We start from the raw sequence: 55,133 nt of genomic DNA on the forward strand, positions 1-55,133 counted from the left end.
CGGGCGGCGGTCTGGCGCTGGCGCGCGGGGCCGACTCGATCTCGCTGGCCGAGATCGTGGAAGCTGTCGAAGGGCCGATCGCGCTGACTCCTTGCGTGGACAAGGGGCGGGCCGATTGCCTGCTGGAACCGGGCTGTGCGGTGCGTCCGCATTGGCCGATCGTGAATGAGGCGCTGCGTGGAGCGCTGGCCAGTGTGCCGCTGAGTCGGCTGGCCGCGCTGCACGAAGTTGGTGAGTTGCATGAACCGATGGCGGCCCCTGCCGCGTCGATGGAGTTGAGCGAATGAGCGAGCAGAGTGTGCCCGAAGCCGAGGTCGTCGAGATCCGCGATCAGGCCGCGCGCGATGCGGCGGCCCGCGTGGCCGAGTATGAGCACGGCTGGGTCGCCGATATCGAGCAGGAATATGGCCCCAAGGGCCTGTCCGAGGACACCGTCCGCTACATCTCGGCCAAGAAGGACGAGCCGGAATGGATGCTCGAATGGCGCTTGAAGGCTTATCGCCACTGGCTGACCATGCCCATGCCCGATTGGGCCAAGCTGAAGATCCCGCCGATCGATTATCAGGCCGCCTATTACTGGGCCGCGCCCAAGACCAAGGATGGCCCCAAGTCGCTGGACGAGGTCGATCCCGAGATCCTGCGCGTCTATGAAAAGCTGGGCATCCCGCTGGAGGAGCAGAAGGTGCTCGCCGGGGTGGAAGGCGCGCGCAAGGTCGCCGTGGATGCGGTGTTCGATTCGGTTTCGGTCGCCACCACTTTCCGCAAGGAGCTGGAAGCGGCGGGCGTGATCTTCCGCAGCATCAGCGAAGCGATCCGCGAATATCCCGAGCTGGTGAAGAAGTGGCTCGGCAAGGTTGTGCCGATGGGCGACAACTACTTCTCGGCGCTGAACTGCGCGGTCTTTTCCGACGGCACCTTCGTCTATGTGCCCGAGGGCGTGCGCTGCCCGATGGAACTCTCCACCTATTTCCGCATCAACGCGGAAAACACCGGCCAGTTCGAGCGCACGCTGATCGTCTGCGACAAGGGCGCTTACGTCTCCTATCTGGAAGGCTGCACCGCCCCCCAGCGCGATGAAAACCAGCTTCACGCCGCTGTGGTGGAACTGGTCGCGCTCGACGATGCCGAGATCAAATATTCCACCGTCCAGAACTGGTATCCCGGCGATGCCGAGGGCAAGGGCGGCATCTACAATTTCGTCACCAAGCGCGCCCTGTGCCAGGGTAAGCGCAGCAAGGTGAGCTGGACCCAGGTGGAAACCGGCTCGGCCATCACCTGGAAGTATCCCAGCTGCGTGCTGAACGGTGAGGACAGCGTGGGCGAGTTCTACTCGGTCGCCGTCACCAACAATCATCAGCAGGCCGACACCGGCACCAAGATGATCCACAATGGCAAGGGCAGCCGCTCCACCATCGTGAGCAAGGGCATCAGCGCGGGCAAGTCGCAGAACACCTATCGCGGTCTGGTCCGCGTGGCGGCGAATGCGGAGGGCGTGCGCAACTTCACCCAGTGTGACAGCCTGCTGCTCGGCAAGGACTGCGGCGCGCACACCGTGCCCTATATCGAGGTGCGCAACCCCAGCGCCACCATCGAGCATGAGGCCACCACCAGCAAGATCTCCGACGACCAGCTGTTCTACGCCATGCAGCGCGGGTTGGATCAGGAGGCCTCTGTGGCGCTGATCGTCAACGGTTTCGCCAAGGAGGTGCTGCAGCAACTGCCCATGGAATTCGCCGTGGAAGCGCAGAAGCTGCTGGGCATCAGCCTTGAGGGGAGCGTGGGCTAAGCCCACCGCCACCTGTTTGTTTTCAGCCCGTTAAAAGGCCCATATGACCATGTTGCAGATTTCCGATCTCCACGCCACCGTCGCGGACAAGCCGATCCTCAAGGGTCTGTCGCTCACCATCAACGCGGGTGAAGTCCATGCCATCATGGGGCCCAATGGCGCGGGCAAGTCCACGCTGGGTTACACGCTGGGCGGGCGCCCGGGCTATGAAGTGACCGGCGGTTCGGCCACGCTCGAAGGCGCCGATCTGCTCGATATGGAGCCGCATGAGCGCGCCGCCGCCGGCCTGTTCCTCGGCTTCCAGTATCCGGTCGAAATCCCCGGCGTCTCCAATCTGCAGTTCCTGCGCGAGGCGCTCAACGCCCAGCGCAAGGGTCGCGGCGAGGCTCCGCTCTCGGGCGGCGAGTTCCTGAAGATCGCGCGCGAAAAGTCGGCGCTGCTCAAGATGGATATGGAGATGCTCAAGCGTCCCGTGAACGTCGGCTTCTCGGGCGGTGAGAAGAAGCGCGCCGAGATGGTGCAGATGGGCATCCTCGACCCCAAGCTGGCGATTCTGGATGAGACCGACTCCGGCCTCGACATCGACGCGCTGCGCATCTGCGGTGAAGGCATCAACGCCATCATGCGCCGCCCCGACAAGGCCGTGCTGCTGATCACCCACTATCAGCGCCTGCTCGATTACGTGAAGCCCGATTTCGTGCACGTGCTGGCCGGTGGCCGCATCGTGAAGAGCGGCGGCCCCGAGCTGGCGCATGAACTCGAAGAGCGCGGCTATGAGGCTGTCGAGGGAGCTGCCGCATGATCGTGCTGGCGGCCCTGCTGGCCCTTCAGGGCTTTACGGCCGATGCCGGGGAGGCGCCCAAATCCGCGGCGCAGACCATGGCTCAGGCGGCGAACACCGAGGCCGGTTCCGATCTGTCGGCGCTGGAGAAGAAGCTGGAGGTCTGGAAGGGCCGCTGGGGTTACAATGACGGCAAGTTCGGCTGCGAAACCCGCAACAGCAGCGGCGATTCGGCGGTGGATTCGGTTGGCTGTCAGGCGCTGATGGCCTGCCTCGGGCCAGAAGAGCAGCGGCTCAACGCCATCGCTCAGGGTGCGGGTGACGACAAGACGCGCGGCTCCGAAATGCAGGCGATCGTCGCCAAGGCGCAGCCCTGCATCGCCGAGAAGCGCCATCAGGGCCTGATCGCTCTGGCGCAGCTGCGCAATTTCGGAGGAGCAGGCAAGTGAGCGCTGTGGCTGAAACCCTCCCCACCCGCGCCGAAGAGGACTGGCGCTATGCCGATGTGAAGGCGCTGGCCGATCTGTGGCCGCTGCCCGAGCGTGAAACCGTCACCGTCCCGGCTGGCGGCACCTTCGCGCGCTCCATCGTGCAGACCGAGGGCGGCGTGACCCGCCTGTCGCTGGTGCTGGAAGCCAAGGCCAGCGCGGCGCTGCATGTGCTGAACGCCGGTGGCCCCTATGCCCGCGTCGAGATCGATGTGGTGCTGCATGAGGGTGCCGATTTCACGCTGGGCGGCGCGCAGCTGGCGCAGACCGGCCAGACGGTGGAGATCGTCACCAAGGTCACCCATGCCCATCCCGATGCGGTCAGTCGTCAGCTGGTGCGTTCGGTGGCGGGCGGGCAGGGCGTCGTCACCTATCTGGGCAAGGTCAAGGTCGAGCCCGGCGCGGACGGCACCGATGGCGAGCAGAGCGTGCGCGCCATGCTGCTGGACCGCACCGCCACGGCCAACGCCAAGCCCGAGCTGGAAATCTACGCCGATGACGTGAAGTGCGCCCATGGTTGCGCCGTGGGTGAGCTGGACGCCAATGGGCTGTTCTATCTCGCCGCGCGCGGTCTGCCGCCCGCACAGGCTAAGGCGCTGATGCTCTCGGCCTTTATCGCCGAGGCTTTCGATGGCGCCGAAGAAGGCGACCATCTGCAGTCTCTGGCACAGAAGCTGCTGGAGGAAGCGCTGTGAGTCGCAGCCTCGCCGAGATCCGCGCCGATTTTCCGGGCCTGAAAACCCGCGAGGGCGGCGTGTGGCATTACCTCGACAGCGGGGCCACGGCGCAGAAGCCGCAGGTGGTGATCGACACCATGTCGCGCGCGATGGGGACGGATTACGCCACCGTCCATCGCGGCGTCTATGCCCGCAGCGCCGAGATGACTCTGGCCTATGAGGCGGCACGCCGCACCATCGCCAGGTTCATCGGCGGCGATGAGCATGAGATCGTCTTCACCCGCGGCGCCACCGAGGCGATCAATCTGGTCGCCCAGAGCTGGGGCGCGACGAATCTGAAGGCCGGGGATCGCATTCTGCTCTCCACGCTGGAGCATCACTCGAACATCGTGCCGTGGCAGATCCTGCGCGACCGCATCGGTTTCGAGATCGACGTCTGCCCGCTGACCGAGGATGGCCGCATCGATCTGGATGCCGCCGAAAAGCTGCTGACTCCGGCCCACAAGCTGGTGTCGTTGGCGCATGTCTCCAACGTGCTGGGCAGCGTGCTGGATGTGGAGCGCGCTGTCGCTCTGGCCAAATCGGTCGGCGCGAAGGTGCTGATCGACGGCTGTCAGGCCGTGCCGCGCCTCAAGGTCGATGTCGCCGCGCTGGGCTGCGATTTCTACGTCTTTTCCGCGCATAAGCTCTATGGCCCCACCGGCATCGGAGCGCTCTGGGCCAAGGCCGAGATCCTCGACGCTATGCAGCCATGGCAGGGCGGCGGCTCGATGATCGACCGCGTAACCTTCGAGAAGACCACCTGGGCCCCGGCTCCCACCCGTTTCGAGGCAGGCACCCCCGCCATCGTCGAGGCGATCGGCTTTGCGCAGGCCGTCGATTACATCGAGGCCATCGGGCTGGATGCGATCCATGCTCATGAACTCTCGCTGGTTGATACGCTGCGCGGTGAACTGCGCGCCATCAACTCGATCCGCCTGTTCGGGCCGGACCATTCGGCGGGCATCGTTTCTTTTTCCATGGACGGGGTGCATCCGCATGACCTCGGCACTATCTTGGATGAGGAAGGCGTGGCGATCCGCGCCGGGCATCATTGCGCCCAGCCACTGATGGAGCATCTGGGCGTGCCCGCCACCGCCCGCGCCAGCTTTGGCCTTTACAGCGATGACAGTGACATTGCCGCCCTGCTGCGCGGCATCGAGCGAACCAAGAGGATTTTCGGATGAGCACCCCCGCAGCCGGAGACGGCGCCCCCCGCTTCACCGTCGAAGAGGTTGACGCCGCCCCCACCCCGCCCCGCGCGCGGGTGGAGGATGTGACGCCTGCTCCCGAAGAAACCCCGGCCGAGACGCTGGAGCGCAAGCGCGACTATCTCGACGGTTTCCTCAGCCAGCAGCCCACCGGCATGGCGCCCAACGAACCGGGCGGTGCGCTGTATGAGGCGGTGGTCGATGCGCTGAAAGAGATCTACGACCCGGAAATCCCGGTCAACATCTACGAGCTGGGCCTGATCTATGGCGTGGACATCACGCCCGATGGCGCGGTGGCGATCACCATGACCCTGACCACCCCGCATTGCCCGGTGGCCGAATCCATGCCGGGCGAGGTCGAGCTGCGCGTCGCCAGCGTGCCCGGCATTCGCGAGGCCGAGGTCAATCTGGTGTGGGACCCTGCCTGGGACCCGGCCAAGATGAGCGATGAAGCCCGCCTCGAACTGGGGATGCTGTGATCATGAGCGACGTTCAAATCAAGGACACTGGGGAAACCAAGGCCCGCCGCGCCCGTCCTGCCGCCGTCACGCTGACGGCCACGGCGGAGGCGCGCATTGCCCATCTGATGGCTGGCGCTCCGGAAGGCGCGATCGGTGTGAAGCTGTCTACCCCGCGCCGGGGCTGCTCGGGTCTGGCCTATTCGGTGGATTATGTGAACGCGGCCAACGCGTTCGACGAAAAGATCGAGACGCCGGGCGGCGTGCTTTTCATCGATGGGGCCAGCGTGCTGTATCTGGTGGGATCGGTGATGGACTGGGTGGAGGACGATTTCACCGCCGGTTTCGTCTTCAACAATCCCAATGCCAAGGGCAGCTGCGGCTGCGGTGAGAGTTTTACGGTCTAAACCAATACCTCAGGCGAGAGTCCCTCATCACTCTCGCCCGCAGCGATCACGCGCCGGTCACCCGGCGTTCGTCATTCGCTTCGGAGTCTACCAGCCTGATCTGCATCTCCTGCTGCCGCAGATAGGCCAGTAAAGCAGCGGGAACCGCCCGCGCCTTCACGCAGCACTGCCGCAGCAGAGCCAGAGCAGCCGGCGAACTTGCGCCGCCTTCATCGATCCGCGTCAGAAGCCAGTGCGATTTGGTGTCATCCATCACGCCCGCAGGCGCGCGTTGCTCCACCAGCCAGGTCGAAATGGTCTCGCCCAGAAACTCCACCCACTCGGGGGAAGGCGAGCGAACATGCATGTTGATGGCCAGCAGCGCTTCGGCATCGTCAGGGCTCATGCCGGGCCGGTTTGGATCGGCTGGGCGACCCAGTAGGCTGCGATTCGTCTCGTTCATCCCGTGCGTCCTTTCGGTTGCGCCCCGCAGCCGAAATGACGTGTAAACCCTTAGCGCAGAGTGAACCAAAAATTCAGGTAGGGTGATGTTTTCATGTCACACTCTATGCTGGGTCACCGCTTGCGCAGCGCCGCCACGCAGGCGGCCCGATCGACATCGCGCGCATCGGTGCCGCGCCGCGCATCGACATAGGAAGCCCGCGGCGGCTGCCCCGGCGCGGGCGGATAGAGATAGACGTCCAGCACGCAGGCATTGCCGGTGAACTGCAGCTTGCGGGCATCGCCCTCCACCACATCCAGCCGCGGCGTGCCGAACAGACGCTGCAATTCGGGCTGCGTGGCGCCGATTACCCCCTGAAGCCCCGGCAGCGACTGCACTTTGGCGGCAGGCGGCGGTGCATGATAAATCGCGGCAGGCGGGGTTGCGGTGCTGCCCGCGCGATGCGGCGGGCGCGGGGTGGAGACAGGCCTGGCCTGCTCGCTTCCGCAAGCGGCGAGAAAACCCAGCAGAGGAAGCGCGAAAAGAGAGCGATGGAAAGGCAGATTCATGGCGCGTGTGATGGACTGAGCATGCTGGGCGGTCAATCGCTGCCCAAGCGCATCGTCGCGCGCCACTGGCGTTCCGGCATATCTAGCCATTGCCCTTGCCCGGCACCCCCGCTAGGCGCTGAAAGATTATTGCCCGTTTGTTGGCCGCCTTTTCGCAAGGCCCCGGGCGCAACCACCCGATTTGAACACGCTCTCAGGAAAGGCCCTTTGATGACCCAGCCCACCACCGATGTCATCGCCATCGGCAATGCCATCGTCGATGTGATGGCCCCCTGCGCGGATGCCCTGATCGAGGAGCTGGGCCTCTCGCGCGGCGGCATGACTCTGGTCGACGCGGACCAGGCCAAGGTGCTCTATGATGCCATGGGCCCGGCGCGCGAAATCTCCGGCGGCTCGGCAGCCAACACGCTGGCCGGTCTGGCCCTGCTGGGTGCCAAGTGCGCCTTCATCGGTCAGGTCGCCGAAGACCAGTTGGGCGAGGTTTTCGCCCATGACATTCGCTCGGGCGGCATCTCCTTCGACACGCCCGTCGGCCCCGCCAACCCGCCCACGGGCCGCTGCCTGATCTTTGTGACGCCCGACGGCCAGCGCACCATGAACACGTTCCTTGGCGCCAGCCAGTTCCTGCCCGCCAGCGCGCTGGACGACAAGGCCATCGCCGACGCGCAGGTCCTGTACCTCGAAGGCTACCTCTGGGATCCCGAGGAACCCCGCAACGCCATGCGTCGCGCCATCGCCGCCGCCAAGAACGCCGGTCGCAAGGTGGCCTTCACCCTCTCGGCCGTCTTCGTGATCGACCGCCATCGCGACGATTTCAACGCCCTGATCAATGAGGGCCTGATCGATATCCTCTTCGCGAACGAGGAAGAACTCGCCGCGCTGACCGGCATCGAAGATTGCCACGAAGGCCTCGCTTCGCTTACGGGCAAGGTGCCCACCGTGGTGGTGACACGCGGCTCGCAGGGCGCGCTGGCCGTGTCCGAAGGGCAGCAGGCTCAGGTTGCCGCCCAGCCCATCGAGCGCGTGGTGGACACCACCGGCGCTGGCGATCTCTTCGCTTCAGGCTTCCTCTTCGGTCTCGTGCGTGGGCGTTCTCTGGAGGATTCGCTGACTCTGGGCTCGATCTGCGCAGCCGAGATCATCAGCCATTTCGGCGCTCGTCCCGAGGTGGATCTGAAGGCTTTGGTTTCCGAAAAGATCGGGGCCTAAGGTTTGAAAGGGAAAGTGCGAGGGGGTTACCCCCTCGCGCTCCCATAACGTCTTCCGACGATAGGGCAGGGGCGCCCGATCTTTGCGCCTCGGCTCTCCACCTGCGTGACCTTAAGCGCCGCAGGCTTTCAAGCTCATGATGATAGCGCAATGTTGGCAAACCCTGCCTGCGGCGCAGCGACGTTGCTCTGTCGCCGAACCCGAAGCGTGAGGCAGACATTAAAGGGAGCGCGAGGGTTATGACCCTCGCATCATTTTTTCCCTTTAACCCCTTAAACACCCGGCTGCTCTACCGTCCTGCCGTATACGCATAGAATGCCTGAGCGCAGGAGGCACAACCCATGGCCATTTCCACGAGTTCGGTGACGTCGAGCACGATCACCCGGACCCAGTATGATTCGCAGCCGCAGCAGCTTCGCGCGCAGCCTGAGCAGAAGACTCAGGCGCAGAAAGAAACCGAAGCCCCGGCGCCGAATTACAACAGCGATCTCAACCTGCCGAATGACGGCACCGGGGCCAGCTACAGCTTCCTCGTCTGATCAGCGTGTAATCAGCCTTCCGCCTCACGCGCCACTTCGCGCCAGCCGATATCGCGGCGGCAGAACAGGTCGGGCGCGGTGATGGCATCCACGGCGGCATAGGCGGCTTTCTGCGCCTCTGTCACAGTCGCACCCGTCGCCGTGACGTTCAGCACACGACCGCCATTGATGGTCAGTGTGCCTTCCGACAAAGCCGTGCCCGCGTGGAAGACCTTAGCACCCGTGGCCTCGGCCTTGTCGATGCCCTTGATGGTGCCGCCCTTCTTGGGTGTTTCGGGATAGTTCTGCGCGGCCAGCACCACCGTCAGCGCGGTGTCCTTGCTGAACACCGGCGGCTTGGCAGAGGCCAGCTCGCCCGTGGCGCAGGCCAGCAGCAGCTCGGCCAGGTCCGACTGCAGGCGGCTCATCATCACCTGCGTTTCGGGGTCGCCGAAGCGGGCGTTGTATTCGATCAGGCTCGGGCCGTTGGCGGTCAGCATCAGCCCGGCGAAGAGTACGCCGCAATAGGGCGTTCCCTCGGCGGCCAGCGTGCTGACGGTGGGGGCGATGATGCGCTCCATCACCTCGGCTTCCAGTTCGGGCGTCAGCACGGGGGCGGGGGAGTAGGCGCCCATGCCGCCAGTGTTGGGGCCGGTGTCGCCTTCGCCCACGCGCTTATGGTCCTGAGCACTGGCGAAGGCCATGATGCTGGTGCCATCGGTGAGGGCGAAGAAGCTGGCTTCCTCGCCGGTCATGAACTCCTCGATCACGGCTTCGGCGCCCGCCGAGCCGAAGCGACCGGCGAAGATGTCCTTCACGGCGGCGACGGCCTCATCCATCGTCATGGCGACGGTGACGCCCTTGCCGGCGGCGAGCCCATCGGCCTTGATCACCACGGGCGCGCCGAAACGCTCCAGAGCAGCCATGGCGTCGGCCTCGCTGGAGACGCGCTCGTAACCGGCGGTGGGGATGCCCGCGCGGGCGCACAGATCCTTGGTGAAGCCCTTGGAGCCTTCCAGCTGGGCCGCTTCCTTCGAGGGCCCGAACACCGGCACGCCCGCCGCGCGCAGCGAATCGCCAAGGCCATCGACCAGCGGCGCTTCGGGGCCGACGACCACCAGACCGATGGCCTGCAGGTGGCAGAAGGCGACCACGGCATCATGGTTCGTCACATCCAGCTTCACGCATTCGGCGTCTTGCGCGATGCCCGGATTCCCGGGCGCGGCGAAGAGCTTTCCACCGCTACGCACCGCTTGGGATTGCGCCAGCTGCCACGCCAGCGCATGTTCGCGCCCGCCCGAGCCCAGGAGAAGGATGTTCATGCCCGCTTACCCGCCTTATGCCGATGATGATGGTCCTGGCGGGCTGGTAGCGAAGCAGACGCCCGGGGACAACGCAGAGGCGCTCTCCATCACCGAGATTTCCGCGCTTTTGAAGCGAACGGTGGAAGATCGCTTCGGTTTTGTGCGGGTGCGGGGTGAATTGTCGGGCGTGAAGCGCGCGGCATCGGGCCATTTGTATCTGGCGCTGAAGGATGAGGGCGCGCGTCTGGATGGCGTGATGTGGAAGGGCAGCGTGGCGCGTCTGGGCTTTCTGCCCGAGGATGGCGTGGAGGTGATCGCCACCGGCAAGCTGACCACCTATCCGGGCCGCTCGAACTATCAGATCGTCATCGAACGCATGGAGATCGCGGGCGAGGGCGCTTTGCTGGCCTTGCTGGCGAAGACTAAGGCGCGGCTTGAGTCGGAGGGGCTGTTCGCCTCGGAGCGCAAGCGGGCGCTGCCCTTTCTGCCGTGCGTGATCGGCGTGGTGACATCGCCTACCGGCGCAGTGATCCGCGATATTCTCCACCGTCTGGCCGACCGCTTTCCCAGCCATGTGATCCTCTGGCCGGTGCTGGTGCAGGGGCAGGGCGCGGCGCAGCAGGTGGCCGCGGCGGTGCGCGGCTTTGGTGCCTTGGAGCCCGGTGGCCCGGTGCCTCGACCCGATGTGCTGATCGTCGGGCGCGGCGGCGGCAGCATCGAGGATCTGTGGTGCTTCAACGAGGAAGAGGTGGTGCGCGCCATCGCCGAAAGCCCGATCCCCGTGATCAGCGCCGTCGGCCATGAAACCGACACGACTCTGGCCGATTTCGCTGCCGACCGCCGCGCGCCGACCCCCACTGCCGCCGCCGAAATGGCTGTGCCGGTGCGTGAGGATCTGCTGGATACGGTCGGCGAATTTGGGCTGCGTCAGCGCCGTGCGGTGACGCGCGGGCTCGATCTGGCGCGTGAACGCCTGTCGGTGCGGGCGCAGCGTCTGCCCTCGGCCCGCACGCTGCTGGAAGAGCCGACGCAGGCTCTGGATGAAGCGAGTGAGAGGCTGCGTCGCGGTCTGGCCGGGCGGGCGCAGGTGGCGGGGGGGCAGTTGCAGCGCGTCGCCGGGCGGCTGTCGCTGCCGTTGCTGGCAGCGCGGCTGGAGCGGGCGCGCGAAAGGCTGGCCGCTCAGCGTTTGAACCCCGCGCTGCTCACGGCGCGATTGCGTGAGGACGGGCGGCGGCTCGATGGCGTGGCCCGCGTGATGGCCAGTCTTAACCCTGACGCGATGCTGGCGCGGGGCTATGTGCGGGTGACCGGCGCGGATGGCCGCACGCTGGTGGGCAGCTCCCAAGCCTCGACCGAGGCGCGGCTGACTCTGCACTTCCGAGACGGTCTGCTCGATGTTGCGCCACTGGATTCAGAGGTTTCGCCGCAGCGCGCGGCCCCTCGCAAGGCGCCTGTGCGTCGCAGCGAATCACCGGAAAAGCCCTTACAGGACGACCTGTTCGGCTGACGCGCCCGATGGCATTGGAGCGCGGCGCCAAAGATGTTAGTAAGGTTAGATGTTGATGAATTCTGCCGAACGTATCGCCGTCTTGCGTTATGAGCCCAGTGGATTCCGTATGGTCAGCCCGGGCAGCCATGTTGTGTGCGCCGTGACGGGTGAGAAGATCCCGCTCGACTCCCTCCGTTACTGGAGCGTCGAGTGGCAGGAAGCCTATGCCAGCCCGGAGATCGCCACGAAGCGCATGCTGGGCTTGTGATCTCCCGCCGCGGGGCGCTGGCCGGGTTAGGACTTAGCCTGATCCCTGCGCAGCTGAGGGCTGCGGGTCTGACAGCTCCCCCTTTGGCCAATCCCACCGGCGTGCTGATGCAAGGTGGCTGGGCGCGGGGGCAGGTCGCCGGAAAGCCGCGCCTGACGCTGGGCAGCCAGACGGTCGATTACGATGCGGATGGCCGTTTTTTCCTCGCCTTTGATCGCGATGCGCAGCCCACGGCGACGCTGACCGCCGATTATGGCACCGCCGGTATCAGCAGTCGCACCTTGGCCATCGCGCCGCGCGCCTGGCCGATCGAGCATATCGATGCTCCCTTCCATCCCCCCGCCGTGCCCGATGAGGCCTTTGCGAAACTCCGGGCGACGGAAGTGGCACGAATCGAGGCTGCCCGCGCGCAGGTGACGGGCGCCACGGGCTGGCGGCAGGCCTTTATCTGGCCCGCGCATGGCCGGATTTCCGGGCGTTTCGGATCTCAGCGCATCTATCGCGGCACGCCGGGCGCCTATCACAGCGGGCTGGACATCGCGCCGGGCGCCGGGGTGACCTATGTCGCGCCCGCCGATGGTGTGGTGGTACTGGCGGCTTCGGCCCCCTTCACGCTGGAGGGCAATCTGCTGATGCTGGACCATGGCATGGGGCTGAATTCGGCTTTCTTGCATGCGCAGCGTCTGCTGGTGCGTGAAGGTGACAGGGTGACTCAAGGGCAGCCGCTGGGTCTGGTCGGCATGACCGGTCGAGCCACTGGCCCCCATCTGCATTGGAGTCTGCGCTGGCGCGAGGCCCGATTGGACCCTTTGCTGATCCTGCCGCCGGCGGGGTGACCTTGCGGTTAATCCCGCAAAATCAGGGATTTTTCCTGTCAATTCGTCGAACGGGTCTTTTGTAGATTTTCGACAAATTTTTAAATCCACGATTTTACGCGAAAGAGCGGGCTCCCTCTCGGTTCTTACGGATTTTGGTAATTTTATATCAATGAATCGTCAAAAAACATCAGAAGGATGCGAAAATATGTCGCAAGCCTTCAGGTAAAATACCGGATTGCCCTTTGCGCCATCTTCACGGGAGTTGTGTTTTCTACATCTCGTTGTGACAGTTTCGCAACATTGTGACGCTTTTTTGCTGACAGCCATGTCAGCATCTTTTCGCACCACACGGGCTTTGCCATGAATGCACATCGTTCTTACGCGGCTCCTGGTCGCTTCGATCCCCGGGAAAGGGAAGAAGCGAGGGCAACCGGAGCCAGTCAAGCGTGAGAGCTACACCGTGAATGGCGGGGGCGCCATTCACTGGAACAGGGGTGAAACATGAAAGTAGCATTTAGCAATGCGCTGCTGGGCAGCGCTGCGCCGCTCGTTCTCGGCGTGTGCCTGGTTTCCGGCACGGCCTTCGCACAGGATGCCGCCAAGCCGAACGAACCCAAGGCTGAAGAGGCTCAGACCATCGTGGTGACGGGCTCGATCCTGCGCCGCACCAATACCGAGACCGTTTCGCCGGTCACCACCATCACTGCCGATCAACTTGACCAGCGCGGCATCAGCACAGTGCAGGAAGGCCTGCAGACGCTGGCCGCCAACAACGGTCCGGCGCTGACCAACAGCTTCACCGCCAACGGCGCCTTTGCTGCCGGTGCCTCGGCGATCTCGCTGCGTGGCCTGACCACCAACTCGACCTTGGTGCTGTTCGACGGTCTGCGCGCTGCTTACTATCCGCTGGCCGATGACGGCTCGCGCAACTTCGTCGACCTCAACACCATCCCCGATGACATCATCGAGAAGGTGGACGTTCTGAAGGACGGCGCTTCCTCGGCTTACGGCGCCGACGCCATCGCCGGCGTTGTCAACATCAAGACCAAGCGTCAGTTCAAGGGTCTGTCGATCCGCGCTGAGGGCGGCATTTCCAGCCGTGCCGACGCCGGCTCGCAGCGGATCAGCATCACGGCTGGTAAGGGCGACATCGAGGAAAACGGCTACAACGCCTACGTCAGCGGTTTCTACTACCACTCGGCCGAGCTGTATAACCGCGATCGTCCCTATCCTTTCAACACCTCCAACTACGGCCGTCTGGGCAATGTCGCCTCGACCGGCGTGACGGGGGGTGTGAACGACAACGGCACCTACACGCAGGGCACGCCCACCAGCTCGATCTTCTACGTCCGTCCCTATGATGCGACGAACACCACGGCTGTGGCAGGCTCGCGCTTTGCCGCGCTCAACACGGCTCAGTGCCGCGGCACCAATTACACGCTGAACGCCACCGATCTGGCGGCCAATCCCACGGCGCCGACCACGGTTTGCGGCGTTGACTATACGGCTGCCTATGGTGTGATCCAGCCCGAGATCAAGCGTTACGGCGGTTCGGCCAAGGTCACGGCCAAGCTGAACGACACGATCGAGGCCTATGCCGAGTTCAACTTCCTGCAGACCACTACGGATTACACCGGCCAGCCCGCCGTGATCCGCGGTAACGCGCCTGCCGGTATCTACTATCCGCAGTTCAGCAACTCCGCTGCTGCCGGCGGCGCCTACACGCTCAACTCGGGTATCATTGCTCTGCCGGTCTATGTTTGCGCCCGCGCTGCTGGCGTGTCGGCCGTGAACGTCAATGGCGTGCCCACCGTTCCGGGCTGCACTGCCGCCAATGGCACGCTTAATCCGAACAACCCCTATGCCGCTCAGGGATATGTTGCCCGTATCCAGGGCCGCGATCTGAGCAGCGTGACCTACAACGAAACGCGCAACCGTACCTATCGCGGCGCCTTCGGCGTGTCGGGGCAGGTCACCGATGCGATCACCTTCGATGTGGGCGGTACCGCCATGCATGACGATCTGCGTCGTCTGCAGCGCGGTTATGTCAACATCCAGCATCTGCTGGATGTGGTGGCTGACGGCACCTATAATTTCGTCAATCCCGCCGCCAACTCGCAAGCTGTGAATGACTATCTGAAGCCCGACAACATCACCAACGCGACTTCGGATCAGGTTCAGCTGCAGGCCAACATGGGCTTCAAGCTGGCCGACCTGCCCGGCGGCCCGCTGCAGGTGGCCATTGGTGGTTCGGAGCGCTATGAAGCGGTGAACGCTCCCAGCGGCAACAGCGACTTCAACGGCCCGACCCAGCGTTACTTCACTCTCAATGCCTTCGGCACGGTAGGTAGCCGCTGGATTTCCTCGGCCTATGGTGAAATTTCGGCCCCTGTTGTGAAGTCGTTGGAGCTGACGGCTGCTGGTCGTTATGACCACTATTCGAGCGGTCAGAGCGCCTTCTCGCCCAAGGCCGGCTTCAAGTTCAAGCCGGTTCGTCAGGTGATGATCCGCGGCACCTGGTCGAAGGGCTTCCGCATCCCGTCCTTCGGCGAGGCGAACTCGCTGCCGACCACGGGCTATGTGACCAACCCGTCCAATGTGTTCAACGATGCCTATCTGGCTCAGTACACCAACCCGGCACTTGGCACGCCTTGTAACGTTGCCAACTTCGCAAAGGCTTGCCCTGCCTATCTGACGGCAGGTAGCTACGGCTACACTACGCTGGCGACCCCGACCTTGAAGTCGGAAAAGTCGCGCAGCTTCACGCTGGGGGCGGTGTTCGAACCGGTGCGCAACCTGTCCTTCACTGTCGACTTCTACGACATCAAGAAGGACCAGTTGATCACCGCGCCGCTGGCGGCGCCTGCGCTGATCGCTTACTACTCGGGTGGTGCGATCCCCGCCGGTTACACTGTCACCGCCGATGGCCCGGATACGTCGGACGCTTTCGTGTCGCCCACGGCCAAGCCGCGCGCGGCTCTGGTTCTGGCTAATTTGATCAACGCCAACAGCCAGACGGTGCGTGGCATGGACTTCGAGGCGGAGTTCCGTCACAAGTTCAGCCACAATGTGACTTGGACCAGCTCGCTTGAAGCGGACTGGATCATGCTGCTCGAAACAAAGTTCGCCGATGGCCATACCGAGCGCTATGATGGTACGCTGGGTAACTACAACCTGACCGCCGGTTCGGGCACGCCCAGCGTCAAGGGCACCTGGATGAACACGCTGGAAATCGGCAAGGTGAAGATCACCGACACGCTGAACTACATCAGCGGTTACAACCTGTCGGCGATGGACCAGGGCGGTACCTACAAGGACTGCAGCCTGCGTCCTTCCTATTGGTCGGCGTGCAACGTGAAGAGCCTGATCACCACCGACGTGAACGTGCAGGTGAAGGTCAATGACCAGTTCACTGTTTACGGCACGGTCAACAATCTGCTCAACCAGATGCCGCCGATCGATCCGGTGACCTATGGTGCGCATGGCTACAACCCTGTGCAGGGCGGTACCGCCATTCTGGGCCGCTACTTCAAGGTTGGCGCGAAGGTGAACTTCTAAGGTTCGTCTCAAGCCTTGAAAAAATCGGGGGGTGGCCTGAGAGGGCTGCCCCCTTTTTCTTTTTCAGATTTAGAGGTTAAGCAGGGGGCGTTACGCCCCCTGCACCCCCGTTATGTCTTCCGACGAAGCGAGGGTGAGGGCGGAAGCCTTGCGCGCCGGCTCTCTGTTGCGCTGCAGGATTCCAAATTCTGAGAGGTTTCGTGGAAGCGCTGGTATCGCTGCCTGCGGCGCTTTGCGTGGCGCAAGTGGAGAGGCTGGCGCACCGATGGGGTAGCCACTGCCATTTCGTCGGAAGGCGATCTGGGAGCGTGAAGAGCTGGAGCATTTCTGTTGAGAAATGCGACCAACAACGGGGCAGCCCTCGCATCTTTTCTCTTCCGGAATCCGCGCAAACAAAAAGGCGCGGCAGGACGAACCTGCCGCGCCTTTTGTGCTGGCGCTGAAACCTGCGTCGAGCCGATCAGGCGGCGACGACAGCAGCCTTCTTCACTTCGCGCTTCACGCGCAGAGCGTTGCGGCTCAGCTTGCAGTCAGCCGTCTTCAGCAGCCAGTTATCCAGGCCGCCGACGTGCTCGACAGAGCGCAGGCCGTGCGTAGAAACGCGGAACTTGAAGCCACGATCCAGGGCTTCCGACAGCAGCGTGACGTTCTGCAGGTTAGGCAGGAAGACGCGCTTGGTCTTGTTGTTGGCGTGGCTGACATTGTGGCCAACCTGACGGCCCTTGCCAGTCAGTTCGCAAATACGGGACATGATTCTCGCCTTCGAATTTCGTTACCGTTGCCGGAAGAATGGGCGCGCATAGCGATTCTACCCGGCTTGGTCAAGGTTTTGCACAGGCGAAGAATCGATTCGGTCCTCACGCCGCTGGTGCGCGCTCTTGCCATGATGTAGGCGCTCGCGCTAGCCCCCTTGGCATGACCCAATGGCCGCTCCCCGAACCCATGGCTCTGGCGCTGGAACAAGCCCGTCTGGGCGCGCAGGCCGGGGAAGTTCCCATCGGCGCCGTGGTGATGCGTGACGGCAAGGTGATCGCCACCGCTCACAACCGCCCCCGCGCTTTGTGTGACCCCACCGCCCATGCCGAAGTGCTGGCGATTCGTGCTGCCGCCGCTGCCTTGGGGCAGGAACGTCTGGAAGGCTGCGATCTGTGGGTCTCGCTGGAGCCATGCCCGATGTGCGCGGGCGCGATTGCTCATGCGCGAATCGCCCGGCTTTATTACGCGGCCAGCGATCCCAAGGGCGGCGCGGTGGAGCATGGGGCGCGGGTTTTCGATCATCCGCAATGCCTGCATCGCCCCGAGGTCTACAGCGGTCTGGGTGGGGATATGGCGGCGGAGATGCTGCGCGGGTTTTTTCAAGAACGAAGGTGAAATGCGAGGGGGTTACCCCCTCGCGCTCCCATAACGTCTTCCGACGCAAACGCAGTGGCACCCGATTGGTGTGCCCCGGCTCTCCACCTGCGCAGTTGAAAGCGCCGCAGGCAGTCGAATCATCCGTTAGCCTGCGGCGCGGCAAACTATGCGTAAGGCTGAACCCTTGGCGCGAGGCAGACAGTAAAGGGAGCGCGAGGGCGATGGCCCTCGCATCTTCTCTTTCCTCGAATCAGGCCAGAACGAAATCCAGCCCGATATCCGCCGCCGGAGCGCTCTGAGTCAGGCGCCCCACGGAAACATAATCCACCCCGCTCGCCGCAATCGGCCCGATGGTGGAGAGGTTCACCCCGCCGCTCGCCTCGCAGGGCACGCGGCCCGCCACCAGCGCCACGGCCTCGCGCAGCATGTCCGGCTCCATGTTGTCCAGCAGCAGGTGAGTCGCCCCCGCCGCCAGCGCGGGTGCGATCTGGTCGAGGTGGTCGATCTCGCAGATGATGCTGGCCACGCCCGCCGCACGGGCACTGCCGACGGCCTGCCCCACGCCGCCTGCCACGGCGACGTGATTGTCCTTGATCATCGCCGCGTCCCACAAGCCCATGCGGTGATTCTGCGCACCGCCCATGCGGGTGGCGTATTTCTCCAGATGGCGCAGGCCGGGGATGGTCTTGCGCGTGTCCAGCAGCCGCGCCTTGGTCACGCCCATGGCGTCGACATATTGGCGCGTCAGCGTGGCGATGCCCGAGAGGTGCTGCACGGTGTTCAGCGCCGAGCGCTCCGCTGTCAGCAGTGCACGCGCCTTGCCGGTGAGGCGCAGCAGATGCGTGCCGGCCGCGACCTGATCGCCATCCTGCACCAGAGTCTCGATGGAAATCTCCGGATCGAGGTGGCGGAAGAAGGCCACCGCGATCGGCAAGCCCGCCACGGTGATGGCATCGCGGCTGTCCATCACGCCGGTGAAGCGGGCGTCTGCCGGGATGACGCTTTCGCTCGTCACGTCCTGGCCACCGCCGGGGAGGCCTTCGCCAAGGTCTTCGGCAAGGGTTTGCGTGACGAAGGTGTCGAGGTCGAAGCCGGTCAGGGAGAATTGGGTCATAAGGGGGGTATAAGGGAGTGGAGAGAAGGGGGAAGGAGAAAAAGCGAGGGGGTTACCCCCTCGCGCTCCCATAACGTCTTCCGACGCATGGGCAGCGTCGCCCCATCCTTGCGCACAACCTATCCACCTGCGCTACGCCAGCGCCGCAGGCAGTGTTTCATCGATCATGGAAGCTGTGCCTGCGTTTAAAGCCTGCGGCGCGGCGACGTTGCTCCGGGGCCGAACCCGATGCGCAACGTAGACATTAAAGGGAGCGCGAGGGTGTAACACCCTCGCACCTTCCCCTTCATTCCTTAATGAACAAACCGCGCCACCACATCGCGATACGAACGCGACACCTTCACGTCCGCGCCCGACTCCAGCACCAGGAAGCATTCGCCATTGGTATGCGGCTTCACCTGACGCACCAGATTCAGGTTCACGATCCACGAGCGATGCACGCGCTGGAACACGCGCGGGTCCAGCCGGCGCTCCAGATCCTTCATCGTCTCGCGCAGGATCAGCGAGTTGTCGGCGGTGTAGATGCACATATAGTCACCAGCGGCTTCGATGCGCTCGATGGTGTCCACATCGACGCGGAAGATCTGGCCGCGATCCTTGATGTTGATTAGCTTCTCGAAGCGGCCCGCGTTGGGGTCACCCTGTTCGTCATCCAGCGTGTCGATGGCGTCGGGGGCGACTTCGGCGAGAACGCTCTTCAGCTTCTCGGCCTCTTCCACCAGCTTCTTGTCGGAGAGGCGCTGGCGCACGCGGTCCAGCGTGTCGGCCAGCTTGTCTTCGTCCACCGGCTTCATCAGGTAGGAGACGGCGTTGGCCTCGAAGGCGCGCACGGCGTGTTCCTGGTAGGCGGTGCAGAAGACGAAAAGCGGCGGCTCGATCTCCATCACGCCCTTCACCACCGAGAATCCGTCGAAGCCGGGCATCTGGATATCCAGAAACACCAGATCGGGCTTTTCGGTCTTGATCTTGCGGATGGCTTCGCGCCCGTTGGCGCAGGTATCGATGATTTCGATGTCGGGGAATTTCTGGAGCCGCAGCTGCAGGCCCTGGATGGCCAGTTTCTCATCGTCAACGAGGATGGTGCGGATGGTCATTGGGGCTTTTGCCTTCTCGCGTCAGTCAGGTTGCAGTGGCGCTGGCAGGGAAATCCGCGTCGCGCCGCTCAAAGGGTATTTCGATGGTGACGGCAAAACCGCCCTCAGATGGTTCATAAGTCTCGAAACGATGGGCAGGTCCGTAAGCCTGCGCCAGGCGATCGCGAATATTTGCCAGCCCGACTCCGGTCGAAACCGTCTGCCCCCCGTCGAAACTGACGGCATTCAATCTGTGGTCGCCTTCCTGGTTCTGCAAGCCGGGTCCGGTATCGGAGACGGTGATGCGAAGGTTTTGCCCGACCAGTTGAGCGGCAATGGTGATTTCCGCCCCGCTCTCCTGAGTCGAAACCGCGTATTTGATAGCATTTTCCACCAGCGGTTGCAGCAACAGAGAGGGCAGCAGCCCGCCTTCGGTGGGTTCATCGATGCGGAAGGTGGTGCGCAGCCGCTCCTCGAATCGCATCCGCTCGATGTCGAGATAGAGCTTGAGCGTCTCGACCTCCTTGGCCACCGTCACCCGCCCCTCGGGCTCGTTGATCAGCGTGTAGCGCAGGAAGGAGGAGAGGCGCGTCAGCATGGCATTGGCGGGCTCGGTCTGGCCCAGCAGCACCAGCGTGGAGATCGAGTTCAGCGTGTTGAACAGGAAATGCGGGTTGAGCTGATAGCGCAGCATCGCCAGCTGGGCATTGGTGGCCTGCACCTCCAGCCGCAGCAGGGCATCGTTCTGTTCTTCCACGCGCAGGAAGAAGTTGATGGCGTAATACAGCGCCGACCAGGCGCCCAGCAGCGCCGCGTCATAGAAGAACACCTGCACGAACAGCTGGGGGAAGCCCGAGGTGCTGTCCGGATGCGACAGGTCGACCACCCAGGCATCCATGAAGGCATAGAGGCAGACAGCCAGCGGCAGCACCACCGCCGTCACGCCCCAGGTCAGCAATGCGCGCTGGCCCATCAGCTGGCGATAGATCACCGCCAGCAGCAGGCTGATCGAAAAGCCGTTGATGATTTCCACCACCACCAGCGCCAGCGGGGACCATGACTGCCCCGTCGCCAGCAGAGACATGGCGCGCAGCACCAGAGCGCCGACCCAGCCCACCACCTGCAACCGCCAGAAAGCGCGATTCTTGTTGGCGAAAAACGGGGTGGGTTGGAAAGGAAGCACGGCCATGGCGGGGCTCTAGCTTAAAAGCAGCCCGGCGGCGATGGCTTTTGCCATCGGGGACAGCGCCGCAGCGGTCATCGCTTGCCCATCATCCCTTCGGCGTCTCCAGCCCCTTTTGCAGTGCTTCCTTGCCCACCGCGCCCAGCAGCAGATGGCCATTGGCGAGGAAGGTGGGGGTGGAGTTGATGCCCAGCTGCTTGGTCATTTCCAGATTGGTGGCGATCTCGGTCTTCACCGGCTCGCTGGTGGCGTCCTGCCTGGCGCGGGCCAGATCGACCCCGGCTGCCTTGGCGGCGGCCTCGATTCCCGCCTCGTCGGGGCGCTCCTGCGCATACATGGCGTGGTGGAAGGCGGCGAATTTGCCTTGCTTGGCCGCGCCCAGCGCCACGGCGGCAGCGACCCGGCTTTCGGGGCTGAGGATCGGCAGCTGGCGGATCACCACCTTCAGATCGGGATCGGCGGCGGCCATGGCGGCAACATCAGCCTCGCTCTTGCGGCAGTAGCCGCAGGCGTAATCCATGAACTCCACCAGCACCTTGTGGCCATTGGGATTGCCCAGCACCGAGCCGGGGAAGGGCGTTTCCACCAATTGACGGATCTGGCCGATCTGGGCTTCGGCCTCACGCTGGCGCAGCACATCCATGGCCTGGGGCAGAATTTCGGGATGGGCCATGATGTAATCATGGATCGCGGCATCGCCATTGCCGTGCTGGCCGATGGGCAGCAGGCCGGAGGCGATCAGCGCCGCCCCCGCCACGCCGCCGATCAATCCCGCGCTCAGGCCGATCAGCAGGCCGCGCAGGCGGGAGGGAGCGGCAGGGGCGGATTGGGGAAAGTTATCGTTCATGGGGCGGGCGCTTACTTGCGTTTCTTGCCCTTGGCCATGGCGGAGCGCGCCTCCATCGCAATGTCCTGAGCGCGCAGCCAGTCCGGCGTGCCCTGCTTCAGCCCTAGCGCGGCGGCCTCGGCATTGCGCAGCGCGCCGCCGACATTGCCGTTCAACTCCTGCTGTTCGGCGCTGGCGAGTTCGGCGTGCGGCGTGTCGCCCTGCTGGGCATAGACCATGCCCAGCACATACCAGGCGAAGGGATTCTCACGATCGCGGGAGAGGGCGGCCTTCAGCACGCGCTCAGCCTCGGGCATATGGGGATGCTTGGGGTCGCCCTCATCCTCGGCCAGCAGGGCGTGGCCGAAGGTGGTGGCGATCAGCGGCTGGTTGTTGGTCAGCTGGGTGGCGCGGCGCAGCGGATCGATGGCGTCGGTGGGCTTGCCTGCCTCCAGCAGGATCTGGCCCTTCAGCTCCAGAAAATAGGGATCGTCAGGCGCATCCTTCAGCAGGGCATCGGTCTCGACCATCGCCTTGTCGAGGAAACCCTGCTTGTGCCAGGCATAGGCGCGGGCATAGCGCGCGGGCACGCCGGTCATGTACTCGGGAAAGGCTTTGAGCGTGTCGTTCGGCTCGGCCAGATAGCCGTAGAGCTTGGCCTTCACGCGGGCAAAGCGCTCCTCCAGCACCGGGTCCTTGGGTTTGTTCCAGGCCGGATCCTTTTCGTACACATCCTGCAGGAACTGGATACGATCGTCGGTCAGCGGGTGAGTGGACCAGAAGGCATCCTCGTCGGTCCGGGTGATGCCATAGGTGTTTTCCATTTTGAGCAGCTTGTGGAAGAACTCCACCGAGCCGCGCCCGGAAATACCCGCGCCCGAAAGGAAGCGCGCACCGGCGGCATCGGCTGCCTCTTCCTCGCCGCGCGTGTAGGAGAGGTAGGTGCCCATCGCGGCCTGCTGACCGGCCATGAAGATGCCCATCGCCGCCTCACCACCGCCCGCCGCCGCAGCAGCACCGGCCAGCAGCAGCGAAAGGATCGAGATGTTGCTGGCTTGCTTCATGCCGCGCGTATCGATGGCATGGCCACCCACGACGTGGCCGAGTTCGTGCGCCACCACGCCCTGCACCTCCAGCGCGGAATCGGCGGCGTTGATCAGGCCCGAATTGACATAGACCGCCTGCCCGCCCGCGACGAAGGCGTTGATCTCTGAATCATTGACCAGCACCACATCGACATTGTGCGGGTCCAGCCCCGTCTGCTGGATCAGCGGCTGGGCCATATCGTGGAGCAGCGCCTCGGTCTCGGCGTCGCGCAGCACCGATTGCGCGCTGACAGGCGCGGCAGCCAGAGCAAGGCACAGCGCCAGCGCGCTGGCCAGAGAGCGAAGCGGCTTGAAGCGATGGCCGGGCGGATTGAGAGCAGGGTCGCGCATGATTCAAGCAGGAGGCTAGCACGCCTGCCGCTGAACCGCGCGTGAAGAATTGTGTCTCTCAGCCTTGCTCAAGAAACTGCCGCAGCAGGCGCGACAGCGTGGCGGCCGACGGGTTCAGCGTGCCCAGCGGCTCGACATGATCCGAGCCCTGACGCACCAGCACCAGCGAGACATCATCGGCAATGCGCAGATCGCCCCAGTCGCGGGCGGGCAGGGCGGCCAGTGCCTGAGCCTCGGGCAGCGGCAGGCGGCGCGGCGTGGCACTGTTGCTGCGGCGATGCTGGCGCTCGGCGGCGATCACGGCTTTGAGGCCGCCCTGCGTCGCGGCCAGATGCGATGGCAGCGCGCCCTTGCCGATCCCCAGACGGCGGGCATGGGCCAGCACGGAGGCATATTCGGTCAGCCGCGTCTTGTCGTGATGGGCGCCGAAGACCAGCTTCACCACCGGCAGATCGGGTACGCGCGGCTGGGGGGCGAGCCCCTCGGCGGCGAGCAGGGCGGCGAGGTGTTCGGGAGCCTCGGCTCCGGCCAGCGCCAGATCATGCGCCGCGCCGATGGCTGCATAGAGCGCCTGATGATCCCGCGCGGGCGAAAGACGCAGGCCGTCGACCAACTGCCGCGCGATCTGCAGCAGGCTGTCGAGCGAGCGCCCCGGCGTCGAGGGCCAGAAGGAAGGATCGGCGGGCTGGGCAAAGCCTTCCTCGCCCTGAGGCCAGAGCGGGTGGCGTGTGGGGGCTGGCTCGGCAGCAAGGTCACGCCCATTGGGCCCATCGGCCCAACCCTGACGGCGCCAGGGCTGATCAGCCCAGGCGGCCTGATCGATGCGCGAACGCGCGCCCGGAGGCGGCACCGGGCGCGAGAGCGTGCCGGCTGCGGGCGCGGCATCCAGCGCGCCGGCAATGTCCTTGATCAGCTTCTCGCTGGCCTTGGCATCAAGCTGTTCCTTCCAGTTGATCACACCCAGAATCTGGCGAATCTTCGCGCGATGGCTGGAATCGGGATCGTCCGAGAAAGGCAGCAGAATGCCGCGATAGAGCATGGTGGTGCCCACCGGCGTATCGAACTCGGCCTCAAAGCCGATCGGCGCGCGGTTGGCGAAGATCTGCGCATAATGCTCGGTGAAGCGCGAAAGCAGCGTGCCGCGCGGCACGGTGGACAGCGCGCGCGGGCCGGTGTCGATCCCGGCCTGATCCGCCAGCCTTTTGCCGATATGTGTAAGATGCGGCGTCTCATCCGGCCCGGTGAACTCGATCAGCACCGAACTGGGCGCAAAATCGGGCAGGGCCGCCAGATCGAGCTGGTCGATCGAGGGAAACTCGCGCGATTTCAACAGTCCGGCCCAGTGATTGTAGGCATGGACCTGCATGCGCCGCTCATCACGGCCCGGGGGCACGGGCAGAATATCCCCGCCGACTTCATCCTCGTCATAGGTCGAGGTCTGCGGCGTGGCGCCGCGGCTTTCGGCATAGGGGCTGCGCATCGTGTCCATGAAGGGCTCTCGCAATCGGGGAGGCGGCGGAGGGGCCGCCGGTGATTCTGCGAGGATGATGGCGCAACTTGGTAAAAGGCGCGTTAAGTTGCGCCAGTTGTTCCCTGTGGATAATTCCGGGGTTTATGAGTCTTTTAAGCAGGCGTCTCGAAGCTGCCCAGTCCCTTATCGGTGCCGCAAAGCCTGTCCCACAAACGAAAATACAGGCCGTAGTTGCAGCGATAGTTCTGGTGATGGCGTTGATGATGCGTGGCGGTGATCAGCCAGCCACCCAATCGACCTTCCACGAGTCGGCGCGGGAAGATTTCCCAGCCCATGTGATTGGTGACACCCATGACGGTCATAATGGTCAGCACCAGCGCCAGCACGCTGACATGGAGCGGCACGATGAACACCAGCGCCGGGATGATGACGGCGCCGGTGAGGGCTTCGATGGGGTGGAAGCTCATGGCGGCCCATGCGGTGGGCGGGCGGCTGGCATGATGCACGGCATGGGCGAGGCGGAAGATGCGCGGCTGATGCATCCAGCGATGCGTCCAGTAGAACCAGGTGTCATGCGCCAGCAGCACGATCGCCAGCGAGACCGGCATCCACCACAGCGGCATGGCGTAAGGATCGCGGTAAATGCGCGTCCAGCCATGCACCTGCCAGCCCCAGGCGATGATCCCCGCTGGCAGGCCGAAGATCACGCAGGAAAGCAGAGACCAGCCAATCTCGGCGCGAATCTGGCGGCCCAGCGGTTGGTAAAGGCCGGGCTTCTTCAGCGCCGTCGCCCAGGCAAAACCGCCGCTGGAGAGCAGATAGCGCAGCGCGACAATGCCGCTCATCACCAGCGCCGATATGAACGCCGCCAGAAGCGTGGGCTGGGATGTCAGGGAGGCCATGGGAGGGATTATAGGCCCTGCGCACGTGATGGCCAGTTGTCGTGATGGACTGTCTGTGCTTGGCGTTGCGGATGAGCGACGATGTGCCTTCTCCCTGCCTTGGCCTGTGCCGTGTCGATGAAAGTGGCAGTTTCTGCGTGGCCTGCAAGCGGACGCTTGAGGAAATCGCGGGTTGGGCGACGATGGCAGGCGAAGAGAAAAAGGCTGTCTGGAAGAGGATCGAAGGGGATTAAAAGCGAAATGCGAGGGGGAAGTCTTTGTTGGTCGCATGTTTCAAGAGACATGCTGCTGGCCCTCACGCTCCCATTCCATCTCCCGGCAATAGGGTGATGGCACCCGATCGTGGCGCACCAACTCTCCACCTGCGTAACCTATGGCGCAGCGGCGTTGCTCTTTGGCTGAACCCTTGGCGCAAACGCAGACATTCATGGGAGCGCGAGGGTGTAACACCCTCGCATTGCCCTTTCATCTCTTACTCCCCCCATATCCCTATCTGGGGATCAGCAGCGACTGTTTGCCGCCTCAAGGCCGCACGGGCCAAGCGCTCCACCTCCACCTTACGGCGCGCGGCGGGCAGGGGGTGCAGCGGGGCGGGGCGCAAGACTTCGGCGTCATAGCCATCGGCCACGATCAATCCGCAGCGGTCGGGCAGGAAAGCTTCGGTGTCCATGCAGGAGCGATCGAGGTGGCTGGCCAAGCCCCAATAGAAGCGGTCGCAATGGTCGAGATATTCGGTCCATTTCGCGTCCCCGAGCAAATCGGCGCGGGCAACCTTAATCTCCACGATGATGACATGGCCCTTGGCATCGACGCCCATCAGATCGGCCCGGCGACCGTTTCGCAACGGCATCTCGGGCAGGCACCAGATATCGTTGCGGGCAAAGAGGCGACAGATGCCGCGCGCCGTGGAGGCAGCGTTGAGGAGAAGCGGGCTCGATTCGGGCGATTCCATAAGGCCCCAATCATACGAACAGAATGAGAACTTTCAAGCGGGCGGGATCAGCGCGGTGAGCCCCTCCCGGGCGCGCAGGAATTCCTGCCACAGCGCTTTGGCCGCCGGGGCACTGCCCCCGCCCTGATGTTCCACGTGAAGCAGGGCGGTCAGACCGGGCTCCAGCACGGCCAGAAGATCGTCGAGAGCCTGGTCTATCAGAAGCTGTCGCTTGCCGGTGATGGTCAGCAGCCCGGCTGGCGGGGTGATGGCAAGATCGGCTTGAGCGGTGACGCCCGCCAGTTGCGCGATCACCTGCGCCGCACCCGCCAATGCCGCCCAGCGCTGACTCAGCGGCGCGGTTTCGGCCAGAGCGGCATGGAATTCGGGCGGAATCGCATTCATGAGTCCCGAACCTAGGCGGCAGGCCTTGAGAAATTACTAACCATATTGTGGCGGCACGCGCGATGCAGGCACAAAAACGCGCCCGAACCACAAGGGATCGGGCGCGCTGAAGGTTGTGATGGAGTGGAGTGGATTAGAAGCGGATCTGGCCGAAGATGCCCACTTCGTCGTAGGTGCCGTCGCAAGGCTGGGTCACCGTGGCGCCGCAACCGATGCCGGTGGTGAAGGTGGAGCCATACGAACCGTTGTTGGTGGCGAAGTTGCCGTTGTTGACCGCGTCGCGCTTGTAGACCAGCGCGATGTCCACGATCTTCACAGGCTCATACTGGATGCCCACGTTGAAGTAGTTCTGGCGCAGGTTGGCATTGGTCCACACGTTGGGCTGAACCCACTGATGCTCGCCGAACACCGACCACTTCTTGGTGATGTTGTAGTTGCCGAAGATGGTGTAGCCCTTGGCCGAGTCCTGCGCGACCGTGGCCACGTTGTTCCAGTCCTTGGCGAAGAAGTATTCGGCGCCCAGGGTGAACTTGTCGTTCTTGAAACCGCCCATGGCGTCCAGACGGCGGGCGATGTGATAGAGCTGCGTGCCCTCGATCGCATTGCCGCGGCGGCCGATGTAGCCACCGATGTCGGCGAAGAAGCCGTTCCAGTTGGTGCCGATGCGACCTTCGAAGTCAACGTTCTTGCTGACCTTGATGTTGCGGTAGCCCGCACCGTTCACAGCAGCCAGCTGATAGTCGAAGTGCTTGCCCAGGTTACCCAGCAGGTGGATACCCCAGTCGGCCGAGGTGCCGAAGGGACCATCGATGATGGTGTTCTCGATGTGGCGATAGCCGTAGATGTTTTCGTCGTTGGCGATCCAGGGCATGTCAGCCGAACCGGCGCGGATGATCAGGGCCGGATCGATCTTGGCCTCGAAATAGGCCTTCTTGATGAAGAAGCCGCGGCCCACCGGCGAACCGAAGGACGAGGTCGTGGCATAGTCGTAGTTCGAGGTCGAACCCACGACGTTGCTGACGTCGGTCGTCACGTTGAAGGCGAAGATGTCGTTGAACTTGTGGTCGATGCCGACATACAGACGCTTGATGTCGAAGCCGGTGCCCGAACCGGTGGTCTTCTGACCGCTGGCCGACTGGTTCACATTGCTGAAGTTGAAGTACATGCGGCCCGAGATCTTGGTCTGGCCGGCCCAGCTCATGGCCGAGACGTTCTTCTCGGTCTTGGCTTCGGCAGTCTCGGTCTTGGTGGCGAGAGCCATGGCCTGATCGGCCTTGGTGCTGGCAACCTGGGTCTGCTCCTGCTGAGCGGCAACCTGGGTCTGGGTCTGGGCGACCTGAGCCTGCTGCGTGACCTGGGCCTGCTGCTGGGTGCTGACCGCATCATGCAGGGCGGCGACTTCGGCCTTCAGCGCGGCGATTTCGCTGCGCAGCTCGGCGCTGCTGTCGTGGGCCTTGGCGACGGCACGATGCTTCACGGGGTGATGCTTGGCCGTGGCGGCATTGGCGGCAGGCGCAATAAAACCGCTGGCAGCGGCAGCTGCCAACAACAAAACTTTCCGACTCATGAAATGTCCCCTGATGAGGTCTTGTGATCTGAACGCACCCGGGAATTAAAAATATGCTATGACAGTTTCGAGACACTGACATAGTTTTTTGATAGTGATTTTATACGCTTTTCAATCAATATTTTAGTGCGGCAAAAGTGCAACAAGGGCGGAAGGTTTTTACGCCTCCCGCCCTTGTCTGTGTCATAATTCCCTCACCCGGAACATCCGGATGCAGGATATTGTATTTTCAGACGATTCCCGAGGTCGAACGGGCGCCCATCGCAATGCCGGTCAGGCTGTAATAGGTGATCTCGGCAATGTTGGTGGCGTGGTCACCCACGCGCTCCAGATTCTTCGCCACGAACAGCAGATGCGCGCCATGGGCGATGCGATCGGCCTGATCGGCGCCGGGCTCGGTGATGTCCTGCAGGATCGCGCGCGACAGGGCGTTGTAGGCCTCGTCCACCACGCCATCGCGCTCGATCACATCGCGGGCCAGATCGGCGTCGCGCTCGATGTAGGCACGAATCGCGTCCTCGACCATCACCGAAACCATGTCGGCAATCGTCGGGATATCGCCTTCGGACGGGGCCACCGGAGCCTCGGCCAGAGCGACGGTGCGCTTGGCGATGTTCTTGGCGTAGTCCCCCACGCGCTCCAGATCGCCGACGATCTTGATGGTGGAGAACAGCTCGCGCAGATCATCCGCCTGGGGCGAACGGCGCGAGATGGTGTTGATCGCATCCAGCTCGACTGCCGACTGCAGCGCATCGATCTGGCCATCGTCGGCGGCGATCTGGGCGGCGGCTTCGGTGTCACGGCGCACGAGGGCTTCCACCGCATCGCTGATCTGGCGGGCGGCCAAATCGCCGCTGGTGCGGATCAGGTTGCGGATGCGCTCGATATCGCTGTCGAAGGCGCGCAGCGTGTGCGGAGGGAGGGTCTCTTCGCTCATGGTGCTTGCTTCCTTAGCCGAAGCGACCGGTGACATAGTCACGGGTGCGCGGATCATGCGGGTGGATGAACATCTGCTCGTGCGGGCCGACTTCCACCAGATCGCCGTTCAGCATGAAGGCGGTCTGGTCGGCGATGCGCGCGGCCTGCTGCAGGTTGTGAGTCACGATCACGAAGGTGAAGTTGCGCGCCTGCTCCAGCACGAACTCCTCGATGCGCGCGGTCGACTGCGGGTCGAGCGCCGAGGTGGGCTCGTCAAGCAGTACCACTTCGGGGCGCACGGCCAGCGTGCGGGCGATGCACAGACGCTGCTGCTGACCGCCGGACAGGGCGAGAGCCGAACGGTCCAGCTTGTCCTTCACCTCGTTCCACAGCGCGGCCTGAGTCAGGGCGATTTCGACGCGCTCCTGCATCTCGGCCTTGGAGAGCTTCTCGTAATGGCGCAGCGGGAAGGCCACGTTCTCGAAGATCGACATGGCGAAGGGCGTGGGCTTCTGGAAGACCATGCCGATGCGCGCGCGCAGATTGGCCAGCGAGTAGTTGGAGGCGAGGATGTTCTCGCCGTCCAGCAGGATCTCGCCGGTCGACTTCTGCTCGGGATAGAGTTCGAACATGCGGTTGAAGGTGCGCAGCAGCGTGGACTTGCCGCAGCCCGAGGGCCCGATCAGCGCCGTGATGGCGTTGGCGGGCACATCGAAGTTCACCCCATGCAGCGCGCGAGTCTTGCCATAGAAGAACTCGAGGTTGCGGACGGAGACCTTGGTGGGGCGCTGGGCGAGGTCCTGCGACCCCGTCTGCGCAGGACGATCGGTGATAAGAGCGCTCACTTGAAACTCCTTGGCCGCAGGAACAGGCGGACCGCAATGCTGAGGGCAAGAACGAAGGCGGTGACAACGAAGGCGCCGGCCCATGCCAGGGCGTGCCAGCTGTCATAGGGGCTCATCGCATATTGGAAGATCACGACCGGCACGTTGGCCATCGGGGCCGAGAGGTCGGTGCTCCAATACTGGTTGTTGAGGGCGGTGAAGAGCAGCGGGGCCGTCTCGCCGCTGATGCGGGCGACGCCCAGCAGCACGCCGGTGGCGATGCCGGTGGAGGCGCTGCGATAGATCACGTAACCCACGACCTTCCACTGCGGCAGGCCAAGGGCAAGGCCCGCCTCGCGCAGCTGGTTGGGGATCAGGCGCAGGGCCTCGTCGGTGGTGCGCACCACGACCGGCAGCAGGATCATGCCCAGCGCCAGACCGCCCGCATAGCCCGAGAAGTGGCCGGTCGTCGTCACCACCAGTTCGTAGATGAACAGGCCGACCACGATCGAGGGTGCGGAAAGCAGGATGTCATTGATGAAGCGGATCGTCTCGGCCAGCACCGAGGTCTTGCCGAATTCGGAAAGATAGGTGCCCGCCAGAATGCCGATCGGCGTGCCGACCACGATGGCCAGCAGGATCATCACCGCGCTGCCGTAGAAGGCGTTGAGCAGACCGCCCTCTTCACCGGGAGGCGGGGTCATCTGCGTGAAGAGCGCGGGACTGAGGGCCGAAGCGCCCTGAGTCACGGTCGTCCACAGGATCCACACCAGCCACAGCAGGCCGAAGAGGGTGGCGCCGGTGGCCATCACCAGCGCGATGGCGTTGGTGATCTGGCGACGGCGAACGATGGGGTTCATGGGTTGACGGCTCATCGACCCTTCCTTTCGATGCGGAGCAACATGAACTTGGCAATCGCCAGCACGATGAAGGTCACGACAAAGAGCAGGAAGCCGAGTGCGATCAGCGCAGAGTGGTAGATCGGCGAATCGGCTTCGGTGAATTCATTGGCGATGGCTGCGGCAATCGAGTTGCCGGGCATCAGCAGCGAGAGCGAGAAATCGTGGGCGTTGCCCAGCACGAAGGTCACGGCCATCGTCTCGCCCAGCGCGCGGCCCAGGCCCAGGAAGATGGCGCCCATCACGGCAGAGCGCGTGTGAGGCAGCGTCACCTTGCAGACCACTTCCCACGGCGTGGCGCCCAGCGCAAAAGCCGATTCGCGCAGCGCGGGCGGGATCGCCTGGAACACGTCGCGCATCACCGAGGAGATGAAGGGGATCGTCATGATGCCCAGAATGATGCCTGCGGTCAGCATGCCGATGCCGATCGGCGGGCCGTCGAACAGCACGCCGATGACGGGCAGCGTGGCCCAATGCTCGGTCACCCAGGGTTCGACATGCTCGCTCATGAAAGGCGCGAAAACGAACAGGCCCCACATGCCGTAAATGATGCTGGGCACGGCGGCCAGCAGCTCGATGGCCATGCCGATGGGGCCGCGCATCCAGCGGGGCGCCACTTCGGCAAGGAAGGTGGCGATGCCGAAGCTGATCGGCACGGCCACGATCATGGCGATCACCGAGGAGACGATGGTGCCATAGATCGGCACCAGAGCGCCGAACTGATGGCCGACAGCGTCCCAGTCCTTGCTGGTGATGAAGCTCCAGCCGAAGGTCTGGAAGGCCTCACGGCCGCCCCAGGCCATCGATCCGGCAGCCCCCAGCAGGAGGATGAGGACCAGCCATGCCGCGCCGCCCGTCAGCAGTCGGAAAAGCCTGTCGCCGGTGGCGGCGGCGGGTTGTCCGGTGCGTTCCGGCGTGGCCGGAGCGCCCTGTTCGGACGTTATTGTGGCGGATGACATCGCTGGTCCTCTGTCCGGATCTTACTTGATGTTGGCGGCCATGTAGGTCTCGATCTGCTTCACCAGCGCGCTGGGCAGCGGAACGTACTGCAGGTTGATCGCCTGCTGACCACCATGCTCAAGCGCCCACTTGAAGAACTTGATCGCCGAGGCCGACTGGGCGGGGTTCTTGGGGTGCTTGTACATCAGCGCGAAGGTGGTCGCGGTGATGGGGTAGGAGTTGGCGCCGGGGGCGTTGGTCATGACAAGGTAGAAGTCCTTGGCATGGGCCCAGTCGGCATGGCTGGCAGCGGCCTGGAAGCTGGCGCCGTTGGGCGAGATGAACTTGCCGGCGGCGTTCTGCACCTGCGTGTAGACCATCTTGTTCTGCACGACATAGGCATACTCGACGTAACCGATCGAGTTGTTGACCTGGTTCACGTAGGCGGCAACGCCTTCGTTACCCTTGCCACCGATGCCGGCGGGCCACGAAACGGCGGTGCCGTCCTTGCCCTTCCACTGCGCGCTGACCTGGCTCAGGTAGTGCGTGAAGTTGAAGGTGGTGCCCGAACCGTCCGAACGGTGCACGACGGTGATCGCGGCGTTGGGCAGGTTCACGCCGGGGTTCAGCGCCTTGATCTTGGGGTCGTTCCAGCTCTTGATCTGGCCGCCATAGATGTCACCCAGCACGGCGCCCGAGAAGCGCAGCTGGCCCGGCTTCACGCCAGCCAGGTGAACCACGGGAACCACGCCGCCGATGACGACGGGGAACTGGGCCAGACCGGCCGCGTCCAGCTCGCTGGCTTCCAGCGGCTTGTCGGTGGCGCCGAAGGTCACGGTGCCAGCCTTGATCTGGGCGATACCGCCGCCCGAACCGATCGACTGATAGTTGATCTTCTCGCCGCCGTGGCTCGAATAGTCAGCCGACCACTTCGACAGGATCGGGTAGACGAAGGTGGAGCCGGCACCGGTGATGTCGGCCAGGGCAGCACCGCCCGTAGCCAGAGCGGCAACCGTGGCGACGACGGTCAGCGACTTGGAAAACTTGCTCATCGAAACCCCCATTGGGTGAAAGGCGAAAACGCCTGCTCGGACGACACGATTCCGTCCTCATCGCTCGCCCTAGATTTCCTTCGTGACAGATTGGTGACAGCTGTCACGATCGAGCAAAGATGCATTTAAATTGGCGGAATTCCGCTGTCATGGTTCGGACACAAGGGGGCGATAGGCTGAACCCATGAACGACTTTGTGACAGACATCGCCCGCATCAAGGCCGAACTCGCCGACAGCTTCGATGAAGAGCTGGAGATGGAGTTGGAGGAACGCCGCCTCGACGCCCTGATGGAACAGATGCCCGGCGAACAGGACGGGGAGGTGCTCGAAAGAGACCCCGCCGGCACGGCGCTCGACCGCCGCGTCTATTTCAAGGAGCTGTTCCGCCTGCAGCACGAACTCGTGCGCCTGCAGGACTGGGTGCAGAGCCAGGGCCTGAAGGTGGTTGTGGTCTTTGAAGGCCGCGATTCGGCGGGCAAGGGCGGCGCGATCAAGCGCATCACCCAGCGCCTCAATCCGCGCGTCTGCCGCGTCGCCGCTCTGCCCGCCCCCAACGATCGTGAAAAGACCCAGTGGTACTTCCAGCGCTATGCCGCGCATCTTCCGGCGGCTGGCGAAATCGTGCTCTTCGACCGCAGCTGGTACAATCGCGCGGGCGTGGAACGCGTGATGGGCTTTTGCTCCAAGGACGAAGTCGAGGAATTTTTCCGCTCCGTGCCGGAATTCGAGCGCATGCTGATCCGCTCGGGCATCATCCTGATCAAATACTGGTTCTCCATCACCGATGAAGAGCAGCAGTTCCGCTTCAACATGCGCATCGAGGACCCCCTCAAGCAGTGGAAGCTTTCCCCCATGGACGTGGAATCGCGCCGCCGCTGGGAAGACTACACCGCCGCCAAGGAAGAGATGCTGGAGCGCACCCATATCCCCGAAGCCCCCTGGTGGGTGGTCGAGGCCGTGGACAAGAAGAAGGCGCGCCTGAACTGCATCGCTCACCTGCTGGAGCAGATCCCCTATGGCGATGTGGAGCGCGCACCGGTGGTGCTGCCCCCGCGCGTGCGCCACGAGGATTACGAGCGCCACCCGGTGCCGCGTGAGATGTATGTGCCTGAGAAGTATTGAGGGTTTCAGGCAGGAAGAAGGATAAGGGCGAGGGGGTTACCCCCTCGCGCTCCCGGAACGTCTTCCGACACGAGTGTTGGTGGCATCCCATGGGGGCGTAACCTTTCCATGGGCACAGAAAAGGCGCCGCAGGCAGGAATGCCCCGGCGCCTTTTCTCGTTTGAAAGCCTGCGGCGCAGCGGCGTTGCGCTGAGGCCGAACCCTTGGCACAAACGCAGACATTCATGGGAGCGCGAGGGTGTAACACCCTCGCATTTCCGTCTTCCTTCTTACTTCCGCCTGACCAGACCCATAACCCGCAACAACCACCAGGTCAGCGCGCCAGCCAGCAAGGCCACCAGCGTGGCGAGAACCGTCCCGGACTGCCCCTGAGCGAAAGGCAGCCCCCCGGTGTTCATCCCGAAGAAGCCGGTCACCAGCGTCGCAGGCATCATCAACGCCGTCAGCACCGAGAGCAGATAGACGTTCTCATTGGTGCGCTGCGCTGCCTGCAGATCCAGCTCATCGCGCAACTGGCGCAGATGGTGCTGCGCGGCGACGATATCGGTGTCCATATCGATCAACCGGGGCAAAAGGTTTCGTGCCATTGCGCAGATGCTGTCGGGCAGGCGGGGCTCGCGCTCCATGCGCTGCATGGTGGCGCGCAACCCCACGGTCATGCGGTGGAGCTGGGCGGAGAGGCGACGGGCCCCCATCAACTCGCGCGAGTCCGGCATATGGTCGTGTTCCATCAGCTCGGTCTCGGCTTCCAGCAATTGCGTGCCAAGGTCGGCGACCAGTCCGGCCAGCCCCTCGATATGGGTGTCGAGCAGCAGGGAAAGCGCCTGGGTGGCATCCTGAATGTCCGGGCCTTGCTCCAGTTGGGCCCGGACCAGATCGGCGCCACGCAGCGGGCGGATGCGCCCGGTGACCAGCAGTCCCGGCCGCATCATCACATGCAGCGCGCCCACGCGATTGGTGGTGTTCACCGCGAAATCGCGCTCGAAATCATGGATGGTGAAGGCCAGCGCATCGCCGACCATCTCGAAACGCGGTGCGCCCTCGCGGCCATGCATCACCGCCAGCAGCCTTGCGGGCGCTCCGGACTGGGTATCGAGCCAGCGCAGGCTGCGCTGGTCCGCCATATTGAGATGCAGCCAGCGGAAAGGCAGGTCGGCGGGCGGTTCGCGGTGATCCAACTGATAGACGCCCTGATCGGCCTGACTGTAGCACCAGATCGCCGCGGGGTGCTGCACGCTTTCGCGCAGGGCTTCGCTTTCATCCATCATGGGCGGTCCATTGATCGCTGTGGCGCCGAGCCGGCTGACCATGCCGGGCGGAAACGCCTGCAGTGCATATAGAGAGAGGGCGGCTGACCCGAGTGATCGGATCAGCCGCCCCAAATATCGATCTTATCGTGCTTTTCCAAGAGGCCGGATGGCTCATCCGGCCCCGGAAAGCTGTTTAGAAAATCGCCGACAGGATCACGTAGAGCACGCCCGAAATCAGGATCGAGCAGGGCAGGGTCAGCACCCAGGCCAGCGCCATGTTGCGCAGCGTGCTGGCCTGCAGACCCGAACCATTGGCGGCCATGGTGCCCGCCACGCCCGAGGAGAGGACGTGGGTGGTGGAGACCGGCAGGCCGAAGGCGTCGGCCATGCCGATGGTGGCCATGGCGGTGATTTCGGCAGCGGCGCCCTGAGCGTAGGTCAGGTGGGTCTTGCCGATCTTCTCGCCCACGGTGACGACGATGCGCTTCCAGCCCACCATCGTGCCCAGGCCCAGCGCAAGAGCCACGGCGACCTTCACCCAGGTGGGGATGAAGCGCGTGCCCTTGTCGAGCGAGCCCTTGTAGGCGGTGAGAGCCTTGGCCTCGGCATCCGAGAAGCCGATGCTCTTGTCGGCAGCGGCCAGCTTGAGGCCTTCCGATGCCAGATACATGTCGTTGCGCATGTTGCGGGTGGCGGTGGCGGGCACGCGGGCCAGCGAGCCATAGCCCTTCACCTGGCTGTCGATGTCGCTGACCAGAGCGCCCAGCGAGGCGACGGTGTCAGCGGTCTTTTCCTTGGTGGCGATGTAGGTTTCGACGGCCTTTTCGGCATTGGCAGCAGGCTTGGCATTGCCGGAATGCGCAGCCAGAGCGGCGGCGGCAGCGGCGGAACCGGTGTGGAACTGCGCCTCATAGGCCGAGGGCACGGCGCGGTTCAGGGCATAGGCGGTGGGGACGGTGCCGATCAGGATCAGCATGATCAGGCCCATGCCCTTCTGACCGTCGTTCGAACCGTGGAAGAAGCTGACGCCGGTGCAGGTGCCGATCAGCAGGATGCGGATCCACAGCGGCGGCGGGTTGCCGTTCTGGGGCTCGCGATAGAGGGCGGGCACGCGGACCAGAGCGCGGGCCACGAAGAACAGCGCGCCGGCCATGATGAAGCCGAGGATCGGCGAGAAGAGCAGGGCGCGGCCGATGTTGGCGGCCTGAGTCCAGTCCACGCCCGAGGTGCCGCTGCGGCCATGCAGCAGGGCATTGGCGACGCCCACGCCGATCACCGAACCGATGAGCGTGTGCGAGCTGGAGTTGGGAATGCCGAAGAACCAGGTGGCCAGGTTCCACAGGATCGCCGCGATCAGCAGGGCGAAGACCATGGCAAAGCCCTGACCCGCGCCGACCTGCAGGATCAGCTCGACCGGCAGCAGCGAGATGATGCCGAAGGCCACCGTGCCGGTGGAGACCAGCACGCCCATGAAGTTGAAGAAGCCCGACCAGACGACCGCGACATTGGCGGGCATCGAATTGGTGTAGATCACCGTGGCCACGGCATTGGCGGTGTCGTGGAAGCCGTTCACGAATTCAAAGCCCAGTGCGATCAGCAGGGCGATGAACAGCAGGGCATAGGGCAGGAAGGCGGTGGCATGCACGCCCGCCGCGCTGGCATCGCTGTAGACGCTGGACGCGACATAGCCGATGCCGACCAGCATGGCGGCCAGAAAGCCGAGCTTCCCGGCGGTGCCCAACCCCTTGTCGAGGTCGGCCCGGGCGACAGGCGCGGTTGGAGTGGCAAGGGTGGCATTCATCGGGAGTTCTCCTTCGGGCCGAAAGGATAGTCCCCCGATGTGACAGATTTGCGAGAGTCGAAAAGAAGCGTGTTAAAAAGAGGTTAAATCACGACCCCGAGAATTCGACAAAGTTTTTGCCAAGCGACTCGGGGTTGTTGGGAGGGGATTCTCAAGCGGTTTTAACAGGCTTCGCAAGCGGTGGCATCGCTGCTTGCATCGCGTGCTTCCAGCCGCATGGCCAGAATCAGGATCAGCAAGCCGCCGATTGCCAGCGCCGCGCCCACCAGCCCTGTCGAGGCCCAGCCATAGCCCCCCGCAATCGCCAGACCGCCCAGCCACGGGCCCAGCGCATTGGCGGTGTTGAAGGCCGAGTGATTGAGCGCGGCAGCCAGACTCTGCGCCTCTCCGGCCACATCCATCAGGCGGGTCTGCAGGATGGAGCCCATGGCGCCGCCGCAGCCGATAGCGAAGATCACCACCACCATCGCCCACAGGCTGTGGACCGCCAGCGGATAGAGCGCCAGCCACAGCGCGCTCCACACCAACAGCGCGGCGGCGGTGGGCATCAGCGCGCGGTCTGCAAAGCGCGGCACGAACATGTTGCCCAGAGTCATGCCGACGCCAAAGATGGCGAAGATCAGCGAAATGGTCGCCGGAGAAGCATGCGTCACATTCTCCAGCGCGGAGGCGAGATAGGTGTAGACGCAGAACATGCCGCCAAAGCCGATGGCGCCCACGGCCAGAGTCAGCCAGACCTGCCCGTTCCTGAGCGCATCGAGTTCGCGCAGCGGGTTGATATCGGCATCCGGCTTGTCATGCGGCACGAAGATGGCGACCATCGCCGCGCAGAGCAGCGCTAGAATGGCGACCACGCCAAAACCCCAGCGCCAGCTCATCACCTGACCCAGCCAGCTGGCCACGGGCACGCCGATGGTGGTGGCGATGGTCAGCCCCAGCATGATCCGCCCCACCGCCTGAGCGCGCTTGCCCGTGGGCACCAGCGAGGCGGCCACCAGCGCGGCCACGCCGAAATAGGCACCATGCGGCAGGCCGCTGAGGAAGCGGAAGGCCAGCATCCAGTGATAGTCCGGCGCGATGGCGCTCAGGGCGTTGAACAGGCAGAAGGCGGCCATCAGCAGGATGAGCAAAGTGCGCCGCGCCAGCTTCGCGCCCAGCACCGCCAGCAGCGGCGCGCCGATCACCACGCCCAGCGCATAGGCGCTGATCACATGGCCCGCCGTGGGCGCATCGACGCCGAGCCCGGCGGCCATGGGGGGCAGCAGGCTCATGGTGGCGAATTCGGTGGTGCCGATGGCGAAACCGCCCATCGCCAGAGCGAGATGCACCAGACCCACGGGCACGCCGCGCGTGTCGACCTGGGCGATGGGAGTGTCAGGGAGGGGACTGTCCATGGCTTACATCACCCCTGTCGAGATGCGGGCAGCCACGGCGGACTGGAGGCGGGCTGGTTCGGGATAACGTCCCGAAGGCGTGACAGGATTAAAAGGCACCAACTGTTCCGTTCATCGAGCGAATGGGGGGCGTTCGCAAAGGCTCCCTGCACGTTCGAGCCACCGTCCGATCCGGACAGGCATGAACAGGGCAACCTTCTTCGAGAGAGGCCATCATAACCTTCTTCGCGGTTGCAGCATAGACCCTAAGGCATTTTCTGCCAGAATGGAGGCGTTACAGCATGTTGCCGCTGACCGTGTTCAGCCCTGCTGCGCCTGCCGTGGTGATCGCCGTGCCGTTGATCGTCAATTTGGCCGATGCGGAGGGGAGCAGCGATGAATCCACCCCCGTGCCATTGAACTCATTGTAACTGTTGCCATCGCCCACCACGGTGATGCCTGCCGCGACCTTGCCTTTCGCGCCGCGTGTGAAGGGGGCGACAAGGTTTCTGGTCGAATGGCCTTCCATCCGCACGGCGGCGGCCAGCGTCTTGACGGCATTGAGCGTGTGGGGACGTATTTCGAACCCGTCGGTATTGGCGATGCGCACTGCGGCTCCGCTCGATTCGAGAATCTGCGTTTCGGAGACGCAGCCGCCGCCGTGACAGTCCACGATCTCGACCCCGCCCGCGCCTTTGCCGGGGCCCATCACCAGCTGGCCGCCGGTGAGATTGACGATGCCTTCATTGCCGCGAAAGGAAATGGCCGGGGTGCTGACGCCCGCAGCCGGCGCGCAATAAGGCTTCGACACTTCGACCGAGCCCGAGCGGTTTACATTCCAGATGCGGATGGCATTCGTCTCGTAACCATCGAGCACGGGATGTTCGATCAGGCAATCGGTGTTGCCGAAAGTGTCCTTTTCGCCCCGGCCGAGGAACTGCCCGTTGATCGCCAGCGGCTGGGCGCATGCGCTGGTTTCGAAATGCTCGACCCACAGATCGGTGAAATATTGGTCGGCGACGAGGCCCGAGCAGTCGGGGAAAGCATGCGTTCCGATGGCGGTGCATTTCTCGATATGCAGAGAGGCATTGCCGCCTGCCAGTCCGATCTCGGCCCCGCCATTGATGTAGAAGCCGATATGGCGGTCCGTGCCCTTACCCTGGCCGGAGCCGGTGCGTTGCGAGCGGCAACGCAGGACGTGAACATCGACCGCGCCGCCGAACTGATAGCCATAGATCCCGTCATAGGCCCAGAGATCGGACAGGTCCGAATTGCGGATCGTGCCGACATCGATGACGGGCAGGGGCTTGCCGATATCGGGCGGCCGATTGAACTGCACCCAGAGCCCGCGCAGCGTGATCCCGGCGGGATAGTCGTTGATATGGCGGGGGCGTTCGTCGGGGCCGAGGCGCAGCACGGGGCGGTCGTTGAACAGGCCGATCAGGCGTGTGGCCGATCCCGGCGTGCCATCATAGACGCCGAAAGAGCCAAGCAACTGCCGGGACCCTTGCGAGACGATAACGCGCTGGCTGACGTAATAATCACCGCGCTGGAATTGCACCACTTGGCAAGCGGCGATGCAGGCCATGATCGCGGCATGGCTGTCGAAGCTGTCCACGGTGGATCTGGCGCCCCACCATTCGGGATGGCCTGCTGCCGGAGGCGTGCTGAAGGCGATCGATCCGGCTCCGGCGAAAAGCTGGACCGGCGGGGCGGTCAAGCCGGGGCCGAGTGTCAGCACCACACCAGCGGCGGGCTCCAGCCGACCGCCCTCGAACAGGAGGGATGATGTGAGCGTGTAGCTGGCGGCGATCTTGTGGCGCCTGGTGAGGCGCAAAGGCAGGCCTGCTGCCGAGGCTGCGTGATCGGCCGCGCGCAAGGCGGCGCTGTCCTCGGCGATGCCATCGCCATTGGCGCCAAAATCCATGGGGTTGATGCTGTCGCTCGGGAGCGGAGCGGCCATGGCGGCGGATGCCAGCGACAGGCAGGACAGGCCGGCAACAAGAAACGAGCGGCGGTCGCGAAATGTCATGCCGGCGAGGGACTTGGGAGCGGCGGTGATGGCGGTCCTCCTGCAACGCTGTGGGGCATGCGATCTCTGTCCGCCGTCAGGCCGGGACGCAAGCCTTCCGCCATGGGCGAAGGATCATATCGGGCCAAGCGTTGTGGGGATGGCCATCAAGGGCCCGGCGTGGGGCGATGGTGTCGAATCTGTTGGGGAAGTCATCACGCGCAGGGCAGGCTGAAATAGTGTTTCATATTCAGCATGCCGTGGCGGAGACGGAGGGATTCGAACCCTCGGTGCCGAATTCTCAGCACGACGGTTTAGCAAACCGTTGGTTTCAGCCACTCACCCACGTCTCCGGATCGCAGCGGCGAGGGGGCGCTATAACCATGCCTTTTCACCTCGGCAAGAGGGGGCAAGGCATTTCTTTCAACTTTTCCGTGTCGAACCGTTTTACACCTCGTTCAGCTTGGCGTTCATCTTGCTGTTGCTATCCATTGGGCTTCGATTGGTCGCATCGGCGACTCCGCCTGCCGAAGCAGGCGGATGGGTGGTCTTCCCCAATGGCGGGATCATCTGCGATGCGATAGGCAAGCAAGCCTTGCCTGCGGATCAGGCAAGCAACATGGCGCGAGCCATGCAGGAAACGGATGGGGTGCAATGGTGCTGAATGTGCGAAAGATGAAGCGCTCTGTCGCGCTGGTGGCCGGGGTGGTTGCACTGAGCCTGGTGAGTGGGCCCGTGATGGCGCAATCCTCTCAGCAGGGGATCGATTCCGATCTGGTCAAGCCCGGGCAGGATGATACGCAGGCCCAGCAGCCCTTGCCGCCCGCCAGCCCGGCGCCCCAAGGCAGCTATAACCAGGGTGGCTACAACAGCCCCACCTACAACAATGCGCAGCCCAACTCAGGCTACACTTCGGGCCAGCCCTATGCTCCCCAGCAGCAGGCGCCCGGTCAGGCCATGCCGCCCGCCAATCCCACCGGCCCGCAAGGCCCCGGGGGCACCTATCATGAGGACGATCTGATCGGTGCGGCCACCGGCGTCTTCGGCACCGGTGCCAAGGGGCTGGCCGAAATCATCCGTGGCATCCTCAAAAAGCAGGGCGAGCCCGATGGCTATATCGTCGGGCGCGAGGCAGGCGGCGCCTTTGTGGCCGGTCTGCGCTATGGCTCGGGCACGCTCTATCACAAGATCGAGGGGCAGCGCCCGGTCTATTGGGCCGGGCCCTCGCTGGGCTTCGATGCCGGGGCCAGCGCGGGCAAGACCTTCGTGCTGGTCTACAACCTCCACAACACCGACGACCTCTTCCACCGCTATGGCGCGGGCGAGGGGCAGGCCTATCTGGTGGGCGGCTTCCATGTCTCCTACCTGCGGCGCGGCGACGTGGTGCTGATTCCGGTGCGCATGGGCGTTGGCCTGCGGCTGGGCGTCAACGGCGGCTATATGAAGTTCACGCAAAAGCAGACGTGGTTGCCTTTCTGAGGCCCGTTCCAGCGCTGGAACAAGATTGCGCTGTTATAGTAACGAATTGAGAGAAACTTGCGCGGGGGTGAGCCTTCAGGCTTGCCCCTTTCGCCCCTCGGGGCTAAGGGCGCGCGCATGCTTACGAACCTCCAGCAACAGCCCGCCGACGCGCTTCTGGCGCTGATCAAGCTCCATAATGCGGACCCCCGCCAGGACAAAATTGACCTGGGCGTGGGCGTCTACCGCACCGACACCGGCGCCACGCCCGTGTTCGAGGCGGTGAAGGCCGCCGAGAAAAAGCTGCTGGAGATTCAGGACTCCAAAGCCTACCTCGGCCCCGAGGGTGACATGGGCTTTGTCCATGCCCTGATGCCCTATATCTTCGGCAAGAACGATCCTTCGATGGGCGGCCGTATCGACGGCATGCAGGCCCCCGGCGGCACCGGCGCGGTGCGTCTGGCTGTGGCTCTGGCCAAGAAGGCCGGCATCAAGCGCATCTGGATGGGCACGCCCAGCTGGCCCAACCACGCCCAGATCGCCGCTGACGTCGGCGTCGAGATCAAGGGTTACAACCACGCCACCAAGGCCGGTGTGGCCGACATGCAGGCCCTGCGCGACGCCATCGCCGCCGCCGAGCCGACCGACGCCATCATGCTGCATGGCTGCTGCCACAACCCCACCGGCATCGATTACACCAACGCCGAATGGGACGAGATCGCTGGTCTGATCAAGGCCAAGGGCATCCTGCCGATCCTCGACCTCGCCTATCAGGGTCTGGGTCAGGGCATGGAAGAGGACGCCTATGGCATCCGCACCGTGCTTGCCGCCGTGCCCGAGGCGCTGATCGCCTACAGCTGCGACAAGAACTTCGGCTACTACCGTGACCGCGTCGGCGCGCTCTATGTGCTGGCGGCTCAGGCTGACCAGATCGGCGCGATCCTGTCGAACGGTTCCGCGCTGGCCCGCGCCAATTGGTCGATGCCGCCTGATCACGGCGGCGCGGTGGTGCGTCTGATCCTTGAGGATGAGGCCCTGACCGCCTCGTGGCTCAATGAGCTGGACGTGATGCGCGCGCGCATGAGCGAAGTTCGCGCCAAGCTGGGCGGTGCGGGCACGCAGGGTTCGGTGGATTTCACCCCCTTCGGCACGCAGAACGGCCTGTTCTCGATCGTTCCGCTGAACGGCGAGCAGGTGCTGGCGATGCGCGAGAAGCACGGCGTCTATATGGCCGGCTCGGGCCGCATCAACGTGGCAGGGCTGACGATGGGCAACATCGACAAGTTCATCGCTGCGGTTGCGGATGTGACTGCCTAAGACTTTAAGGGTTCAAGCAGGGGGTGTTACACCCCCTGCACCCCCGGAACGTCTTCCGGCGATAGGGCAGTGGTTCCGCATCGTGGTGCGGGAACGCTCCACCAGCACAGAAAAGGCGCCGCAGGCAGTGATGCCCCGGCGCCTTTTCTCGTTTAAAAGCCTGCGGCGCGGCGAACTTAGCTCTTCGGCCGAACCCGTGGCGCCACGCAGACATTCATGGGAGCGCGAGGGGGTAACCCCCTCGCATTTCCTCTTTCTTTTACCCCTTCAAAGCCTGCATCCTCTTGAGATACCGGGCCAACACATCGATCTCCAGATTCACCTGATCCCCGACAGCCAGCGCTCCGATGGTCGTCACGGCGGCGGTATGAGGGATGATGTTCAAGGCGAAATGGCAGGTGCCGTCCGCCTGATCGACCACTTCATTCACCGTCAGCGACACGCCATTGACGGTGATCGAGCCCTTGGCGGCAATGTAGGGCGCCAGATCCTGAGGCGCGGCGATCTCGAAACGCAGCGAATCGCCGATGGGGCTGATGGACACCACCGAGCCAACGCCATCGACATGACCGGTGACGATATGGCCGCCCAGTTCATCGCCCAGCTTCAGCGCGGTTTCCAGATTGAGCTTCGCGCCCTCATGCCAATGCGCGGGCACGGAGCGGGCCAGAGTCTCGCCCGAGATGTTGACGGTGAACCAAGCGTCATCCTTGACGCCGCCCTTGTCAACTACGGTCAGGCAGACGCCCGAGCAGGAGATCGATGCGCCGATGGCGATGCCTTCGGGATCGTAGGGGCAGGTGATGATGGCGGTGAGGTCGCCTTCCTGCTTGGCCTCGCGGATGGTGCCGATGGCGGTGACTATGCCGGTGAACATGGGTTTGCCTCGTAGATGTCGAGCGTGTCTTGGCCGAGTTGGCGACGCGATGAAAGCTGCCAGCGGTTATGGGCATCGGCAAGGTGGGACAGGCCGATGTCGCCGATGGAGGGGCGCCCGCCGCCGATGACGATGGGCGCGCGGTAAAGCAGAATGCGGTCGATCAGACCTGCTTGCAGAAAGGCGCTGGCCGCTCCGGCGCCGCCCTCGATGAAGAGGTTCTGGATATGGGCCATGCCGGTGATGGCTTGCGGAGCGGGCAGGGCGTTCCAGCCTTCCGCAACCTCGCCATGAGTCAGCACCCAGCGTTCAGGGCTGCGGTCTTCGAGGCCGGGCAGGCGCACATCCAGCCGGGGCGCATCGGCGCGATATGTGCCGCCGCCGACCAGAATCGCATCCGCCCGGGCGCGCATGGCGTGGGTGTGGGCGCGGGCTTCGGGTCCGGTGATCCATTGCGATTCGCCGCTGGCCAGCGCGATGCAGCCATCGAGCGAGGTGGCCAGCTTCAGCGTCACATGCGGGCGGCCAAAGCGCCGCTGCATCAGATAGCCTTCAAGGCTGGCGCGCGATTCAGGCGAATCAACCAGCTCGGCGGCAATCCCGGCGGCGCGGATGCGCTCCATCCCGAAGCCTGCGGTGCGGGGGTCGGGATCGGCGCAGCCCACCACCACGCGGGCGAGGCGCGAGGCGGAGACCAGATCGGCGCAGGCTGGGCCGCGCGAGGATTTGTGAGCGCAGGGCTCCAGCGTGACGAACATCGTGGCGCCGCGCGCCTGCTCTCCGGCTGCGGCCAAGGCGATGGCTTCGGCATGGGGGCGGCCGCCGGGCTGGGTCCAGCCGCGCGCGATCACGCGGCCATCCTTGACGATCAACGCGGTCACGCCGGGGTTGGGCGCGCACATCGGCCGCGCGCGCATCGCCAGCCTTGCGGTGGCGGCTAGCCAGCGCTGATCTTCAGGCCTCACTTGGCCTTGGGAGCGGGTTGGGCCTTGGCGGCGGGCTGGGGATTGTAGGCGTCGGCCTTGGCTTTGGCCGCGGCAGCATCGTCAGCCTTGGCCTTGGCCTCGATGGCGTCGACATCCATACCGGAAGCGCGGCCCAGCGCCTTGTAGAGGTCGCGCGTTTCCTGAGCGTCGCGCTCGGCCTCGGCCTTTTCCTTGTCCTTCAGCTTCTGGTTGGCGATGTTGCTCGCCTTGATCTCGGCGTCGCTGCGGCCTTCCTGCCAGCTGGTGATGTAGGTGATGTAGGGCAGGCGCTGAGGTACGCGATGCTCCTCGCGCGTCAGCATCGAGAAGGTGAGGGCGGTGCAGCTGGCGGCCAGCAGCGCGATTTTCCAGCGTGCCGTGCCCGCATCGCGGAACACCGTGACAAAGTCCTTCACGGCGCCCGACGGGCTGACATCCTTCCACATCGAATTCTTGCGCGAAAAAAGCATGGGCTTGCAGATAGTGCGAGTCAGCGCGCGGCGCCAGTGGTTGCTTGCCCTAAAAGCTATCCCAAAATGGCGTAGAGCCCACGCCCATGGCGTTTCAGCCAGCGATTGGCCTCCTCGATATCGCCTTCGAACAGTTTGGCGAGGCAGGCGTGAAAGCGCGGAGAATGGTCGAAATGCAGCAGATGGGCCACCTCATGGGCGACCACGCTGCGCCGCACGGCATCGGGCGCCATGATCAGCCGCCAGTTGAGCCGGATGATTCCCTTGCCCGAGCAACTGCCCCAGCGTGAGCGCGCATTGGTCAGCGCCAGCGTGGGCAGTGCCACCTTGGCCCGCGCGCAATAGAAGGCCAGATCGTCTGCGAACAACGACTTGGCCTCGGCGTGAAGCCAGCGGCGGATGCGGGTGTCGAGCCCCTCTGACGGTCCGCCGAGGCGTAGCGTGCCGTCCATGACGGCAGGGCGGCGCGGGGCTGCAGCGACATGATCGATCCGCAGCAGCACGCCGCGAAAGGGCAGGTTGGCGCCATCGCCCAGCGGTGCGGGCGCCACATGGCGCGCCAGTTGCGCCTCCAGCCAGAGCGCGCGCGATCTGGCGAAAGCCAAAGCCTCGGCGGTGCGGCCCCAGCGCGGCATGGAAATGCGAATCTCGCTGGCATCCGGCGCAAGGCGCATCACCATGCGCCGCGATTGGGCCAGACGGCGGATGGTGACGGGAATCTGTCGCCCGCCGATCTCGATCACCGGCGGGACATCGGCCTGCCGCTCGGCGCTTTTGCCGAGGGAGCGGCGCAGGAAATCAGGCAGAACCGCCATGTTTCTCCTCATCATCCTCGACGACTTCGATCTCCATCGGCTCGCCGTCCCAGATGATATGCTGGTGCAGCGGTCCGGCAATCTCCTCGCTGATCGCCTTGCCGATCACCGAAAAGCCCGCGCGATGCACCGCCTTGCGGTCGCCGCAGACCAGATAGTGCCATTCGGGCAGCGGCAGGTCTTCGGCGCGCAGGCGATAGGCACAGCTGTCGGGCAACCACGGTAGCGTATGGGCCAGACGCGGGGTCAGCCGCACGCAGTCTGGCACGAAATTGCGACGGTTTTTGTAATCCGAACATTGCGCGCTGCGCAGGTCCAGCAGCTTGCAGGCGACATTGGTGTGGTAGATGTCGCCGGTGTCGTCATCCTCCACCTTGTGCAGGCAGCATTGGCCGCAGCCGTCGCACAGGGCTTCCCATTCGTCACGCTTGAGTGTGTGGAGCGGCTGCTCCCAGAAAGGCTTCACTTCACCCATTTCACGATCTCGGCGGCCATGGCGTCGGGGCCCTTGTCGGCGGGCAGGATGGCGACGGGCTCGCCCTTCGGCCCCATCAGCAACACGGTGCGGCTGTGGTTGATGAGATAGCCGCCGCCCGGCGTGGAGGCGCCGCGATCATGATAGACCGCGAATTCCTGCGCCGCCTTGTCGATCTCCGCCTTGGGGCCGGTGAGCCCCACCACGCGCGGCGAGAAGGCGGCGGCGAACTGGCCGACGATCTGCGGCGTGTCACGCTCGGGATCGACGGTGATGAAGATCGGCACCACGCGGGGCGTCAGCGCGGGATGGCTTTTCTCAAGCTTCTCAAGCGCATGGCCGATCACCGCCATATCGGTGGGGCAGGCGTCGGGGCAGTAGGTGTAGCCGAAATAGACGATGCGGTAGCGCCCGTCGAAATCGGACCAGCGCACGGTCTTGCCGTTCTTGTCGATCAGCGTGAAAGGCCCGCCTACCTGCGCATCGGCCAGCGGAGGCTTTTCGGCCTGCGTCCCGCTCGGCCCGCAGGCGGAAAGCGAGAGCATCAGGGCGCCCAGTAGAAGGGCGGCTTTGGACTTGCGTCGGGGGTGGGCGTTCGTCATGGCGCGCCGGTTCATGCTCTGCTAAAGCCTCTCGCGCAAGGTGCCAGCTGGCCTTGATCTGTCTGCTTGCGGCGAGCGGTGTGGGGACCCGTCGCCCGGGCACATGAGGAGATTGACGAAGGTGATGAGGTCGCGGATTTCGCAGAAGGGCGCCCGTATGCTGCGTTCTGGTCTGTTTGGCGCTCTGGCGCTGGCCATGGTGGCAGGTGGGGCGCAGGCCCAGAATTTCTCCAAGGGTTACAAGTTCCTCGAGTCGGTGCGCAACAATGAGATGAGCGATGTGAACAACACGCTCTCCGAGCCCGGCAACCAGATCATCAACACCCATGACATCTCCACGGGCGACACCGCGCTGCACATCCTTGCCGCGCGTCGTGACACGCCCTGGATCAATTATTTCCTGGCGCGCGGCGCCGATCCGAACGCGAAGAACAACAAGGGCGAGACGCCTTTGGTGACTGCCGCCAACATCGGTTACAATGAAGGTGTGGAGCTGCTGCTCAACTCTGGCGCCCGCCCCGACGAATCCAATGCGACCGGCGAGACCCCGCTGATGTCGGCGGTGCATCGCCGCGATGTGGGCATGGTGCGTCTGCTGCTGAAGGCCGGCGCCAATCCGGACCGTTCGGACAGCGCTGGCCGTACTGCGCGCGACTATGCCAAGCTGGAGGATCGCTCGGGCAATCTGACCAATGAGATCGACGCCAATGCCAAGAAACAGGCAGGCAGCGGTCGTTCCTCCTATGGGCCTAGCCTGCCATGAGCGCTGCTGTCGCCGCATCTGATCTGCCGCTCGATGATGTGCGGCTGCTGCTGGCCCCCGCCATCGCCGATGCCGCCGCCTTTGACGGCTGGAGCGAGGCGGCGGTGCGTGCCGCCGCGCAGCAACTGGGCGTGAACGGCGATGTCGCGGCCTATGCCTTCTCCGAAGGGCCGATGGCGATGATCGAGGCGCTGGCCGCCTCGGTCGATGTGGCGATGGCACAGGCGCTGCCCGCCGAGGTGCTGGCGACGATGAAGATCCGCCAGCGCATTCGAGCGCTGGTCGCCTTCCGTCTGGAAGCGCAGGCCGGGCGCGAGGAGGCGCTGCGCCGCGTTCTCTCGATCATGGCCGATCCGCGCCATCTGGCCGCCGCGACAAAGCTGGGCTGGCGCAGTGCCGACGCCATATGGCGTCTGGCGGGCGATACGGCGGTGGACATCAACCATTACACCAAGCGCGCCACGCTGGCGGGCGTCTATGCCGCGACTCTGGCGGTGTGGGTTGATGACCACAGCGAGGGCAAGGCCGAAACGCTGGCCTTCCTCGACCGGCGGATCGATGGGATCATGCGGTTTGAAAAGGCCAAGGCCCAGCTCTTCCGCGCCGATCGTGAGCATTTCAGCCTGGTGCGCCTGCTGGGCCGCCTGCGTTACCCGGCACCCTGAGGGCCGCCTTAAACATTTTTAAGGCTATGGTGTTATTGCGAGCCAGTTGCAATCCGCTCTGACTTCTGGCAGCGCGGATGTCATGGATTCCGTCACGACTCTGCCGCCTGTCACGTTGGACAATCTGCCGCTGGAAACGCCCGCGCGAATCCTTGCTGTCGATTGGTCGGCTCTGGTGGCGGAAGAGGCGCAGCGTCTGCGGGCGCTGGGCATCGATGTGGGTGCGCGCATCACCGTGGCGCATCGCGGCATCTGGGCCGGGCGCGATCCGCTGGCGATCATGGTCGGCCGCATGACGGTGGCGCTGCGCCGCGTGCATGCCAAAGCCATGACGGTCGAGGCGATCTGAGCCATGACGGTTGTCGAAGCCATCCGCCCCGCCGAAACCACCCGCCTTCAGCGCGCGGCGCTGGTCGGCAACCCCAATGCAGGGAAAAGCGCGCTGTTCAACGCGCTGACCGGCGCGCGGCAGAAGATTGCCAACTATCCCGGCGTCACCGTGGAGCGCAAGGCAGGCCGTCTGCCGCTGCCCACGGGCGAAACCATCGAACTGACCGATCTGCCCGGCTCCTATGGGCTGGACGCCACCAGCCCGGATGAAGAGGTCACCCGCCGCGTCATTCTGGGCGAGCTGGCCGGAGAGGGGGCGCCCGATGTGCTGGTCGTCGTGCTGAATGCCAGCAATCTGGAACAGCATCTGGTCTTCGCGCAAGAGGTGATCGCCTTGGGCCGCCCCTGTGTGGTGGCGCTCAACATGATCGATCTGGCCGAGCGTGACGGGCTGACGCTGGACCCCGCCGCTCTGGCGCAGGCGCTGGGCGTGTCGGTGATCCCCACCGTGGCGGTGCGCCGCCGCGGTCTGACCGAACTGGCAGAGGCCATCGCCGAAGCCCATGCGCGTGTCGGCGCGGGCAGCGTGCATCCGCGCGCCCATCTCGATATGGCTGAGCGTCGCATGGAGGCTCATGCCATCGCGGGCGCCGCCATCATTTCCGAAAGCGCCAAGCACCGCCTGCATTCGCGGCTGGACCGGGTGCTGCTGCATCCCTGGCTGGGGCCTATCATCCTGTTCGCGCTGCTGTTCGTGGTGTTTCAGGCGGTGTTCTCCTGGGCCAAGCCGTTTCAGGATGCGCTGCAAGGCGTGGTCGATCTGATCGTCGGCTGGGTGAATGCCGAGATGCCCGCCGGGCTGCTGCGCAACTTTATCACCGATGGCGCGCTGAAGGGCGTGGGCGCGGTGGTGGTGTTCCTGCCGCAGATCATCATCCTGTTCTTTTTCATCCTCAGTCTTGAGGCCTCGGGCTATATGGCGCGCGCCGCCTTCCTGATGGACCGGCTGATGGCGGGCGTGGGGCTTTCGGGCCGCAGCTTTATTCCGTTGCTGTCGTCCTTTGCCTGCGCGGTGCCCGGCATCATGGCGACGCGCAGCATCACCGATCCCAAGGATCGCCTCACCACCATTCTGATCGCCCCGCTGATGACCTGTTCGGCGCGTCTGCCGGTCTATGGCGTGATCATCGCGGCGGTGATCCCCAACACGCCGATGGGCCCGGGCGGGATCATCGGCCTGCAGGGGCTGGTGCTCTTCGCGCTCTATGTCGCGGGGATCGTCGGCGCGATGGTGGTGGCGCTGCTGCTGCGCGGCACGATCACCAAGGGCAAGGCCAGCGGCTTTATCATGGAGATGCCCAAGTACCAGATGCCGCGCGGGCGCGATCTGGCTTTGGGCCTGTTCCAGCGCGCCTGGATCTTCCTGCGCCGCGCGGGCACGATCATCTTTCAGGTGGCGGTGATCCTGTGGCTGCTGCTCAACTTCCCGCGTGCCGAGCCGGGCAAGGATCAGGTCGATGCCTCTTTCGCGGGGCATATCGCCAATGGGCTGGCGGTGGTGGTGAAACCCATCGGCTTCAACCGCGATATCGCTCTGGCGCTGATCCCCTCGATGGCGGCGCGCGAGGTGGCGGTCTCGTCTCTGGCGACGACCTATGCCGTCTCCAGCAGCGACGAGGAAAAGACCGACGAGGCCCTGTCGGCGCAGCTGAAAAAGAACTGGCCGCTGCCCACCGCGCTGGCGTTCCTCGCGTGGTTCGTTTTCGCGCCGCAGTGCATGTCGACCATCGCCGTCACGCGCCGGGAAACCAATGGCTGGAAATGGCCGAGCTTTATGCTGGGCTACCTCTTTGTGCTGGCCTATGTCTTTGCCGGCATCACCTATTGGACCGCGCTGGCCTTCGGGCTTTGAGGCGGGCCGCCCGCCGTATCGTGCATAAGTGAGGTTTCACCGCTTGGCGAAAGGCCGGGCGGCGACTACCCTTGCGCCCAATCTGTTTTCGGAGCGTGCTCGCCTCAGGTCTGAAGCCGCTCCCGTCACGCGCAAGAGGAAGAGATGGCAGGCAGCGTCAACAAGGTCATTCTGGTCGGCAACCTTGGGGCCGATCCGGAAGTGAAGTCGTTCCAGAACGGCGGGCGCATCGCCAATCTGCGCATCGCCACCTCGGAAAACTGGAAGGACCGCACCACCGGTGAGCGCAAGGAGCGCACCGAGTGGCATCAGGTGGTGCTGCAGTCCGACGGGCTGGTCGGCGTGGCCGAGCGTTTTCTGCGCAAGGGTTCGAAGATCTACATCGAGGGAAGCCTGCGCACCCGCAAGTGGCAGGACCAGAGCGGCAATGACCGCTACACCACCGAAATCTCGGTGGGCGTCGGCGGCGTGCTGACCATGCTGGACGGCGCCCCCGGTGGCGGTGCTGGCGGCGGCGGCATGGGCGGTGGCGGCGGCCAGCGTTCGGGCGGCGGCGACTGGGGCGGTGGCTCCGGCGGCGGTGCGCGTTCGGGCGGTTCCTCGGGCGGCGGCGATTGGGGCCGGACCTCGGGCGGCGGTGGCCAGAGCAGCGGCGGTGGCGACTGGGGTCGCACCAGCGGCGGCTCGGGCGGCGGTTTCGCCGAAGATTTGGACGACGATATCCCGTTCTGAGTCAGGCCGGAACATCAGACAGAAAAACGCCCCGCAGTTGGTTCTGCGGGGCGTTTTCGTTCCAGCTCGCCGAGTTTCAGCTCTTGGGATTTTTCAGGGCAGCCAGTGCCGCGAAAGGCCCGGTCTTGTCCTCGCCCAGCAGGCCTGATTCCTGACGCACACGGTTGGCCTCGGGGCCGGTGGCGAAGGGATCGATGGCCAGCCCAAGGCTCTGCGCCACGGCCTCGCCCAGATCGAGGCGTTCGCCCTCGAACTCGATCTCGTCGCAATCGTCGCTGGTGATCTCGATCTCCTGATCGGCGGAGAGATCCTCCGGCGCGATGCTGGTGGCTGGCACGAAGCGGAAGTCCAGCGGTTCATCGACCTTCACCGGCAGATCCTCGCCCGAGACGGCGCAGCTCTGCACGAAATCGGCCTTGATGCGGCCCTTGGCGGTCACGGCCGGCCCATCGCGGGTGAGGGTGACCGTTGCCTCCAGCTGATTCACCGCCACCAGCGTGAAGCGCTTGGCCAGCGCCACGCATTCCTCGGCGCTGGCGGTGATGGTGACTGGCTTGTCCTCCAGATGGCGGATGTCGATGATGCGGGTAAACTCGGGGGTCATTCAAATCTCTCCTGCCAGCAGGGTGGAGGCCGGAAGGCTCTCCAGCCGCTGGAACAGGGCGCGCACGGCGGCGGCAAGGCCTGCCGTATCTGCGCCCTCATTCATGGTCATGTTGCGGGTGAGGGCCTCGGTTAGCGCTGAATCATCGGCCTGTTGCAAAGCATCGCGATAGGCGCCGATCCTTCCGCCCAGCACGCTCATCAGTCGCCCGATATGCTTGCCCACCACCATATCGCCCACGCCGGTTTCGCGCAGCTGGCCGTCCATATCGGTGACGAACAGCTCGGTCAGCAGCACGGAAGGGGCCTTCAAGGCTTCCTCATGCTCCATCCGCAGCAGGGCGAGGCTGAGCACCAGCGTGATCGCATCGAAGCGGCCCGGCAGCGTATCGGCCACGCCAAGGTCGGCATACCAGCTCTTTTCGCGCGCGGCGCCCACCAGCGCATGCCACAAGGGGCGCACGCCGGCATGCTCGTCGCCGCGAGGGCCCAACAGGCGGGAAAGAAGCGATGTGCGGGCCATGGGCCAAGGGTTTCCTGTGTTGGGCAGCTGATGTCCGGAACGCCTTCAGGGCGCTGTGCCCTACCGGCTGCATCTCCCCATGTGTCCCTTGTTCAGCGCCGGTTCAATGGCTTCGCGCGAAGCGCCATTGCGATATGGGGCAAGGGCGCCTAAGGCTGGCCCTGCCTACAGGATCGATCCGGGCGCTGGCAATGGGGAGCGAGGTCGCTCCACCGGGCCAGTCGGGGACAGTTGGAGCAATATAAGGCAATGCGGGTCAAATCAGCTGGGCGGGTCAAGACCAAGACGGTGGGACTGGTGATGGGCGCCGTGGCGCTGAGCCTGCTCGCAAGCGGTTGCACTGCCATCCGCGATCATCGCGGCTATCTGGTGGATACGGCGCTGGTCGATTCGGTGATGGTGGGGATCGATAACCGCCAGTCGGTCGAGCATACGCTGGGCCGCCCGACCTTCGTTTCGCAGTATGGCAAGGAAGCCTGGTACTACGTGTCGATCGACACCAAGCAGACCGCCTTCCACCGCCCGCGCACCACGGCTGAAACCATTCTGCGCGTCAGCTTCGATCCGCAGGGCAATGTGGCCCGCCTCGATCGCGCCGGGACCGAGAAGGTCGTCCGCCTCAATCCCGATGGCACCTACACCCCCACGCTGGGCAAGAAGCGCAGCTTCTTCGAGGATCTGTTCGGCAACATCGGCACCGTGGGCACCGGCATGGGCGGCGGTGGCGGCCCTGGCGCCGGCGGCGGTGGTGGCCCCGGCGGCACCTGATTTTATTGAGGCATAAGAGGTGGTCTGGACAATTGCGGACGGGCCACCATATGCCTTTCCATGGATATGACAAAAGCTGGCCACGGGCTGATCCAGTGGCATGGCACCACCATCGTCGGCGTGAAGAAGGGCGGCAAGACCGTCATCGCGGGCGATGGCCAGGTGTCGATGGGCAACACGGTGATGAAGCCCAATGCGCGCAAGGTGCGCCGGATTGGCGATGGCAAGGTCATCGCCGGTTTTGCGGGCGCCACCGCTGACGCTTTCACCCTTTTCGAACGCCTTGAACGCAAGCTGGAAGCGCATCGCGGCCAGTTGATGCGCGCTGCCGTCGAACTCGCCAAGGACTGGCGCACCGACAAATACCTGCGCAACCTCGAAGCGCTGATGATCGTGGCTGACGAGGAAACCATGCTGGTGCTGACCGGCAATGGCGATGTGCTGGAGCCCGAAGGCGGGATCACCGCCATTGGCTCGGGTGGCAATTACGCTTTGGCCGCCGCGCGCGCCGTCTCCGATTACGAGGAAGATGCCGAGAAGATCGCCCGCCGCGCCATGGCCGTGGCCGCCGAGATCTGCGTCTTCACCAACGACCGTGTCACGGTCGAAACGATTGGTTGAACCCCATGAATGACAGTCTGACTCCCAAGACGATCGTCCGCGCGCTGGACGAACACATCATCGGCCAGCAGGACGCCAAGCGCGCTGTGGCCGTGGCTCTGCGCAATCGCTGGCGTCGCCAGCACCTCTCCGCCGATCTGCGTGATGAGGTTTCACCCAAGAACATCCTGATGATCGGGCCGACGGGTTGCGGCAAGACCGAGATCAGCCGCCGTCTGGCCCGTCTGGCCGATGCGCCTTTCGTGAAGGTGGAGGCCACCAAGTTCACCGAGGTTGGCTATGTTGGCCGTGATGTCGAGCAGATCGGCCGCGATCTGGCCGAGGAAGCGATTCGCCTGGAAAAGGCCCGCCGCCGTGAGGCCGTGCGCGAAGCCGCCAGCAAGGCCGCGATGGAGCGCCTGCTGAAGGTGCTGGTCGGCGACAATGCCAGCGAGGCCACCCGCGAAAGCTTCCGCCAGCGCATTGAGGAAGGTGCGATGGCCGATGTCGAGGTCGAGATCGAGGTGGAGGATTCCCCCGCTGCCCCGATGGAGATCCCCGGCATGGGTGGCGGCATCGGCATGATCAACCTCTCGGACATGATGGGCAAGGCGTTGGGCCAGAAGCCCACCAAGCGCCGCAAGCTGCGCGTGGCCGATGCCTGGGAAAAGCTGCTCGACGAGGAAGCCGAGAAGCGGATGGATCAGGATGATGTGGCGCGCGTGGCTCTGGCCAATGCTGAGTCGAACGGCATCGTCTTCATCGATGAGATCGACAAGATCGCCGTCAGCGATGTGCGTGGTGGT

58 protein-coding genes and 1 tRNA gene (2 of these 59 only partly in view) are annotated in these 55,133 nt (G+C 64.4%); 27 read left to right on the plus strand and 32 right to left on the minus strand.

All coding sequences use genetic code 11. From position 1 onward, the window contains the following. The 8 genes in view from HGK27_RS18345 to HGK27_RS18380 are tightly spaced (at most 49 nt apart) and all read left to right on the plus strand, a layout consistent with a single transcriptional unit that may run on beyond the window. Window positions 1-287, plus strand: the 3' portion of a protein-coding gene (locus HGK27_RS18345; protein WP_206242493.1) for an RrF2 family transcriptional regulator. Its footprint begins 202 nt before the window's first position; only the last 287 of its 489 coding nucleotides appear in the window; its start codon lies beyond the left edge, outside the window; the stop codon is at window positions 285-287. Continuing rightward, a complete protein-coding gene (gene sufB / locus HGK27_RS18350) occupies window positions 284-1,786 on the plus strand; it encodes a Fe-S cluster assembly protein SufB (RefSeq protein ID WP_206242495.1) in 1,503 nt (500 codons plus the stop codon). The genes HGK27_RS18345 and sufB overlap by 4 nt, the downstream gene beginning before the upstream one ends. 49 nt (window positions 1,787-1,835) lie before the next feature. After that, window positions 1,836-2,588: a Fe-S cluster assembly ATPase SufC gene (sufC, locus tag HGK27_RS18355; protein ID WP_206243358.1), complete on the plus strand. Its 753-nt coding sequence runs from the start codon at window positions 1,836-1,838 to the stop codon at window positions 2,586-2,588. Beyond that, a complete protein-coding gene (locus tag HGK27_RS18360) occupies window positions 2,585-3,016 on the plus strand; it encodes a hypothetical protein (protein WP_206242497.1) in 432 nt (143 codons plus the stop codon). The genes sufC and HGK27_RS18360 overlap by 4 nt, the downstream gene beginning before the upstream one ends. 5 nt (window positions 3,017-3,021) lie before the next feature. Continuing rightward, a complete protein-coding gene (locus HGK27_RS18365) occupies window positions 3,022-3,750 on the plus strand; it encodes a SufD family Fe-S cluster assembly protein (RefSeq protein WP_407674643.1) in 729 nt (242 codons plus the stop codon). Next, window positions 3,747-4,958: an aminotransferase class V-fold PLP-dependent enzyme gene (locus HGK27_RS18370; RefSeq protein ID WP_206242500.1), complete on the plus strand. Its 1,212-nt coding sequence runs from the start codon at window positions 3,747-3,749 to the stop codon at window positions 4,956-4,958. Before HGK27_RS18365 ends, HGK27_RS18370 begins: the two co-directional genes overlap by 4 nt. Then, window positions 4,955-5,461, plus strand: coding sequence for an SUF system Fe-S cluster assembly protein (locus tag HGK27_RS18375; protein WP_206242502.1), 507 nt, complete (start codon window positions 4,955-4,957; stop codon window positions 5,459-5,461). Before HGK27_RS18370 ends, HGK27_RS18375 begins: the two co-directional genes overlap by 4 nt. A gap of 2 nt (window positions 5,462-5,463) precedes the next feature. Beyond that, window positions 5,464-5,847, plus strand: a complete 384-nt coding sequence (locus HGK27_RS18380; RefSeq protein ID WP_206242504.1) for a HesB/IscA family protein — start codon at window positions 5,464-5,466, stop codon at window positions 5,845-5,847. Between the two features lie 46 nt (window positions 5,848-5,893). On the opposite strand, the gene HGK27_RS18385 is transcribed toward HGK27_RS18380, so the two are convergent. Further along, a complete protein-coding gene (locus HGK27_RS18385; RefSeq protein ID WP_206242506.1) occupies window positions 5,894-6,289 on the minus strand; it encodes a hypothetical protein in 396 nt (131 codons plus the stop codon). A gap of 113 nt (window positions 6,290-6,402) precedes the next feature. Next, window positions 6,403-6,927, minus strand: a complete 525-nt coding sequence (locus tag HGK27_RS18390) for a hypothetical protein (RefSeq protein ID WP_407674629.1) — start codon at window positions 6,925-6,927, stop codon at window positions 6,403-6,405. 120 nt (window positions 6,928-7,047) lie between these two features. Here HGK27_RS18390 and HGK27_RS18395 point away from each other — a divergent pair, with 120 nt between their 5' ends. Continuing rightward, window positions 7,048-8,046, plus strand: coding sequence for an adenosine kinase (locus tag HGK27_RS18395; RefSeq protein WP_206242507.1), 999 nt, complete (start codon window positions 7,048-7,050; stop codon window positions 8,044-8,046). 341 nt (window positions 8,047-8,387) lie between these two features. Then, the gene (locus tag HGK27_RS18400) at window positions 8,388-8,585 is read left to right on the plus strand and encodes a hypothetical protein (protein WP_206242509.1); all 198 of its coding nucleotides are present in this window, start codon (window positions 8,388-8,390) and stop codon (window positions 8,583-8,585) included. Between the two features lie 11 nt (window positions 8,586-8,596). On the opposite strand, the gene purD is transcribed toward HGK27_RS18400, so the two are convergent. After that, on the minus strand, window positions 8,597-9,886 hold the full coding sequence (purD, locus tag HGK27_RS18405; protein ID WP_206242511.1) for a phosphoribosylamine--glycine ligase: 1,290 nt from the start codon (window positions 9,884-9,886) through the stop codon (window positions 8,597-8,599). On the opposite strand from purD, the gene xseA reads away from it, so the two are divergent. The 4 genes from xseA to HGK27_RS18425 all read left to right on the plus strand — a co-directional run bounded on the left by xseA (window position 9,885) and on the right by HGK27_RS18425 (window position 16,001). Beyond that, window positions 9,885-11,375, plus strand: a complete 1,491-nt coding sequence (gene xseA, locus HGK27_RS18410) for an exodeoxyribonuclease VII large subunit (RefSeq protein ID WP_206242513.1) — start codon at window positions 9,885-9,887, stop codon at window positions 11,373-11,375. The two genes, purD and xseA, sit on opposite strands and share 2 nt — an antisense overlap. 49 nt (window positions 11,376-11,424) lie before the next feature. Further along, window positions 11,425-11,625: a DUF2093 domain-containing protein gene (locus tag HGK27_RS18415; RefSeq protein WP_068088265.1), complete on the plus strand. Its 201-nt coding sequence runs from the start codon at window positions 11,425-11,427 to the stop codon at window positions 11,623-11,625. Continuing rightward, a complete protein-coding gene (locus tag HGK27_RS18420; RefSeq protein WP_241127293.1) occupies window positions 11,622-12,461 on the plus strand; it encodes a M23 family metallopeptidase in 840 nt (279 codons plus the stop codon). The genes HGK27_RS18415 and HGK27_RS18420 overlap by 4 nt, the downstream gene beginning before the upstream one ends. A 483-nt stretch (window positions 12,462-12,944) precedes the next feature. Further along, window positions 12,945-16,001, plus strand: coding sequence for a TonB-dependent receptor plug domain-containing protein (locus HGK27_RS18425; protein WP_206242515.1), 3,057 nt, complete (start codon window positions 12,945-12,947; stop codon window positions 15,999-16,001). Window positions 16,002-16,461: 460 nt separating this feature from the next. Here the strand turns inward: HGK27_RS18425 and rpmB are convergent, their stop codons facing one another. Further along, window positions 16,462-16,752: a 50S ribosomal protein L28 gene (gene rpmB, locus HGK27_RS18430; RefSeq protein ID WP_206242516.1), complete on the minus strand. Its 291-nt coding sequence runs from the start codon at window positions 16,750-16,752 to the stop codon at window positions 16,462-16,464. Between the two features lie 164 nt (window positions 16,753-16,916). Here rpmB and HGK27_RS18435 point away from each other — a divergent pair, with 164 nt between their 5' ends. Continuing rightward, a complete protein-coding gene (locus tag HGK27_RS18435; RefSeq protein WP_206242518.1) occupies window positions 16,917-17,372 on the plus strand; it encodes a nucleoside deaminase in 456 nt (151 codons plus the stop codon). 232 nt (window positions 17,373-17,604) lie between these two features. Here HGK27_RS18435 and nadC read toward each other — a convergent pair whose 3' ends face one another. From nadC to HGK27_RS18470, 7 genes are all read right to left on the minus strand, one after another. Beyond that, window positions 17,605-18,468 (minus strand): carboxylating nicotinate-nucleotide diphosphorylase, encoded by an 864-nt coding sequence (gene nadC / locus HGK27_RS18440; protein ID WP_206242520.1) that lies wholly within the window; start codon window positions 18,466-18,468, stop codon window positions 17,605-17,607. Window positions 18,469-18,761: 293 nt separating this feature from the next. Then, entirely contained in the window at window positions 18,762-19,562 is an 801-nt protein-coding gene (locus HGK27_RS18445; protein ID WP_206242522.1) for a LytR/AlgR family response regulator transcription factor, read from the minus strand. A gap of 25 nt (window positions 19,563-19,587) precedes the next feature. Next, window positions 19,588-20,730 (minus strand): sensor histidine kinase, encoded by a 1,143-nt coding sequence (locus HGK27_RS18450; protein ID WP_206242524.1) that lies wholly within the window; start codon window positions 20,728-20,730, stop codon window positions 19,588-19,590. Between the two features lie 82 nt (window positions 20,731-20,812). Continuing rightward, window positions 20,813-21,571, minus strand: a complete 759-nt coding sequence (locus tag HGK27_RS18455; protein ID WP_206242526.1) for a DsbA family protein — start codon at window positions 21,569-21,571, stop codon at window positions 20,813-20,815. Between the two features lie 11 nt (window positions 21,572-21,582). After that, window positions 21,583-22,986, minus strand: coding sequence for a M48 family metalloprotease (locus HGK27_RS18460; RefSeq protein WP_206242528.1), 1,404 nt, complete (start codon window positions 22,984-22,986; stop codon window positions 21,583-21,585). Between the two features lie 58 nt (window positions 22,987-23,044). After that, window positions 23,045-24,475, minus strand: coding sequence for a hypothetical protein (locus HGK27_RS18465; protein ID WP_206242529.1), 1,431 nt, complete (start codon window positions 24,473-24,475; stop codon window positions 23,045-23,047). 134 nt (window positions 24,476-24,609) lie between these two features. Beyond that, window positions 24,610-25,359 carry a sterol desaturase family protein gene (locus HGK27_RS18470; protein ID WP_206242531.1) on the minus strand — a complete coding sequence of 250 codons (750 nt, stop codon included), beginning with the start codon at window positions 25,357-25,359 and terminating at the stop codon, window positions 24,610-24,612. A gap of 71 nt (window positions 25,360-25,430) precedes the next feature. Between HGK27_RS18470 and HGK27_RS18475 the strand changes: the two genes are divergently transcribed. Next, a complete protein-coding gene (locus HGK27_RS18475) occupies window positions 25,431-25,592 on the plus strand; it encodes a DUF1289 domain-containing protein (protein ID WP_206242533.1) in 162 nt (53 codons plus the stop codon). 239 nt (window positions 25,593-25,831) lie between these two features. Here HGK27_RS18475 and HGK27_RS18480 read toward each other — a convergent pair whose 3' ends face one another. The 8 genes from HGK27_RS18480 to pstS form a co-directional block, all read right to left on the minus strand. Then, a complete protein-coding gene (locus HGK27_RS18480) occupies window positions 25,832-26,311 on the minus strand; it encodes an MmcB family DNA repair protein (RefSeq protein WP_206242535.1) in 480 nt (159 codons plus the stop codon). Window positions 26,312-26,344: 33 nt separating this feature from the next. Continuing rightward, on the minus strand, window positions 26,345-26,695 hold the full coding sequence (locus HGK27_RS18485) for a hypothetical protein (RefSeq protein WP_206242537.1): 351 nt from the start codon (window positions 26,693-26,695) through the stop codon (window positions 26,345-26,347). Between the two features lie 133 nt (window positions 26,696-26,828). After that, on the minus strand, window positions 26,829-28,262 hold the full coding sequence (locus HGK27_RS18490) for a hypothetical protein (protein WP_206242539.1): 1,434 nt from the start codon (window positions 28,260-28,262) through the stop codon (window positions 26,829-26,831). Between the two features lie 229 nt (window positions 28,263-28,491). After that, complete coding sequence (gene phoU / locus HGK27_RS18495; RefSeq protein WP_206242541.1) at window positions 28,492-29,199, minus strand: phosphate signaling complex protein PhoU; 708 nt, start codon at window positions 29,197-29,199, stop codon at window positions 28,492-28,494. Window positions 29,200-29,212: 13 nt separating this feature from the next. After that, window positions 29,213-30,025 carry a phosphate ABC transporter ATP-binding protein PstB gene (pstB, locus tag HGK27_RS18500; protein WP_241127294.1) on the minus strand — a complete coding sequence of 271 codons (813 nt, stop codon included), beginning with the start codon at window positions 30,023-30,025 and terminating at the stop codon, window positions 29,213-29,215. Beyond that, on the minus strand, window positions 30,022-30,879 hold the full coding sequence (gene pstA / locus HGK27_RS18505; protein WP_241127295.1) for a phosphate ABC transporter permease PstA: 858 nt from the start codon (window positions 30,877-30,879) through the stop codon (window positions 30,022-30,024). The genes pstB and pstA overlap by 4 nt, the downstream gene beginning before the upstream one ends. Beyond that, window positions 30,876-31,862, minus strand: coding sequence for a phosphate ABC transporter permease subunit PstC (gene pstC / locus HGK27_RS18510; protein WP_084455631.1), 987 nt, complete (start codon window positions 31,860-31,862; stop codon window positions 30,876-30,878). Before pstC ends, pstA begins: the two co-directional genes overlap by 4 nt. A 21-nt stretch (window positions 31,863-31,883) precedes the next feature. Further along, the gene (pstS, locus tag HGK27_RS18515) at window positions 31,884-32,894 is read right to left on the minus strand and encodes a phosphate ABC transporter substrate-binding protein PstS (RefSeq protein ID WP_206242544.1); all 1,011 of its coding nucleotides are present in this window, start codon (window positions 32,892-32,894) and stop codon (window positions 31,884-31,886) included. Between the two features lie 184 nt (window positions 32,895-33,078). Here pstS and ppk2 point away from each other — a divergent pair, with 184 nt between their 5' ends. After that, window positions 33,079-34,017, plus strand: coding sequence for a polyphosphate kinase 2 (gene ppk2 / locus HGK27_RS18520; RefSeq protein WP_206242546.1), 939 nt, complete (start codon window positions 33,079-33,081; stop codon window positions 34,015-34,017). A gap of 269 nt (window positions 34,018-34,286) precedes the next feature. Here the strand turns inward: ppk2 and HGK27_RS18525 are convergent, their stop codons facing one another. From HGK27_RS18525 to HGK27_RS18545, 5 genes are all read right to left on the minus strand, one after another. Continuing rightward, window positions 34,287-35,285 carry a CorA family divalent cation transporter gene (locus tag HGK27_RS18525; protein ID WP_206242547.1) on the minus strand — a complete coding sequence of 333 codons (999 nt, stop codon included), beginning with the start codon at window positions 35,283-35,285 and terminating at the stop codon, window positions 34,287-34,289. Between the two features lie 175 nt (window positions 35,286-35,460). Further along, window positions 35,461-37,068 carry an inorganic phosphate transporter gene (locus HGK27_RS18530; protein WP_206242549.1) on the minus strand — a complete coding sequence of 536 codons (1,608 nt, stop codon included), beginning with the start codon at window positions 37,066-37,068 and terminating at the stop codon, window positions 35,461-35,463. A 161-nt stretch (window positions 37,069-37,229) separates the two neighbouring features. Next, window positions 37,230-38,462 carry an MFS transporter gene (locus HGK27_RS18535; protein WP_241127296.1) on the minus strand — a complete coding sequence of 411 codons (1,233 nt, stop codon included), beginning with the start codon at window positions 38,460-38,462 and terminating at the stop codon, window positions 37,230-37,232. A 274-nt stretch (window positions 38,463-38,736) separates the two neighbouring features. Next, entirely contained in the window at window positions 38,737-40,473 is a 1,737-nt protein-coding gene (locus tag HGK27_RS18540; RefSeq protein ID WP_206242551.1) for a hypothetical protein, read from the minus strand. Between the two features lie 240 nt (window positions 40,474-40,713). Then, window positions 40,714-40,805: transfer RNA gene (locus tag HGK27_RS18545), tRNA-Ser, on the minus strand. A gap of 322 nt (window positions 40,806-41,127) precedes the next feature. Between HGK27_RS18545 and HGK27_RS18550 the strand changes: the two genes are divergently transcribed. Together HGK27_RS18550 and HGK27_RS18555 are read left to right on the plus strand one after the other, a co-directional pair. Continuing rightward, window positions 41,128-41,931 (plus strand): EipA family protein, encoded by an 804-nt coding sequence (locus HGK27_RS18550; protein ID WP_241127297.1) that lies wholly within the window; start codon window positions 41,128-41,130, stop codon window positions 41,929-41,931. Window positions 41,932-42,048: 117 nt separating this feature from the next. Beyond that, on the plus strand, window positions 42,049-43,227 hold the full coding sequence (locus HGK27_RS18555; protein WP_206242552.1) for an amino acid aminotransferase: 1,179 nt from the start codon (window positions 42,049-42,051) through the stop codon (window positions 43,225-43,227). A 259-nt stretch (window positions 43,228-43,486) separates the two neighbouring features. On the opposite strand, the gene HGK27_RS18560 is transcribed toward HGK27_RS18555, so the two are convergent. From HGK27_RS18560 to HGK27_RS18585, 6 genes are read right to left on the minus strand one after another with little or no spacing between them, the layout of a single operon-like run. Continuing rightward, a complete protein-coding gene (locus tag HGK27_RS18560) occupies window positions 43,487-44,104 on the minus strand; it encodes a riboflavin synthase (RefSeq protein WP_206242554.1) in 618 nt (205 codons plus the stop codon). Beyond that, window positions 44,089-45,069 carry a bifunctional diaminohydroxyphosphoribosylaminopyrimidine deaminase/5-amino-6-(5-phosphoribosylamino)uracil reductase RibD gene (gene ribD / locus HGK27_RS18565; protein WP_274617171.1) on the minus strand — a complete coding sequence of 327 codons (981 nt, stop codon included), beginning with the start codon at window positions 45,067-45,069 and terminating at the stop codon, window positions 44,089-44,091. The genes HGK27_RS18560 and ribD overlap by 16 nt, the downstream gene beginning before the upstream one ends. Then, window positions 45,066-45,539, minus strand: a complete 474-nt coding sequence (locus HGK27_RS18570; RefSeq protein ID WP_206242556.1) for a hypothetical protein — start codon at window positions 45,537-45,539, stop codon at window positions 45,066-45,068. The genes ribD and HGK27_RS18570 overlap by 4 nt, the downstream gene beginning before the upstream one ends. Window positions 45,540-45,595: 56 nt before the next feature. Then, complete coding sequence (locus HGK27_RS18575) at window positions 45,596-46,354, minus strand: M48 family metallopeptidase (RefSeq protein WP_206242558.1); 759 nt, start codon at window positions 46,352-46,354, stop codon at window positions 45,596-45,598. Next, window positions 46,338-46,829: a YcgN family cysteine cluster protein gene (locus tag HGK27_RS18580; protein ID WP_206242560.1), complete on the minus strand. Its 492-nt coding sequence runs from the start codon at window positions 46,827-46,829 to the stop codon at window positions 46,338-46,340. The genes HGK27_RS18575 and HGK27_RS18580 overlap by 17 nt, the downstream gene beginning before the upstream one ends. Beyond that, window positions 46,817-47,431, minus strand: a complete 615-nt coding sequence (locus tag HGK27_RS18585; RefSeq protein WP_241127298.1) for an SCO family protein — start codon at window positions 47,429-47,431, stop codon at window positions 46,817-46,819. Before HGK27_RS18585 ends, HGK27_RS18580 begins: the two co-directional genes overlap by 13 nt. Before the next feature lie 157 nt (window positions 47,432-47,588). Between HGK27_RS18585 and HGK27_RS18590 the strand changes: the two genes are divergently transcribed. The 5 genes from HGK27_RS18590 to ssb all read left to right on the plus strand — a co-directional run bounded on the left by HGK27_RS18590 (window position 47,589) and on the right by ssb (window position 51,833). After that, window positions 47,589-48,194: an ankyrin repeat domain-containing protein gene (locus HGK27_RS18590; protein WP_206242564.1), complete on the plus strand. Its 606-nt coding sequence runs from the start codon at window positions 47,589-47,591 to the stop codon at window positions 48,192-48,194. Next, complete coding sequence (locus tag HGK27_RS18595; RefSeq protein WP_206242566.1) at window positions 48,191-48,859, plus strand: COQ9 family protein; 669 nt, start codon at window positions 48,191-48,193, stop codon at window positions 48,857-48,859. The genes HGK27_RS18590 and HGK27_RS18595 overlap by 4 nt, the downstream gene beginning before the upstream one ends. Before the next feature lie 82 nt (window positions 48,860-48,941). Continuing rightward, complete coding sequence (locus tag HGK27_RS18600) at window positions 48,942-49,208, plus strand: FeoA family protein (RefSeq protein ID WP_206242568.1); 267 nt, start codon at window positions 48,942-48,944, stop codon at window positions 49,206-49,208. A 3-nt stretch (window positions 49,209-49,211) separates the two neighbouring features. Next, window positions 49,212-51,101, plus strand: a complete 1,890-nt coding sequence (feoB, locus tag HGK27_RS18605; protein ID WP_206242570.1) for a ferrous iron transporter B — start codon at window positions 49,212-49,214, stop codon at window positions 51,099-51,101. 144 nt (window positions 51,102-51,245) lie between these two features. Continuing rightward, complete coding sequence (ssb, locus tag HGK27_RS18610; RefSeq protein WP_206242572.1) at window positions 51,246-51,833, plus strand: single-stranded DNA-binding protein; 588 nt, start codon at window positions 51,246-51,248, stop codon at window positions 51,831-51,833. 76 nt (window positions 51,834-51,909) lie between these two features. Here ssb and HGK27_RS18615 read toward each other — a convergent pair whose 3' ends face one another. After that, window positions 51,910-52,437 carry a YceD family protein gene (locus HGK27_RS18615; protein WP_206242573.1) on the minus strand — a complete coding sequence of 176 codons (528 nt, stop codon included), beginning with the start codon at window positions 52,435-52,437 and terminating at the stop codon, window positions 51,910-51,912. Beyond that, complete coding sequence (locus tag HGK27_RS18620; RefSeq protein WP_206242575.1) at window positions 52,438-52,959, minus strand: ubiquinol-cytochrome C chaperone family protein; 522 nt, start codon at window positions 52,957-52,959, stop codon at window positions 52,438-52,440. It abuts the gene before it with no gap. Window positions 52,960-53,208: 249 nt separating this feature from the next. Here HGK27_RS18620 and HGK27_RS18625 point away from each other — a divergent pair, with 249 nt between their 5' ends. The 3 genes in view from HGK27_RS18625 to hslU are tightly spaced (at most 60 nt apart) and all read left to right on the plus strand, a layout consistent with a single transcriptional unit that may run on beyond the window. Beyond that, window positions 53,209-53,727 (plus strand): outer membrane protein assembly factor BamE, encoded by a 519-nt coding sequence (locus HGK27_RS18625; RefSeq protein WP_206242577.1) that lies wholly within the window; start codon window positions 53,209-53,211, stop codon window positions 53,725-53,727. Between the two features lie 60 nt (window positions 53,728-53,787). Further along, on the plus strand, window positions 53,788-54,348 hold the full coding sequence (gene hslV / locus HGK27_RS18630) for an ATP-dependent protease subunit HslV (RefSeq protein ID WP_274617172.1): 561 nt from the start codon (window positions 53,788-53,790) through the stop codon (window positions 54,346-54,348). A gap of 5 nt (window positions 54,349-54,353) precedes the next feature. Further along, window positions 54,354-55,133, plus strand: partial view of an ATP-dependent protease ATPase subunit HslU gene (gene hslU, locus HGK27_RS18635; protein ID WP_206242579.1) — the 5' portion only. The gene runs 522 nt beyond the window's last position; only the first 780 of its 1,302 coding nucleotides appear in the window; the start codon lies at window positions 54,354-54,356; its stop codon lies off the right edge, out of view.

It is taken from the genome of Novosphingobium terrae (assembly GCF_017163935.1).
Lineage (GTDB): Bacteria > Pseudomonadota > Alphaproteobacteria > Sphingomonadales > Sphingomonadaceae > Novosphingobium > Novosphingobium terrae.

Coding starts and splice junctions, on each gene's coding strand:
- rpmB (WP_206242516.1), bottom strand. CDS start 16,752: ATGTCCCGTATTTGCGAACTGACTGGCAAGGGCCGTCAGGTTGGCCAC.
- pstA (WP_241127295.1), bottom strand. CDS start 30,879: ATGAGCCGTCAACCCATGAACCCCATCGTTCGCCGTCGCCAGATCACC.
- HGK27_RS18525 (WP_206242547.1), bottom strand. CDS start 35,285: ATGATGGATGAAAGCGAAGCCCTGCGCGAAAGCGTGCAGCACCCCGCG.
- HGK27_RS18455 (WP_206242526.1), bottom strand. CDS start 21,571: ATGAACGATAACTTTCCCCAATCCGCCCCTGCCGCTCCCTCCCGCCTG.
- HGK27_RS18555 (WP_206242552.1), top strand. CDS start 42,049: ATGCTTACGAACCTCCAGCAACAGCCCGCCGACGCGCTTCTGGCGCTG.
- sufB (WP_206242495.1), top strand. CDS start 284: ATGAGCGAGCAGAGTGTGCCCGAAGCCGAGGTCGTCGAGATCCGCGAT.
- pstC (WP_084455631.1), bottom strand. CDS start 31,862: ATGTCATCCGCCACAATAACGTCCGAACAGGGCGCTCCGGCCACGCCG.
- HGK27_RS18535 (WP_241127296.1), bottom strand. CDS start 38,462: ATGGACAGTCCCCTCCCTGACACTCCCATCGCCCAGGTCGACACGCGC.
- HGK27_RS18445 (WP_206242522.1), bottom strand. CDS start 19,562: ATGACCATCCGCACCATCCTCGTTGACGATGAGAAACTGGCCATCCAG.
- hslV (WP_274617172.1), top strand. CDS start 53,788: ATGGATATGACAAAAGCTGGCCACGGGCTGATCCAGTGGCATGGCACC.
- HGK27_RS18385 (WP_206242506.1), bottom strand. CDS start 6,289: ATGAACGAGACGAATCGCAGCCTACTGGGTCGCCCAGCCGATCCAAAC.
- HGK27_RS18590 (WP_206242564.1), top strand. CDS start 47,589: ATGCTGCGTTCTGGTCTGTTTGGCGCTCTGGCGCTGGCCATGGTGGCA.
- HGK27_RS18560 (WP_206242554.1), bottom strand. CDS start 44,104: ATGTTCACCGGCATAGTCACCGCCATCGGCACCATCCGCGAGGCCAAG.
- HGK27_RS18575 (WP_206242558.1), bottom strand. CDS start 46,354: ATGGCGGTTCTGCCTGATTTCCTGCGCCGCTCCCTCGGCAAAAGCGCC.
- HGK27_RS18360 (WP_206242497.1), top strand. CDS start 2,585: ATGATCGTGCTGGCGGCCCTGCTGGCCCTTCAGGGCTTTACGGCCGAT.
- HGK27_RS18400 (WP_206242509.1), top strand. CDS start 8,388: ATGGCCATTTCCACGAGTTCGGTGACGTCGAGCACGATCACCCGGACC.
- HGK27_RS18600 (WP_206242568.1), top strand. CDS start 48,942: ATGGATTCCGTCACGACTCTGCCGCCTGTCACGTTGGACAATCTGCCG.
- HGK27_RS18395 (WP_206242507.1), top strand. CDS start 7,048: ATGACCCAGCCCACCACCGATGTCATCGCCATCGGCAATGCCATCGTC.
- feoB (WP_206242570.1), top strand. CDS start 49,212: ATGACGGTTGTCGAAGCCATCCGCCCCGCCGAAACCACCCGCCTTCAG.
- HGK27_RS18435 (WP_206242518.1), top strand. CDS start 16,917: ATGACCCAATGGCCGCTCCCCGAACCCATGGCTCTGGCGCTGGAACAA.
- pstS (WP_206242544.1), bottom strand. CDS start 32,894: ATGAGCAAGTTTTCCAAGTCGCTGACCGTCGTCGCCACGGTTGCCGCT.
- HGK27_RS18460 (WP_206242528.1), bottom strand. CDS start 22,986: ATGCGCGACCCTGCTCTCAATCCGCCCGGCCATCGCTTCAAGCCGCTT.
- HGK27_RS18595 (WP_206242566.1), top strand. CDS start 48,191: ATGAGCGCTGCTGTCGCCGCATCTGATCTGCCGCTCGATGATGTGCGG.
- HGK27_RS18425 (WP_206242515.1), top strand. CDS start 12,945: ATGAAAGTAGCATTTAGCAATGCGCTGCTGGGCAGCGCTGCGCCGCTC.
- HGK27_RS18470 (WP_206242531.1), bottom strand. CDS start 25,359: ATGGCCTCCCTGACATCCCAGCCCACGCTTCTGGCGGCGTTCATATCG.
- HGK27_RS18570 (WP_206242556.1), bottom strand. CDS start 45,539: ATGCTTTTTTCGCGCAAGAATTCGATGTGGAAGGATGTCAGCCCGTCG.
- purD (WP_206242511.1), bottom strand. CDS start 9,886: ATGAACATCCTTCTCCTGGGCTCGGGCGGGCGCGAACATGCGCTGGCG.
- HGK27_RS18580 (WP_206242560.1), bottom strand. CDS start 46,829: ATGGGTGAAGTGAAGCCTTTCTGGGAGCAGCCGCTCCACACACTCAAG.
- phoU (WP_206242541.1), bottom strand. CDS start 29,199: ATGAGCGAAGAGACCCTCCCTCCGCACACGCTGCGCGCCTTCGACAGC.
- HGK27_RS18450 (WP_206242524.1), bottom strand. CDS start 20,730: ATGGCCGTGCTTCCTTTCCAACCCACCCCGTTTTTCGCCAACAAGAAT.
- ssb (WP_206242572.1), top strand. CDS start 51,246: ATGGCAGGCAGCGTCAACAAGGTCATTCTGGTCGGCAACCTTGGGGCC.
- ppk2 (WP_206242546.1), top strand. CDS start 33,079: ATGAACGACTTTGTGACAGACATCGCCCGCATCAAGGCCGAACTCGCC.
- HGK27_RS18540 (WP_206242551.1), bottom strand. CDS start 40,473: ATGACATTTCGCGACCGCCGCTCGTTTCTTGTTGCCGGCCTGTCCTGC.
- HGK27_RS18490 (WP_206242539.1), bottom strand. CDS start 28,262: ATGAGTCGGAAAGTTTTGTTGTTGGCAGCTGCCGCTGCCAGCGGTTTT.
- HGK27_RS18615 (WP_206242573.1), bottom strand. CDS start 52,437: ATGACCCCCGAGTTTACCCGCATCATCGACATCCGCCATCTGGAGGAC.
- nadC (WP_206242520.1), bottom strand. CDS start 18,468: ATGACCCAATTCTCCCTGACCGGCTTCGACCTCGACACCTTCGTCACG.
- HGK27_RS18585 (WP_241127298.1), bottom strand. CDS start 47,431: ATGACGAACGCCCACCCCCGACGCAAGTCCAAAGCCGCCCTTCTACTG.
- HGK27_RS18375 (WP_206242502.1), top strand. CDS start 4,955: ATGAGCACCCCCGCAGCCGGAGACGGCGCCCCCCGCTTCACCGTCGAA.
- HGK27_RS18620 (WP_206242575.1), bottom strand. CDS start 52,959: ATGGCCCGCACATCGCTTCTTTCCCGCCTGTTGGGCCCTCGCGGCGAC.
- HGK27_RS18380 (WP_206242504.1), top strand. CDS start 5,464: ATGAGCGACGTTCAAATCAAGGACACTGGGGAAACCAAGGCCCGCCGC.
- HGK27_RS18475 (WP_206242533.1), top strand. CDS start 25,431: ATGAGCGACGATGTGCCTTCTCCCTGCCTTGGCCTGTGCCGTGTCGAT.
- HGK27_RS18465 (WP_206242529.1), bottom strand. CDS start 24,475: ATGGACACGATGCGCAGCCCCTATGCCGAAAGCCGCGGCGCCACGCCG.
- xseA (WP_206242513.1), top strand. CDS start 9,885: ATGCCCGCTTACCCGCCTTATGCCGATGATGATGGTCCTGGCGGGCTG.
- HGK27_RS18550 (WP_241127297.1), top strand. CDS start 41,128: ATGAAGCGCTCTGTCGCGCTGGTGGCCGGGGTGGTTGCACTGAGCCTG.
- HGK27_RS18530 (WP_206242549.1), bottom strand. CDS start 37,068: ATGAATGCCACCCTTGCCACTCCAACCGCGCCTGTCGCCCGGGCCGAC.
- sufC (WP_206243358.1), top strand. CDS start 1,836: ATGTTGCAGATTTCCGATCTCCACGCCACCGTCGCGGACAAGCCGATC.
- HGK27_RS18415 (WP_068088265.1), top strand. CDS start 11,425: ATGTTGATGAATTCTGCCGAACGTATCGCCGTCTTGCGTTATGAGCCC.
- HGK27_RS18480 (WP_206242535.1), bottom strand. CDS start 26,311: ATGGAATCGCCCGAATCGAGCCCGCTTCTCCTCAACGCTGCCTCCACG.
- HGK27_RS18625 (WP_206242577.1), top strand. CDS start 53,209: ATGCGGGTCAAATCAGCTGGGCGGGTCAAGACCAAGACGGTGGGACTG.
- HGK27_RS18485 (WP_206242537.1), bottom strand. CDS start 26,695: ATGAATGCGATTCCGCCCGAATTCCATGCCGCTCTGGCCGAAACCGCG.
- HGK27_RS18390 (WP_407674629.1), bottom strand. CDS start 6,927: ATGGCTAGATATGCCGGAACGCCAGTGGCGCGCGACGATGCGCTTGGG.